General features: G+C 58.8%; 54 protein-coding genes and 2 pseudogenes (2 of these 56 only partly in view). 38 read left to right on the plus strand and 18 right to left on the minus strand.

Annotated features, from left to right (window positions below):
- The 3 genes and pseudogenes from QE432_RS14595 to dnaN all read right to left on the minus strand — a co-directional run.
- A pseudogene (locus QE432_RS14595) lies at positions 1-513 on the minus strand (histidine phosphatase family protein) (it extends 85 nt beyond the left edge of the window).
- A 95-nt stretch (positions 514-608) separates the two neighbouring features.
- On the minus strand, positions 609-1,202 hold the full coding sequence (gene pmtA, locus QE432_RS14600) for a phospholipid N-methyltransferase PmtA (protein ID WP_003514702.1): 594 nt from the start codon (positions 1,200-1,202) through the stop codon (positions 609-611).
- 197 nt (positions 1,203-1,399) lie between these two features.
- Entirely contained in the window at positions 1,400-2,518 is a 1,119-nt protein-coding gene (gene dnaN / locus QE432_RS14605; RefSeq protein WP_003514704.1) for a DNA polymerase III subunit beta, read from the minus strand.
- Between the two features lie 267 nt (positions 2,519-2,785).
- Here dnaN and rsmI point away from each other — a divergent pair, with 267 nt between their 5' ends.
- From rsmI to QE432_RS14655, 10 genes and pseudogenes are all read left to right on the plus strand, one after another.
- Positions 2,786-3,727 carry a 16S rRNA (cytidine(1402)-2'-O)-methyltransferase gene (gene rsmI, locus QE432_RS14610; protein WP_038489605.1) on the plus strand — a complete coding sequence of 314 codons (942 nt, stop codon included), beginning with the start codon at positions 2,786-2,788 and terminating at the stop codon, positions 3,725-3,727.
- Positions 3,717-4,085 (plus strand): YraN family protein, encoded by a 369-nt coding sequence (locus QE432_RS14615; RefSeq protein ID WP_306625946.1) that lies wholly within the window; start codon positions 3,717-3,719, stop codon positions 4,083-4,085. The genes rsmI and QE432_RS14615 overlap by 11 nt, the downstream gene beginning before the upstream one ends.
- A gap of 11 nt (positions 4,086-4,096) precedes the next feature.
- Complete coding sequence (locus tag QE432_RS14620; RefSeq protein ID WP_306624752.1) at positions 4,097-4,657, plus strand: sugar O-acetyltransferase; 561 nt, start codon at positions 4,097-4,099, stop codon at positions 4,655-4,657.
- 133 nt (positions 4,658-4,790) lie between these two features.
- A pseudogene (locus QE432_RS14625) lies at positions 4,791-6,090 on the plus strand (extracellular solute-binding protein).
- Between the two features lie 84 nt (positions 6,091-6,174).
- The gene (locus QE432_RS14630) at positions 6,175-7,149 is read left to right on the plus strand and encodes an ABC transporter permease subunit (RefSeq protein WP_174002575.1); all 975 of its coding nucleotides are present in this window, start codon (positions 6,175-6,177) and stop codon (positions 7,147-7,149) included.
- A gap of 11 nt (positions 7,150-7,160) precedes the next feature.
- A complete protein-coding gene (gene ugpE, locus QE432_RS14635; protein ID WP_003514715.1) occupies positions 7,161-8,003 on the plus strand; it encodes a sn-glycerol-3-phosphate ABC transporter permease UgpE in 843 nt (280 codons plus the stop codon).
- A gap of 11 nt (positions 8,004-8,014) precedes the next feature.
- Complete coding sequence (locus QE432_RS14640) at positions 8,015-9,115, plus strand: sn-glycerol-3-phosphate import ATP-binding protein UgpC (RefSeq protein ID WP_306624755.1); 1,101 nt, start codon at positions 8,015-8,017, stop codon at positions 9,113-9,115.
- Between the two features lie 110 nt (positions 9,116-9,225).
- On the plus strand, positions 9,226-9,738 hold the full coding sequence (locus QE432_RS14645; protein WP_013635353.1) for a cupin domain-containing protein: 513 nt from the start codon (positions 9,226-9,228) through the stop codon (positions 9,736-9,738).
- A 244-nt stretch (positions 9,739-9,982) separates the two neighbouring features.
- A complete protein-coding gene (gene gshB / locus QE432_RS14650) occupies positions 9,983-10,942 on the plus strand; it encodes a glutathione synthase (RefSeq protein ID WP_306624757.1) in 960 nt (319 codons plus the stop codon).
- A gap of 185 nt (positions 10,943-11,127) precedes the next feature.
- Positions 11,128-12,660: a YifB family Mg chelatase-like AAA ATPase gene (locus QE432_RS14655; protein ID WP_306624759.1), complete on the plus strand. Its 1,533-nt coding sequence runs from the start codon at positions 11,128-11,130 to the stop codon at positions 12,658-12,660.
- 116 nt (positions 12,661-12,776) lie between these two features.
- Here the strand turns inward: QE432_RS14655 and cysK are convergent, their stop codons facing one another.
- From cysK to dut, 3 genes are all read right to left on the minus strand, one after another.
- Positions 12,777-13,745, minus strand: a complete 969-nt coding sequence (cysK, locus tag QE432_RS14660) for a cysteine synthase A (RefSeq protein WP_003514725.1) — start codon at positions 13,743-13,745, stop codon at positions 12,777-12,779.
- A 156-nt stretch (positions 13,746-13,901) separates the two neighbouring features.
- Entirely contained in the window at positions 13,902-14,519 is a 618-nt protein-coding gene (locus tag QE432_RS14665; RefSeq protein WP_306624761.1) for a LysE family translocator, read from the minus strand.
- Between the two features lie 76 nt (positions 14,520-14,595).
- Positions 14,596-15,066 carry a dUTP diphosphatase gene (dut, locus tag QE432_RS14670; protein WP_065688385.1) on the minus strand — a complete coding sequence of 157 codons (471 nt, stop codon included), beginning with the start codon at positions 15,064-15,066 and terminating at the stop codon, positions 14,596-14,598.
- A 90-nt stretch (positions 15,067-15,156) separates the two neighbouring features.
- Here dut and QE432_RS14675 point away from each other — a divergent pair, with 90 nt between their 5' ends.
- The 3 genes from QE432_RS14675 to QE432_RS14685 all read left to right on the plus strand — a co-directional run bounded on the left by QE432_RS14675 (position 15,157) and on the right by QE432_RS14685 (position 18,372).
- Entirely contained in the window at positions 15,157-16,740 is a 1,584-nt protein-coding gene (locus QE432_RS14675; RefSeq protein WP_003514729.1) for a peptide chain release factor 3, read from the plus strand.
- Positions 16,741-16,810: 70 nt separating this feature from the next.
- Complete coding sequence (coaBC, locus tag QE432_RS14680) at positions 16,811-18,016, plus strand: bifunctional phosphopantothenoylcysteine decarboxylase/phosphopantothenate--cysteine ligase CoaBC (protein WP_111795046.1); 1,206 nt, start codon at positions 16,811-16,813, stop codon at positions 18,014-18,016.
- Positions 18,013-18,372 carry an MmcQ/YjbR family DNA-binding protein gene (locus QE432_RS14685; protein WP_111804308.1) on the plus strand — a complete coding sequence of 120 codons (360 nt, stop codon included), beginning with the start codon at positions 18,013-18,015 and terminating at the stop codon, positions 18,370-18,372. The genes coaBC and QE432_RS14685 overlap by 4 nt, the downstream gene beginning before the upstream one ends.
- A gap of 23 nt (positions 18,373-18,395) precedes the next feature.
- Here the strand turns inward: QE432_RS14685 and QE432_RS14690 are convergent, their stop codons facing one another.
- The 3 genes from QE432_RS14690 to ubiE all read right to left on the minus strand — a co-directional run bounded on the left by QE432_RS14690 (position 18,396) and on the right by ubiE (position 21,861).
- The gene (locus tag QE432_RS14690; protein ID WP_013635359.1) at positions 18,396-19,310 is read right to left on the minus strand and encodes a sterol desaturase family protein; all 915 of its coding nucleotides are present in this window, start codon (positions 19,308-19,310) and stop codon (positions 18,396-18,398) included.
- A gap of 163 nt (positions 19,311-19,473) precedes the next feature.
- A complete protein-coding gene (ubiB, locus tag QE432_RS14695; protein WP_003514736.1) occupies positions 19,474-21,048 on the minus strand; it encodes a 2-polyprenylphenol 6-hydroxylase in 1,575 nt (524 codons plus the stop codon).
- A 36-nt stretch (positions 21,049-21,084) separates the two neighbouring features.
- The gene (ubiE, locus tag QE432_RS14700) at positions 21,085-21,861 is read right to left on the minus strand and encodes a bifunctional demethylmenaquinone methyltransferase/2-methoxy-6-polyprenyl-1,4-benzoquinol methylase UbiE (protein WP_080799684.1); all 777 of its coding nucleotides are present in this window, start codon (positions 21,859-21,861) and stop codon (positions 21,085-21,087) included.
- Positions 21,862-22,004: 143 nt separating this feature from the next.
- On the opposite strand from ubiE, the gene mutM reads away from it, so the two are divergent.
- The 4 genes from mutM to dnaA all read left to right on the plus strand — a co-directional run bounded on the left by mutM (position 22,005) and on the right by dnaA (position 26,508).
- Positions 22,005-22,907: a bifunctional DNA-formamidopyrimidine glycosylase/DNA-(apurinic or apyrimidinic site) lyase gene (mutM, locus tag QE432_RS14705; protein ID WP_111782858.1), complete on the plus strand. Its 903-nt coding sequence runs from the start codon at positions 22,005-22,007 to the stop codon at positions 22,905-22,907.
- 31 nt (positions 22,908-22,938) lie between these two features.
- Positions 22,939-23,712: an enoyl-CoA hydratase gene (locus QE432_RS14710; RefSeq protein ID WP_003514743.1), complete on the plus strand. Its 774-nt coding sequence runs from the start codon at positions 22,939-22,941 to the stop codon at positions 23,710-23,712.
- Positions 23,713-23,906: 194 nt separating this feature from the next.
- Positions 23,907-24,173 carry a 30S ribosomal protein S20 gene (rpsT, locus tag QE432_RS14715; RefSeq protein ID WP_003493474.1) on the plus strand — a complete coding sequence of 89 codons (267 nt, stop codon included), beginning with the start codon at positions 23,907-23,909 and terminating at the stop codon, positions 24,171-24,173.
- Between the two features lie 871 nt (positions 24,174-25,044).
- On the plus strand, positions 25,045-26,508 hold the full coding sequence (dnaA, locus tag QE432_RS14720; protein WP_003514748.1) for a chromosomal replication initiator protein DnaA: 1,464 nt from the start codon (positions 25,045-25,047) through the stop codon (positions 26,506-26,508).
- Between the two features lie 74 nt (positions 26,509-26,582).
- On the opposite strand, the gene hemW is transcribed toward dnaA, so the two are convergent.
- Genes hemW through rph form a run of 3 tightly spaced genes read right to left on the minus strand, consistent with a single transcriptional unit; the run spans position 26,583 to position 29,166 of the window.
- Positions 26,583-27,782, minus strand: coding sequence for a radical SAM family heme chaperone HemW (gene hemW, locus QE432_RS14725; protein WP_111782946.1), 1,200 nt, complete (start codon positions 27,780-27,782; stop codon positions 26,583-26,585).
- Between the two features lie 5 nt (positions 27,783-27,787).
- Complete coding sequence (gene rdgB / locus QE432_RS14730) at positions 27,788-28,432, minus strand: RdgB/HAM1 family non-canonical purine NTP pyrophosphatase (RefSeq protein WP_003514751.1); 645 nt, start codon at positions 28,430-28,432, stop codon at positions 27,788-27,790.
- A gap of 17 nt (positions 28,433-28,449) precedes the next feature.
- Positions 28,450-29,166: a ribonuclease PH gene (rph, locus tag QE432_RS14735; RefSeq protein ID WP_003514752.1), complete on the minus strand. Its 717-nt coding sequence runs from the start codon at positions 29,164-29,166 to the stop codon at positions 28,450-28,452.
- Between the two features lie 136 nt (positions 29,167-29,302).
- Here rph and hrcA point away from each other — a divergent pair, with 136 nt between their 5' ends.
- Positions 29,303-30,394 carry a heat-inducible transcriptional repressor HrcA gene (gene hrcA / locus QE432_RS14740; RefSeq protein WP_003514754.1) on the plus strand — a complete coding sequence of 364 codons (1,092 nt, stop codon included), beginning with the start codon at positions 29,303-29,305 and terminating at the stop codon, positions 30,392-30,394.
- Positions 30,395-30,507: 113 nt separating this feature from the next.
- The gene (grpE, locus tag QE432_RS14745) at positions 30,508-31,143 is read left to right on the plus strand and encodes a nucleotide exchange factor GrpE (RefSeq protein WP_003514756.1); all 636 of its coding nucleotides are present in this window, start codon (positions 30,508-30,510) and stop codon (positions 31,141-31,143) included.
- A 129-nt stretch (positions 31,144-31,272) separates the two neighbouring features.
- Here grpE and ptsN read toward each other — a convergent pair whose 3' ends face one another.
- From ptsN to lptC, 6 genes are all read right to left on the minus strand, one after another.
- Positions 31,273-31,734, minus strand: a complete 462-nt coding sequence (ptsN, locus tag QE432_RS14750) for a PTS IIA-like nitrogen regulatory protein PtsN (RefSeq protein WP_003493488.1) — start codon at positions 31,732-31,734, stop codon at positions 31,273-31,275.
- Between the two features lie 82 nt (positions 31,735-31,816).
- Entirely contained in the window at positions 31,817-32,398 is a 582-nt protein-coding gene (hpf, locus tag QE432_RS14755) for a ribosome hibernation-promoting factor, HPF/YfiA family (protein WP_003514759.1), read from the minus strand.
- 234 nt (positions 32,399-32,632) lie between these two features.
- Entirely contained in the window at positions 32,633-34,183 is a 1,551-nt protein-coding gene (gene rpoN / locus QE432_RS14760; protein ID WP_306624770.1) for an RNA polymerase factor sigma-54, read from the minus strand.
- A gap of 153 nt (positions 34,184-34,336) precedes the next feature.
- A complete protein-coding gene (gene lptB, locus QE432_RS14765) occupies positions 34,337-35,146 on the minus strand; it encodes an LPS export ABC transporter ATP-binding protein (RefSeq protein ID WP_003514762.1) in 810 nt (269 codons plus the stop codon).
- 9 nt (positions 35,147-35,155) lie between these two features.
- The gene (locus tag QE432_RS14770) at positions 35,156-35,722 is read right to left on the minus strand and encodes an LptA/OstA family protein (protein WP_003514763.1); all 567 of its coding nucleotides are present in this window, start codon (positions 35,720-35,722) and stop codon (positions 35,156-35,158) included.
- A gap of 13 nt (positions 35,723-35,735) precedes the next feature.
- Positions 35,736-36,401: an LPS export ABC transporter periplasmic protein LptC gene (gene lptC, locus QE432_RS14775; protein ID WP_306624772.1), complete on the minus strand. Its 666-nt coding sequence runs from the start codon at positions 36,399-36,401 to the stop codon at positions 35,736-35,738.
- 249 nt (positions 36,402-36,650) lie between these two features.
- Between lptC and sppA the strand changes: the two genes are divergently transcribed.
- The 19 genes from sppA to QE432_RS14870 form a co-directional block, all read left to right on the plus strand.
- Complete coding sequence (sppA, locus tag QE432_RS14780) at positions 36,651-37,604, plus strand: signal peptide peptidase SppA (RefSeq protein WP_013635364.1); 954 nt, start codon at positions 36,651-36,653, stop codon at positions 37,602-37,604.
- A 2-nt stretch (positions 37,605-37,606) separates the two neighbouring features.
- Positions 37,607-37,933 carry an integration host factor subunit beta gene (locus QE432_RS14785; RefSeq protein WP_219256707.1) on the plus strand — a complete coding sequence of 109 codons (327 nt, stop codon included), beginning with the start codon at positions 37,607-37,609 and terminating at the stop codon, positions 37,931-37,933.
- A gap of 65 nt (positions 37,934-37,998) precedes the next feature.
- Positions 37,999-38,340 (plus strand): LapA family protein, encoded by a 342-nt coding sequence (locus QE432_RS14790; RefSeq protein WP_003514766.1) that lies wholly within the window; start codon positions 37,999-38,001, stop codon positions 38,338-38,340.
- 93 nt (positions 38,341-38,433) lie between these two features.
- Entirely contained in the window at positions 38,434-39,567 is a 1,134-nt protein-coding gene (locus QE432_RS14795) for a class I SAM-dependent methyltransferase (RefSeq protein WP_306624775.1), read from the plus strand.
- Positions 39,564-40,424, plus strand: a complete 861-nt coding sequence (locus QE432_RS14800) for a TrmH family RNA methyltransferase (RefSeq protein WP_003514768.1) — start codon at positions 39,564-39,566, stop codon at positions 40,422-40,424. Before QE432_RS14795 ends, QE432_RS14800 begins: the two co-directional genes overlap by 4 nt.
- Positions 40,424-40,912 (plus strand): signal peptidase II, encoded by a 489-nt coding sequence (lspA, locus tag QE432_RS14805; protein ID WP_065659819.1) that lies wholly within the window; start codon positions 40,424-40,426, stop codon positions 40,910-40,912. Before QE432_RS14800 ends, lspA begins: the two co-directional genes overlap by 1 nt.
- A 55-nt stretch (positions 40,913-40,967) precedes the next feature.
- Positions 40,968-43,199, plus strand: coding sequence for a hybrid sensor histidine kinase/response regulator (locus QE432_RS14810; protein WP_306624778.1), 2,232 nt, complete (start codon positions 40,968-40,970; stop codon positions 43,197-43,199).
- 95 nt (positions 43,200-43,294) lie between these two features.
- The gene (locus QE432_RS14815) at positions 43,295-44,176 is read left to right on the plus strand and encodes a GNAT family N-acetyltransferase (RefSeq protein ID WP_306625948.1); all 882 of its coding nucleotides are present in this window, start codon (positions 43,295-43,297) and stop codon (positions 44,174-44,176) included.
- A gap of 190 nt (positions 44,177-44,366) precedes the next feature.
- Complete coding sequence (gene mutS, locus QE432_RS14820) at positions 44,367-47,018, plus strand: DNA mismatch repair protein MutS (protein ID WP_441296760.1); 2,652 nt, start codon at positions 44,367-44,369, stop codon at positions 47,016-47,018.
- 95 nt (positions 47,019-47,113) lie between these two features.
- Positions 47,114-49,942, plus strand: a complete 2,829-nt coding sequence (locus tag QE432_RS14825) for a [protein-PII] uridylyltransferase (protein ID WP_003514778.1) — start codon at positions 47,114-47,116, stop codon at positions 49,940-49,942.
- Positions 49,943-49,949: 7 nt separating this feature from the next.
- On the plus strand, positions 49,950-51,539 hold the full coding sequence (gene murJ / locus QE432_RS14830) for a murein biosynthesis integral membrane protein MurJ (protein WP_306624782.1): 1,590 nt from the start codon (positions 49,950-49,952) through the stop codon (positions 51,537-51,539).
- Positions 51,539-51,943, plus strand: coding sequence for a VOC family protein (locus QE432_RS14835; RefSeq protein ID WP_019564425.1), 405 nt, complete (start codon positions 51,539-51,541; stop codon positions 51,941-51,943). The genes murJ and QE432_RS14835 overlap by 1 nt, the downstream gene beginning before the upstream one ends.
- Before the next feature lie 103 nt (positions 51,944-52,046).
- The gene (trpS, locus tag QE432_RS14840) at positions 52,047-53,111 is read left to right on the plus strand and encodes a tryptophan--tRNA ligase (RefSeq protein WP_003514781.1); all 1,065 of its coding nucleotides are present in this window, start codon (positions 52,047-52,049) and stop codon (positions 53,109-53,111) included.
- Positions 53,112-53,226: 115 nt separating this feature from the next.
- Entirely contained in the window at positions 53,227-53,718 is a 492-nt protein-coding gene (locus QE432_RS14845; protein ID WP_003514782.1) for a universal stress protein, read from the plus strand.
- A gap of 169 nt (positions 53,719-53,887) precedes the next feature.
- Positions 53,888-54,451 carry a NifU family protein gene (locus QE432_RS14850; RefSeq protein ID WP_003514783.1) on the plus strand — a complete coding sequence of 188 codons (564 nt, stop codon included), beginning with the start codon at positions 53,888-53,890 and terminating at the stop codon, positions 54,449-54,451.
- A gap of 22 nt (positions 54,452-54,473) precedes the next feature.
- On the plus strand, positions 54,474-55,142 hold the full coding sequence (gene tsaB, locus QE432_RS14855) for a tRNA (adenosine(37)-N6)-threonylcarbamoyltransferase complex dimerization subunit type 1 TsaB (protein WP_111795037.1): 669 nt from the start codon (positions 54,474-54,476) through the stop codon (positions 55,140-55,142).
- 39 nt (positions 55,143-55,181) lie between these two features.
- Positions 55,182-55,676 (plus strand): GNAT family N-acetyltransferase, encoded by a 495-nt coding sequence (locus QE432_RS14860; RefSeq protein WP_003514785.1) that lies wholly within the window; start codon positions 55,182-55,184, stop codon positions 55,674-55,676.
- A gap of 69 nt (positions 55,677-55,745) precedes the next feature.
- Positions 55,746-56,174, plus strand: a complete 429-nt coding sequence (locus tag QE432_RS14865; protein ID WP_003514787.1) for a Fur family transcriptional regulator — start codon at positions 55,746-55,748, stop codon at positions 56,172-56,174.
- Between the two features lie 30 nt (positions 56,175-56,204).
- Positions 56,205-56,742, plus strand: the 5' portion of a protein-coding gene (locus QE432_RS14870) for a lysophospholipid acyltransferase family protein (protein WP_112752227.1). Its footprint extends 257 nt past the window's final position; only the first 538 of its 795 coding nucleotides appear in the window; its start codon is at positions 56,205-56,207; its stop codon lies beyond the right edge, outside the window.

Here is a 56,742-nt window from a genome sequence, read left to right on the forward strand (position 1 = left end):
AGATTGCCGCCGCCGGGTGGCTGGTCCTTGCTGCGACTGATGCCGACGCCTTCGATATAGCATTTCAAAAGCGTGCCGACGCCGCCATGGCCGACAAAGGCAATCGGCTGTTGCGGGTCGTGCCGGTCTAGAACGGCCCTGACGGCGTTAACAATTCGCGCCTGCGCATCGATTGCCCGTTCCCAGCCGTGAAAGCTTTCTCGCGGATGGGCAAAAAACCAGTCGGCAGCCTTTTCGAATTCCGGCGGCGTCAGGAAGCCTGTTGCCGACCGGTCGTTCTCATGCATCACCTCGATGATCTCAATATCCGCGCCGGATGTTTCAGCAAGGATTCGGGCGGTTTCGATGGCTTTGGTTTCCGCGCTCGACACGATCCGGCGCAATGCGCGTGCCCATGGCAGGCGGCTTGCCTCACACGCCCGCCGTGCACCCAAGTCCGAAAGTCCCCATTCCGGAACCGGAAACCGCCGGATCGATCCGGACCTGGGGATGGGTAATGTAGAGGGCATGCATGGGAACGGTCCTCAATGGCGATGGAAGGGCAAATCAGGACCCTAACCATCTGTCACGACCGGGAAATGACGGCCCTTGCCCACTCTGCCGTGTGATCAGGCCCGGGTATAGGTCCACAATTGCGCCGGAGGAATGTTGCGCACGATGAAATCGAAATGGCGGATGTGGTAGAGATGCGGCTGCGCAACGATCGGGGAAATCGGACCGTAGGATATCTGAATGACGGGGCGACCGTGCGGCACGCGTTTCAGCAATTCGTCGAGAAGCTTGATGCGGGCGGCCATCGGAAAATTCAGCATCGGTACGGCGGAAATGACGCTGTCGAACATCTGGCCCTGGTGCTCGCCAAGTGTCGCATTCAGATCGAAGGCATCGCCATTGATGAAGTTGACGCCTGGATAACTTCTGAGAAGCTGATTGTAGAAATCGGTCGAATATTCGATGGCCGTCAGGCGCTCCGGCTTGATGCCGCGTGCCAGAATGGCCTTGGTGATGACACCGGTACCGGGGCCGAGTTCGAGAACTGGCAAGTCGGAATGCGGGTCGATGACACTCGCCATTTTTCTTGCCGTGATGGAGGATGTCGGGACGATGGCTCCGACCTTTTTCGGCTGGCTGACCATGCCTTTGAAAAAGCGGATTTCTTCCTCAAATTTTCTTTCAAAGCGTTGCTTCAGGTTGAGTGCCATAATTCCCCTCGGATGTATTTTAGTCATTGTCAAAAAAATGTTACGCACTGTTGATCTCATTTGGCGCTAAAACAAGGCAAAATGTCGTAATTGGAAAAATTCGTTTAGCGTTAGAAATCTGTCTGCGCCGAATCAAAAAACGCCGGGGGAGCGATCCACCGGCGTTTTTTGATTGATTTGAAGACAAAAAGTCCACTTTAAACGCGCATCGGCATCAGAACATAAAGCGCATCGTCGCCGGCGGTGTCGCGAACCAGCGTCGGCGAGCCCGCATCCGCCAGAAGGAAAATCGCGTCTTCACCGGAAAGCTGCGAGGTGATGTCGAGGAGATATTTGGCATTGAAGCCGATTTCCATCGAATCATTGTCGTAACCGACAGCCACTTCTTCCGTTGCACTGCCTGAATCCGGATTGTTGACGGTCAGCGTCAGCTGGCCGTTGGTCAACGCCAGCTTCACGGCGCGGCCACGCTCGGAAGAGATGGTCGACACGCGATCGACCGCACGGGCGAAGGTCTGGCAATCGACGCGCATTTCCTTGTCGTTGCCGGTGGGGATGACGCGCTGGTAATCCGGGAAAGTGCCGTCGATCAGCTTCGAGGTCAAAACGACCGAGCCGATGGTCAGGCGGATTTTCGCGTCCGATACCTCGACGGTGACATCAAGTTCGGGATTGTCCATCAGCTTCTGCAATTCGCCGACGGTCTTGCGCGGAATGATGATGCCCGGCATGCCTTCGGAGCCGGAAGGCGCATCCACATCGGCGCGCGCAAGGCGGTGACCGTCCGTCGCAACTGCGCGCAGCTTGAGGTCGCCGTTGCTTTCGATGGTGTGGAAGAAGATGCCGTTCAGATAATAGCGTGTCTCTTCGGTCGAAATCGCAAATTGCGTCCGGTCGATCAGCATCTTCAGGTCGGTCGCCTTCAGTTTGAAGGTGTGGCTGAAGGTACCGGCGGTCAGATCCGGGAAATCGGTTTCTGGAAGGCATTGCAGCGAGAATTTCGAACGGCCGGAAGCAACCGTCATTGTGGAGCCATCCGGATTGGTGGCCAGAAGCACTTCGGAACCATCCGGCAGCTTGCGCACGATTTCATAAAGCAGATGCGCCGGCACGGTGGTCGCGCCCGCCTGCTCCACCATCGCCGGCGTCGCTTCGGTGATTTCGAGGTCGAGGTCGGTCGCCTTCATATCCAGATTGGCGCCGGATGCGCGCAGCAGAACGTTGGACAGGATCGGGATCGTGTTACGACGCTCGACGACCCTGTGGACGTGGTTCAGCGATTTAAGAAGGTTCGACCGCTCAAGAGTAATACGCATGGACGCTACCGCTTTCAACCGTTGCGACCCGGCCACCGCCGGATCGGTAAGAAGAGTCTTGACCGGCCGGAACGCCGGATAATGTGGACGGGCAAAATGGCAGAGTTATTGCAGAAAATGCAAGAGCCGAGTGCATCTGCCGCCGGTCATTTTGCTGCTATACAGCATGATCCACAGCCTGTGACCGCCCGTGGACCTTGTTCGCCGGTTTTCTATTGCCCATAAAGGGGTAAAACTGGAGCGACCGGCCGGGAATGATCGGCCAGAATGATTGGAAGCCGTGTGACGGAAGAAATATCGAACAGCGACGCCGGACAGGCGACCAAGAGCTTCAGGATCGGCACGGCCACTATTCCGGCGCGGCCGTTGGAGCCGGCGCTCTATCTCGTGGCCACTCCCATCGGCAATCTCGGCGACATCACCATCCGGGCGCTGGAAACGCTGGCGTCGGCTGACGTCCTTGCCTGCGAGGATACCCGCGTCACCCGCATTTTGCTCGAGCGTTACGGTATCCGCACACGTCCGCTCTCCTATCACGAGCATAATGCGCAGGAAGCGGGACCAAAACTCATCGCCGCTTTGGAGGCCGGAAAATCCGTGGCGCTGGTGTCGGATGCCGGAACGCCACTCGTCTCCGATCCCGGTTATCGCCTTGGTCAGCTCGCGCTTGAGGCCGGTCATCGCGTCGTGCCGGTGCCGGGAGCATCTGCGCCGCTTGCTGCCCTTGTCGGTTCTGGCATGCCGAGTGACGCCTTTCTGTTCGCGGGCTTTCTGCCGGTAAAGGATCGCGGCAAGCGCGACCGTTTTGCCGAACTTGCAAAAATTCCGGCCACCCTCATGTTTTTTGAATCGCCACGCCGCATTGGCACCTCCGTAAAGGTGGCATCGGAAGTCCTTGGCCGCGATCGCCGCGCTGTTGTGTGCCGCGAGCTGACCAAGACTTTCGAGGAGTTCCGGCGCGGCACGCTGGGCGAGCTTGCGGAATATTACGACGAGGACCGTGTGGTGAAGGGCGAGATCGTGCTCCTGATAGAGCCGCCCTCCTTTGACGAAATTCCCGATATCGAGGATGTCGAGAGACTCCTGAAGGATCTCGTCACAACCATGCCTGCCGCAAGGGCCGCAGCCGAGGCGGCAAAGCTGACGGGCCTGCCGCGCAAGGAGCTTTATCAACGGCTGCTGGATATGAAGGATGCGGATGGCCGCTGACGGGCAAACGAACAAGAGACGAAAGGCCGAGCGACGCGGTCACGCTGCGGAATACTGGGCAGCACTCTATCTGCTGTTTCGGGGATACCGCATCCTCGCCATTCGTTATCGAACCCGGCTGGGGGAAATCGATCTCATTGCCCGCAGGAAGGATGTCGTCGCCATCGTCGAGGTCAAGGCGCGGCCTTCCGGTGCCGGGGCTGTCGATGCGGTCGGCTTCCGTTCGCAACAGCGCATTCGGGCCGCTGCCGATATTTGGCTCTCCCGCCGCAAGGATGCCGCGCGGTTTTCGTTGCGTTTCGATATCGTCGCAGTCCTGCCACGACGCCTGCCGCAGCATTTCATCGACGCTTTTTGAGGGGGAGGGCAATGTCCACTGAGCGGGAAAAAATGGCTGCGGGCGAATGGTACTGTTGCATGGATGCCGAACTGGACGTGCTGCGCGCCCGCGCCCGCCGTGCCGTTCACCAGCACAACACCTCGCCGCCGGATGAGCGTGAGGCCATGTCGCCTTTGCTGCGGGCGCTCTTTGCCTCCGTTGCGGAAGGAGCCTTTATCGAAGCACCGTTTCATTGCGCTTACGGCTTCAACATTACGTTGGGTGCGAACGTCTATCTCAATGCCGGCTGCGTCATTCTTGATTCTGCGCCCGTGCGGATTGGCGATGGCGCGATGTTGGGGCCGGCCGTGCAGATCTATTGCGCCGAACATCATCTGGACCCGGTTGCGCGTTCGCAAGGCATTGAAATCGCAAAGCCGGTCACGATCGGTCGCGATGTCTGGATCGGCGGCGGGGCGATCCTTCTGGCCGGCATCACGATTGGCGATGGCGCGATCGTCGGGGCCGGTTCGGTGGTGACGCGGGATGTCTTGGCCGGGACGAGGGTGGTCGGAAATCCGGCTCGCCCGATAAAGCGCAAGGACGCTTGAGACATCCTTTTCTGGAAGAATGGAGTCCCTATCGCAGGGACTGTAATAAATCTGACATAAAACCGTTAAAGAGGCGTCACGGAACGTCTCTATTCGCATCCTCATCCCAATAAATGGTGGAGAGGATTTAGTAATGTTGAAGAAGATTTCCATGGCCGCAGTGGCGGTCAGCATTTCGGCAACGTCTTCCATGGCTGCGACCAACATCACCTGGTGGCACGGCATGGGCGGCCGTAACGGCGAAGTCATCAACGAAGTTTCGCAGAAGTTCAACGAAGCCCAGAAAGAATGCGCTCTGACGCCGGTTTCCAAGGGCTCATACGAAGAAGCGCTTGCAAGCGGCATCGCTGCTTTCCGTTCGGGCGAACAGCCGAACATTCTCCAGGTTTTCGATGCTGGCGCTGCCACCATCATCAACGCCAAGGGCGCTGTCATTCCTGCAGAAGACCTCATCAACAAGGCCGGTTACAAGTTCGACCGCGAAGCCTTCATCAACGGCGTCCGCTATTTCTACGCTGCCGCTGACGGCAAGTTCGTCGGCATGCCTTTCAACACTTCCGCGCCGATCATGTATGTCAACGACGAAGCCCTCAAGAAGGCCGGCGTCGAAGCTCCGAAGACCTGGGAAGATTTTGAAAAGGTCGCACCGAAGCTGAAGGAAGCCGGTTACATCCCGCTCGTCCAGTCGCAGCTCACCTGGCAGTTCACGGAAAACTTCTTCTCCCGCAACAACATCCAGTTCGCAACCAACAACAATGGTTACGACAGCGTCACCGACACCAAGCTGAAGGTCACCGATCCGAACCTGCGTCATGATGTTCGACAAGCTGAAGGACTGGAAAGACAAGGGTCTGTTCGCCTACTACGGCGCCGGCTGGAACGACAACCAGAAGCCCTTCGAAGAAGGCAAGGTTGCCCTCTGGATCGGTTCCTCGGGTTCGTTCGGTGGACTGCAGAAGACGGCGTCCATGCCGTTCTCGGCAACCTTCCTTCCCTACTGGGGCTCCATCAAGGGCGCTGGCACCAACTCCTTCATCGGCGGCGCTGCCCTCTTTGCAATGTCGGGCAAGTCTGAAGCCGAAAACAAGTGCGTCGCTGACTTCTTCCAGTTCCTGACTTCGCCGGAAATCCAGGTCTTCTACCACAAGGCTACCGGTTACGTCGCTATCACCACGGCTGCTTACGAAAAGGCCAAGGCTGAAGGCTTCTACAAGGAAAAGCCTGCCGCCGAAGTCGGTATCCAGCAGCTGTCGCTGCCTGCAGGCGAATGGTCCAAGGGCTACCGCCTCGGTTTCTACCCGCAGATCCGCTCCATCATGGAACGCGAATACAACCGCATCTTCTCCGGCGAAGTAACGCCGAAGGACGCCTTCGACATCATCGAAAAGGAAGGCAACGATCTTCTCGCCCGTTTCGCTAAAACGGCTGGCTGATCTCCCTTTTTGAAACCAACGATAGTTGTCGAGCCTCCTTTCCGCCGGAAAGGAGGCTCGCTCTTGGATTAAGGAGGCGCAAGCGTGGCCTATACATCGTCTCAACCGCGTCTGGCCCGGTTTCTATCCGGCCGGTCTGCAAAAACCGGAAAAACGGCGAAGGCCGCAGAAGCCAGCATGAAGCGCGTGCAGTTCTCCTCGTCCTACGTGCCCTATCTGTTTCTGGCGCCGCAACTGGCGGTGATTTTCATCTTCTTCTACTGGCCCTCCGTCCAGGCCGTGCAATCGTCGTTCTTTATCGAAGACCCTTTCGGGTTCGGTGCAACGTTCGTGGGCTTCGCCAATTATTCCGATGCCATCTTCAATCCGGAATATCTAAACATCGCCAAATTCACGGTTGTCTTCACCGTGCTCGTTACTTTCTTTTCGCTGGCGCTCGGTCTTTTGCTTGCGGTCAAGGCCGATGCGGTCGTTCGCGGCAGTTCCGCCTACAAGACGTTGCTGATCTCCGTTTACGCCATCGCGCCGCCGGTTGCGGGTCTCATCGGCATGATGTTTTTCGACCAGCATATCGGGCCTTTCGTCAAGATGGCCGCGTTTTTGGGCTGGGATATGAAGGTTGGCCTCAACTACTTCGATACCGCCTTCGCCATGATTGCCGTCGCGGTCTGGAAGCAGATCCCTTATAATTTCATTTTCTTCCTGTCCGGATTGCAGGGCGTATCCGTCGCCGTGCGCGAGGCTGCCGCCATCGATTGCCGATCGGGCGTGCGCCGGTTCTGGACGGTCATCATGCCGCTTCTGGCACCGACTGCCTTCTTCCTGCTGATCATCAACATCACCTATTCGCTGTTCGATACGTTCGGCATTATCGACGTGATGGTGAAGGACAAGGCCGCCAACAATCCGATTACGCTGGTCTACAAGGTCTTTCTCGACGGTTTCCGCGGCAATGACATCGGCGGTTCTTCTGCCCAGTCCGTCATCCTGATGCTGGTCGTCTTCGTTCTGACCATCATCCAGTTCCGCTTCATCGAAAAACGCATCCATTACAATTGAGGGAAAAGACAATGTACAAGACAAAACCCCTCGACCATCTGGTGCTGATCATCGGCGCACTCTTCCTGATATTGCCTGTCGTCGTGGCATTCATGACGTCCACCCATACGGCAGCGGAAATCCACCGCAGCGGCCTGACACTCGTTCCGGGCGACAATTTCGTCGGAACCTATGAAAAGGTCCTGACGCAGAAGGGCGGCTTCACCGGGCAGATCACCGGTCTCAACATGGTGCTCAACTCGCTGATCCTCGGCATCGGTTTTGCCGTCGGCAAGATCGTCCTGTCGATGATGGCAGCCTATGCGATCGTCTATTTCCGGTTCCGGTTTGCAACGCTTGCCTTCTGGATCATCTTCACCACGCTGCTGCTGCCGCTCGAAGTACGCATCATGCCGTCCTATGAGGTGATGAGCAAACTCGGCCTCTTGAACTCCTATACCGGTCTGATCGTGCCGCTTCTGGCGTCTGCGACGGGCACCTTCTATTTCCGGCAGTTCTTCAAATCCATTCCTGAAGAATTGCTGGAAGCTGCTCGCATAGACGGTGCGGGCCCGGTCAAGTTCTTCATTGATGTGATCATCCCGCTTTCCCGTACCATGATGGCGGCGATCTTCATCATCATGTTCGTTTACGGCTGGAACCAGTACCTCTGGCCCATGCTGATGACCACGGACGAGAGTTTCTTCACCCTGATGCGCGGCATCAAGTCGATCCTGCAAGTCTGGGTCGGTTCGCAAATCCCCGATTACAACGAAGCTTTCGCGCTTGCCGTTCTGGCCATGCTGCCGCCTGTGATGATCGTCGTGATCTTCCAGCGCTGGTTCATCAAGGGCCTGACGGAAAGCGACAAATAAGGAAACCGAAAATGGCCGCGATAGAAATCAGTCAGGTCTGCAAGGATTATCACGGCGGCGTGCGTGCCGTGCATCACGTCGATATCGACATCAGGGACGGCGAGTTCATTGTTCTCGTCGGTCCCTCCGGCTGCGGCAAGTCCACGCTCCTGCGTATGGTGGCCGGACTTGAGGATATTTCCGAAGGCACGGTGAAGATCGGTGACCGGGTGGTCAACCAGGTAGATCCGGCTGACCGGGATATCGCCATGGTGTTCCAGAACTATGCGCTCTATCCGCATATGTCGGTGCGCCAGAACCTGGAATACGGGTTGAAGAACCGCAAGACGCCGAAGGCGGAGATCGATGCGCGCGTGGCCGAGGCCGCCCGCATGCTCCAGCTCGAACCCTATCTGGAGCGCAAGCCGCGCGCCCTTTCTGGCGGCCAGCGTCAGCGAGTCGCCATGGGCCGCGCCATCGTGCGCAAACCGGCCGCCTTCCTGTTTGATGAACCCCTGTCCAACCTTGATGCCAAACTGCGCGTTTCCATGCGCGGCGAGATCAAGCGCCTGCAAAAGCGCCTCGGCACCACTTCGATCTACGTCACGCACGATCAGCTGGAAGCCATGACGCTGGCAGATCGTCTGGTGGTGCTGAACGGCGGCCGCATCGAACAGATCGGCGCACCGCTCGAGGTCTATCACACCCCCGCTTCCACCTTTGTCGCAAGCTTCATCGGTTCTCCCGCCATGAACCTGCTGAGCGGCGAGTTGCATGGGGATAGCCTTACGGTCGGGCCGTCGCTGATCGCGCTCAACGGTTTCGCCCCCACCTCCGGCCCGGTTACTGTGGGCATGCGGGCGGAAGATTTCCGCCTGGCGGCGGCAGGTGAGCCCGGTTTTTCGCTACGCGTCGAGTATATCGAGGAACTCGGCTCGCAGCGTCTTATCCACGGCATGATCGGCGACCAGAACCTGACTGTGGCATTTTCGCCGGAGGTCGAGATTCCGGCTACCTTGTCGGTCGCCATATCTCCGGACAAGCTGCACTTCTTCTCCAGCGAGACCGGCAAGCGCATAGCCGGCAAGGCGGAACAGGCTGTGGCGCAGCCCGTGCAGTTGGCAACGGCCTGAGTGGACGATAAGAAATCGGCGCGATGACTAAAATTGCGCCGATTGTCAAAACCGCTTCGTTACGATCCCGATGATAGAAGATCTCCAATATTTCACGGGGGTTTTCTAATATGCCTTTAAAGATGATGTTCGCGGCGGCTGCGACCATGGCCATCCGCACGGTGCCGATATTGCCCGCCTCTTTGCGCCGGGCAAAAGACGAGAGCGTGGTTAGCGCGTCCTGCACCGATTTGCGGCTGCAGCCGGCCCCCATCAACCCCGACTGGATAATTTCCGGCGATCCTCAGGCGCGTGCGGCGGATCATTCCAGAAGCGGAGACCGCGCCTCCAGCACAGCCATGTGGGATTGTACGGCGGGCGAGTTCCGCTGGTTCTTCGGTTGGGACGAGACGGTCTATATCCTTGAGGGTGAGGTGCATGTGACGGCGGAAGACGGCACAGTCAGTATCCTGCGGGTGGGTGACGTCGCTTATTTCCGCGCGGGAACATGGGCCACCTGGCGGGTGGATGAGTATGTCCGCAAGGTTGCCTTCATGCGCCGCCCTTTCCCCACGGCGCTGGCTCTGGCCTACCGGGTCAAGAACAAGCTGTTTGCCGGTCGTTCCTACAAGCTGGCGGCCTGAACTGGTAAAACACTCCGGCAGGTGGTGCTCTGCGCAGCGCCACCTGCGGAATTGTGAAGGTTCAATAAAACTCACAAAAAGCACCCCTCGCAGCAGTTGCGTTTGAATGGTCGCTGCCCTACATCTTCAGGGTTTTCTGAAGCATTTCCGGGTCTCTTCCGGTCCTGCGGGGAATCGCGAACAGACGAGGCAATGGGCACGGCGGAACCGCGAAGCGTCCGCATGCTGCAAGAGGAAGATGCGCATGGCGAAGATCAAGAACGTCGCGATCCAGATGGATCATGTCTCCGGCATAAATATCGCCGGCGACTCCACCTTCGCCATGAGCCTTGAGGCGCAGGCACGTGGATACCGGCTGTTTCACTATACGCCCGAACGCCTCTCCATGCGCGATGGCAAGATCTACGCGACCGTCGAACAGATGGAACTGCGCGATATCAAGGGCGACCATTTTTCGCTCTCGGAGCCGGAGCGGGTCGATCTCTCGACCATGGATGTCATTCATCTGCGACAGGATCCGCCATTCGACATGGCCTACATCACATCGACCCATTTGCTCGAGCGCATTCATCCCAAAACGCTTGTTGTCAACGATCCCGTCTGGGTCCGCAACTCGCCGGAAAAGATTTTCGTCACCGAATTCGCCGATCTGATGCCGAAGACGCTGATCACCAAGGATGTCTCTGAAATCGCCCGCTTCCGCAATGAAATGGGCGATATCATCCTCAAGCCGCTTTATGGCAATGGTGGTGCAGGCGTCTTCCATTCCGCGCGGGACGACCGCAATTTCTCATCGCTGCTGGAAATGTTCGGCCAGATGTTCCGCGAACCCTATATCGCCCAGGAATACTTGCCGGATGTTCGCAAGGGCGACAAGCGTATCCTTCTGGTGGATGGCGAGCCCGTGGGCGCGATCAATCGCGTGCCGGCGGAAAATGATGCCCGCTCCAACATGCATGCCGGCGGCCGCCCGGAGCCAACGGAACTCACCGCGCGTGAGAAGGAAATCTGCCGCCGCATCGGCCCCGCCCTGCGCGAGCGCGGTTTCCTGTTCGTTGGCATCGATGTGATCGGCGATTACCTCACGGAAATCAACGTCACCTCACCGACAGGCATTCGTGAAGTGCAGAAATTCGGCGGTGCCGATGTGGCGAGCCTGTTGTGGGATGCAATCGAGAAAAAGCGCGAAGCACAGGAGTTCTGAGGCAATTTCCTCGCCACCTGCGTTTGTTCCGAGTGCACAACTCTATACAACTGGAATACACTGTTCGCGCGAAATTGTTCGCTTAATGTTCTTGTTTTATTCTTTGCTCTGTGGCAGGTTACTTGAGAGTGGCCGCCATCGGGGCATAATGCTTTGATGTTGTGGCCGGTTTGCGGGGGCAGGCCATGGTGGCACGGGTCAATACGGTTGCATTTCAGGGAATAGAGGGTGTGCCGGTCGAGGTGCAGGTGATGGTCGCACCCGGAAAGGTCGGCATCCAGATCGTCGGCCTGCCGGACAAGGCGGTGGCGGAAAGCCGGGAGCGGGTGCAGGCCGCGCTCCATGCCTCCGGTCTGGCGCTGCCGGCAAAAAAAGTCACGGTCAATCTTGCGCCTGCGGATTTGCCCAAGGAAGGATCGCATTTCGATCTTCCGATCGCTTTGGGTCTCATGGCCGCGTTGGGAGCGATCCCGGCGGAAGCGCTCGGGCAATATGTGGTTCTCGGCGAACTCAATCTCGATGGCACCATCGGCACGGTTTCGGGCGCTCTGCCCGCGGCCATCGGTGCCAATGCGCTCGGGAAGGGTTTGATTTGCCCGGCTGATAGCGGGCCGGAAGCAGCCTGGGCCGGGGCTGGCATCGATATTCTCGCCCCACGCAGCCTTATTGCGCTTGCCAACCATTTTCGCGGCACCCAGCTTCTCGCCCGCCCGATGCCCGCGATCCGCGCCAATCCGGTCAATTTGCCGGATCTGGCCGATATCAAGGGGCAGGAGACGGCCCGGCGCGCGTTGGAGGTGGCAGCTGCCGGTGGCCATAATCTGCTGATGGTTGGCCCGCCCGGCTCCGGCAAATCCATGCTCGCCGCGCGCTTGCCCTCAATTCTGCCACCGCTCGAGGCTGCGGAATTGCTGGAAGTGTCCATGGTCCATTCCATCGCCGGCCAATTGTCCGGCGGCAAGCTGTCGGACCGCAGACCGTTTCGCACGCCACACCATTCCGCCACCATGGCCGCGCTGATCGGCGGAGGGCTGCGTGCCAAGCCGGGTGAGGCTTCACTTGCCCACCACGGCGTTCTTTTCCTCGATGAGTTCCCGGAATTTGCGCCACAGGTGTTGGATGCGCTGCGCCAGCCGCTGGAAACGGGCGAATGCATCGTTGCCCGTGCCAATCACCGCGTCACTTATCCGGCGGAAATCCAGCTTGTCGCTGCGATGAACCCCTGCAGGTGCGGCAGAGCGGGGGAGCCGGGTTTCACCTGCGCCAGAGGGCCACGTTGCATGACCGATTATCAGGCCCGCATTTCCGGCCCGCTGATGGATCGCATCGATATCCGCATCGACGTTCCCGCCGTCTCCGCCACTGACCTCATCCGTCCCATGACTGCCGAACCGAGTTCGGTGGTGGCCGCCCGGGTCGCTCGCGCCCGCCTTGCGCAGCAGGAGCGTTATGCGGCGGCGGGCTTTTCAGGCATTCGCACCAACGCTCGCTGCACGACAACGCTGATCGAAAAATATGCGGAGCCCGATGTGTCCGGGCTGCAATTGCTGCGCGATGCTGCCGAACGGTTGAAGTTCTCCGCACGCGGTTATCATCGCATTCTCAAGGTAGCCCGCACATTGGCTGATTTGGACGGCAAACAAACTGTCGGACGTATACATGTGGCGGAAGCCATTTCATACCGCATTGCCGGTGAAAGACTGACGGCGGCGGCATAAGAGGCGTTCCTTCGCCCTTTACCGGCTAGAACAATAGTGCCGCTGGCGGATGGCCGGCGGCACAATCGGTCATTGCGGTCAGGCGCGCGTTTGCGGCCTGACCGAAGCGGAATGGCTTAAAGCCCAAGCCCTTCGAAAAGGGCGGTCGAAAGGTAACGTTCCGCGAAGGAGGGAATGATGACGACGATATTCTTGCCGGCATTTTCCTCACGTGCGCCGACCTTGATTGCCGCTGCGAGTGCCGCGCCTGAGGAGATGCCGACGGGTACGCCTTCCAGCTTCGCCACCAGACGGGCGATTTCAAAAGCGTCGTCATTAGTCACGGTGACGATTTCGTCATAGATTCCAGTGTCGAGGATCGCGGGTGCAAAACCGGCGCCGATGCCCTGGATCTTGTGCGGACCGGGGTTTCCACCGGAAAGAACTGGGCTGTCGGCTGGCTCGACGGCAATGACCTTCACCTCCGGCTTGCGGGATTTCAGCACCTGGCCCGTACCGGTGATAGTGCCACCCGTGCCGATGCCCGAAACAAAAATATCGACAGCACCCTCGGTATCGTTCCAGATTTCTTCCGCTGTCGTCTTGCGATGAATATCCGGGTTTGCGGGGTTTTCGAACTGCTGGGGAATAATCGCGTCTGGCAGGGTTTCGGCCAGTTCCTGTGCCTTGGCGATGGCGCCCTTCATGCCCTTCGGGCCTTCGGTCAACACCAGTTCCGCGCCCAGCAAGGCGAGCATTTTCCGGCGTTCGACCGACATCGTTTCCGGCATGGTCAAGATCAGCTTGTAACCCTTGGCGGCGGCGGCAAAGGCTAGCGCAATGCCCGTGTTGCCGGAGGTCGGCTCAACCAGCGTCGTTTTGCCGGGGGTGATCTTGCCCTGGGCTTCCAGCGCTTCGATCATGGCAACGCCAATGCGGTCTTTCACGGAGGCGATGGGGTTGAAGAACTCCAGCTTGGCGAGAAGATTGGCCTTCACGCCCTTTTCCCTCGCCAGCTTGTCCAGCCGCACGATCGGCGTATCGCCGATTGTTTCGGTGATGGAGGAATAGACGCGTCCGCGTCCGGGCTTTCTGGCTTCGGGCATGATGCTCTCCTGTATGAAGGCCACACGATGTGTGGCCGCAAGATTTCAGCGGCAGAATAGGAGCAATAGTCTTGTCAGGCCAGCGAACGTTCGTCCTAATATCATCTGATTACCGGAAAAAATTCACGATAAATCAGGCAAATGCACGAAATCGTTTCAGGTGCTGCGGATCGCGATCATGGTCGCCGTTCCCGCCAGAATTCCCGCCGCAGTGCAGTTGAGGATCGTCAACGCACTTGGCCGTTTCAGGAGGTTGCGCGCCTTGGCAGCAAGCAGGATGTAAGGCAGGAGAACGGCCATCAACACGACGAAGGTCAGCGCCAGAAGTGTCGCATATTCCGATGGGCCGATCATGCGGATGTCGATCAGCGTCGGCACCAGCGCCACATAAAACAGCATGGTTTTTGGATTACCCAGCGTGATCAGCAGGCCGGACAGAAACGACATGGGAATGCTGGTGCTTTTTTTCGCCTTCAGGTCCTGCGGCAAGAGGCCGGCGGTCCAGAGCTTCCATGCGATATAGAGAAGATAGGCTGCGCCGGCAAACTTCAGGACCATGAAGGCCTCCTGAAAAGTCTGCGCCACGAAGGCGAGGCCGAGGATCACGCCGGTCAGGTAGATCATGTCGCCCAGCACCAGCCCGAGGCCCATGAAGAAGGTTTCCCGAAACCCCGATCCAAGCGCCCGCGCCACGATCGCCGTCATGCCGGGGCCAGGGATGGCAGCGGCGATGAAGAGTGCGGTGGCATAGGCAATAAGGGTCGTCAGCGTCATGGTCATTTTCCCCGAAAATCCGCCAGATCAATAGCGAAAATCAGGGGTGAAAACAATCGCCCATAAAGGGGGCTGGTCAAAGCCCCGTGGAGCCGAAACCACCGGCACCGCGTGCCGTCTCGGATGTTTCGGTCACTTCGCTGACTGCCACCTGCGTAACTGGTGCAATCACCATCTGTGCGATGCGCATGCCGCGCTCGATGACAAAATCGGCCTGCCCCAGATTGGCGAGAATGACCTTCACTTCGCCGCGATAGTCGCTGTCCACCGTGCCGGGGGAATTGAGGCAGGTGATGCCGTTCTTGATGGCGAGGCCGGAGCGCGGACGGATTTGCGCCTCATAGCCTTGCGGAACCTCGAAGACGAAACCGGTCGGCACCAGCGCCCGTTCGCCCGGCTGCAAAGTCAGCGGTTCATCGGCCGGCACTGCGGCGCGCAGGTCCATTCCGGCGGCGCCACGGGTTTCATAGGAAGGCAATTCGAGGTCTGCGCCATTGGCGAGACGCACAAGCCGGAGGAGGGGTCGATTATCATTTTGAACGGTCATGCGGCATTAGTTTGCCGAGATCGCGGCAAGGTCAATTGCAAATGCGGGCCTGAAACGCTAGATACCCCGCAATTCCACAGGATTTGTCAGATGGCCGAAACACTTGCCGAGGCGGTCTCCCGCCGCCGCACCTTTGCTATTATTGCGCACCCGGACGCGGGTAAGACCACGCTTACGGAAAAACTGCTGCTGTTCGGCGGAGCGATCCAGCTTGCCGGTGAGGTGAAGGCGAAGAAGGATCGCATCCAGACCCGTTCGGACTGGATGAAGATCGAGCGCGAGCGCGGCATTTCGGTCGTCACTTCGGTCATGACCTTCGAATATAACGACCGCGTCTTCAACATCCTCGATACGCCCGGCCACGAAGACTTTGCCGATGACACCTACCGCACGCTGACGGCGGTGGATGCGGCGATCATGGTCATCGATGCCGCCAAGGGTATCGAGCCGCGCACGCTGAAGCTTTTCGAAGTTTGCCGCATGCGCGATATTCCGATCATCACCTTCATCAACAAGATGGACCGCGAAAGCCGCGATCCCTTCGAGATTCTGGATGAGGTCGAGGAAAAGCTGGCGCTCGATACCGCGCCGATCACCTGGCCGGTCGGCCGGGCGAAGAGCTTCTGTGGCGCTTACAATCTTGCTGAAAACACTTTTCGTGGCAACGACACGCAGGTGGATGGCCTTTCGGTCAACGGCCCTCAGGCTGTCGCCGATCGTCTGCCGGAAAATGAGCGCAAGGTCTTTATCGAGGAAACGGAACTGGCTCTGGAAGCCTGCCGCCCCTTTGACCGTCAGGCGTTCCTGGAAGGTCACATGACGCCGGTATTCTTCGGTTCGGCGCTGCGCAATTTCGGTGTGCGCGACCTCATCAATGCGCTGGGTGATTTCGCCCCGCCGCCGCGCGATCAGGTGGCGGATACCCGCACCGTGCATGCGGCGGAAGACAAGATGACGGCCTTCGTGTTCAAGATTCAGGCCAATATGGATCCCAACCATCGCGACCGCATCGCGTTTGCCCGCATCTGCTCCGGCAAGCTGGAGCGCGGCATGAAGGCGCGGCTGTCGCGCACCGGCAAGCTCATGGGGCTGACCGCACCGCAATTCTTCTTCGCGTCACAGCGCCAGCTGGCCGATACGGCCTTTGCGGGCGATGTGGTCGGCATTCCCAACCACGGCACGCTGCGCATCGGTGATACGCTGACCGAAGGTGAAAATCTCGTATTCCAGGGCGTGCCGAACTTCTCGCCGGAAATCCTGCGCCGCGTGCGCTTGGAAGACGCGATGAAGGCGAAGAAGCTGAAGGAAGCTTTGCAGCAGATGGCGGAAGAAGGCGTCGTGCAGCTCTTTTCGCCAGAAGATGGCTCGCCCGCCATCGTCGGCGTTGTCGGCGCGCTGCAGCTCGATGTGTTGAAGGAACGGCTGATGGGCGAATATGGCCTGCCGGTCTCGTTTGAAATGTCTCGCTTTTCCGTCTGCCGCTGGATCTCGTCCGATCAGCCGGCGGAAATGGACAAGTTCCTCAACGTCAAACGCGGCGATATCGCTCGCGATCTGGATGGCGATCCGGTGTTTCTGGCGCAGGATGCCTTCTCGCTGCGGTATGAATCCGAGCGGTTTCCGGCGATCAAGATGGTCGCGATCAAGGAATATCACGTTGCCAAGGCGGCGTGATATCAGCCGGATTGCACTTTGAATGCCAAGGGCTTAGTTTCCCGGTTAAACAGGAAACTGGTCCGGCATCATGACGCTTTCAGGCAAACATATTCTCCTCATCATCTCCGGCGGCATCGCGGCCTATAAGAGCCTCGACCTCATCCGCCGTCTGAAAGAGCGCGGCGCCAAGGTGGCGCCAGTCATGACGAAGGGCGCACAGGAATTCGTCACTCCGCTTGCTGTTGGCGCACTGTCCGCCACCCACGTCTTCACCGAGCTTTTTTCGAGGCAGGACGAGCAGGATGTCGGGCATATCCGGCTCGCACGCGAATGCGACCTCGTGCTGGTCGCGCCCGCCACCGCTGATCTGATGGCGAAGATGGCGAATGGTCTGGCTGATGATCTTGCGTCCACGATCCTTCTGGCGACCGATCGGAAGGTGCTGATCGCACCTGCCATGAACCCGAAAATGTGGTCGGCAAAGCCAACGGCGCGCAATGTCGAAACCCTGAAAAAAGACGGCGTGTTTTTCATCGGCCCTATGGCAGGCGAAATGGCGGAAAAGGGCGAGGCCGGTCTTGGTCGTATGGCGGAGCCTTTGCAGATCGTCCAAGGCGTCGAGGCTTTGCTGGATGGCGGTCCGAAGCCTTTAAAAGGCAGAACGGCGATCGTTACCTCCGGCCCCACCCATGAGCCGATCGATCCGGTGCGTTACATCGCCAACCGCTCCTCCGGCAAGCAGGGCCATGCCATCGCAGCTGCGCTTGCGGAATTGGGTGCGGAGGTAACGCTGGTCTCGGGTCCCGTCACGATTGCCGATCCGGCGGGCGTTGCAACGGTCCATGTCGAGCGTGCCGAGGAGATGCGCGATGCGGTGATTTCAAGACTGCCGGTGGATATCGCCGTCATGGTCGCCGCTGTCGCCGACTGGCGGGTGGCGGGTTCTTCGGAGCAGAAGATCAAAAAGCAGCCGGGCGATGCCCCACCTGCGCTGCAACTTATAGAAAACCCCGATATTCTCAAAACCGTCGGCCACCACGAAAAGCGCCCGAAGCTGGTGGTGGGTTTCGCCGCCGAGACGCAGGATGTCGAGAAAAACGGCCGAGCCAAACTGGAGCGCAAGGGCGCCGATTATATCGTTGCCAATGATGTGTCGGCGGAAACCGGCATCATGGGCGGAGACCGCAACAGCGTGAAGATCATTTCGAATGAGGGTATTGAGGCCTGGCCTGATATGGACAAGGCCGAAGTCGCCAAACGTCTGGCGGCCCTTATCGCGGAGAAACTCGCATGAGCCTTTTCGATCGCAAGACATTCGACAGGTTGCTCGGAGAATGGCCGGGCGTCCGTTTCGTCGATCAGTGGGATTCCCACGTTGCCAAGGTCGGAGACAAGGTCTTTTCCGTTTTGGGTGAGCGTGACGACTGGCGGCTTGTGGTGAAATGTTCGGAGGAAAGCTACGAAATCCTCACCTCGCTGGAAGGTATCCATCAGGCACCTTATTTCGCCAAGCGCAAATGGATATCGATCTCCGATCATTCACCGCTGGAGCAAGAGGAGCTGGAACACTATGTCCGCCGCTCCTATGAACTCGTTGCTGCAGGGCTGACGAAGAAGCTGCGGGTCGAACTGGGAATTCTCCCGGCCTGACGGCGGCATTGTCGCCAATCCCTTCAATTTTCTTTCGTGTTTCGCCCGATGATCTGGCGAACCCCTTCTTTAGTGAAAGGCTGAAAAAGCTGTGGCAGAAAGCCCTTTGCGATTTCTCCCTTGATGCCGATGTTGGTCGAGGAAGGGCGATCGGGATTGAAATAGCTGCCGAACAACTGGTCGAAAATGACAAGGTTCTCGCCATAATTGGTATTTCCCTCAGGCAGCTCTTTGGAGTGGTGCCAACGGTGCAGCCGGGGCGTGCTGAACACGTAGTCCAGCGGCCCGGTTTTCATATCCACATTGCAATGGGTCAGAATGCCGATGAAGGCGGTCACAGCCGCGAGCCACCAAAACACCTGCAACGGCGCGCCCATGAGATAAAGCGGAATCTGGCTGAGCGCGATCTTGAACAGCGAGTCGGCCACATGAAAACGGCCCGTATTGACGACCCAAAGGCGGACAACGCTGTGATGAAGCGCGTGAAAACGCCAGAAGAACACCGTTTCATGGGCGATACGGTGCGCCCAGTAGAGACCGAATTCAGCGATCATCAGGGCGAGCGTGACCTGAACAACCATCGGCAACTGAGAAGGCCACAGGTCGAATTTCATGGCCGCCAAAGGTTGCAGAAAAATTGCGGTCAGCATTGGAAAGAGCACCGCTGCCGTGGCAGCAAGCTGAACAAGCCCCTTGGTCAAGAGCGTGTGGGCGATATTGTTGACGGTTTCACCATCAGACTGAAGCCATTCCGTCTCATAGGGAATGTAACGCTCAAGAAGAAACAGGCTGGCCACCGCGCCCGCGTAGACGGCGAGGAATGTGGTGATCGGATGCTCACTCGAAAAAGCGAAATAAGCCCCGGTAAGACCGAGAAAAAACACCATGGGCCACGAGCAATAGGTAAGGACCCGTTTTACGGCTTCATTTTTTGCCATCAATCTCAATTCCCGTCCGGCAATCATTTAACTTTCAACCAAGATCAGGTCATTATCCTCGATATGTTGCAGCAGCATGGTACGCATCTATCGAACTGGAAGACCGGCGATTTTCGGTTCGAAAGTGTGCCGCACCGGCGTGAGCGCCGAGTTTGAATATCGTTTAGCTGATCCTGATCGCGATATAGAGAAGCGTGAGCGCAATCACCCAGAGCGCCGCCCGGCCCCATCTGGTGTGGCGCGCTTCCGCCTTGCCGATCGCTTCCGCGGTCTGGGCGTCGAAACGCAGGCCGTTCTCGCTCATATACACCAGGTCGGAATGCAGCTTCTCCGTCTTGGCAGCGATCTCGGGGGCCGCTTCCGCAAGCTTGAGAGCCGCCTTCACGCCGTCCTTCAGATCGGTGACAATGCGTTTCGGGCCAAGATTGTCCCTTATCCAGCCGCTGACGACCGGATCGGCCGCTTTCCACATGTTGAAACGCGGATTGAGCATGCGGGATACGCCTTCCACCACCACCATGGTCTTTTGCAGCATCACCAGTTCCGGGCGCGTTTCCATGTCGAAGAGCTCGGTAACTTCGAACAGCAGCGTCAGCAACTTGCCCATGGAGATCGTCTCGGCCGGCTGGCCGTGGATCGGTTCGCCGATGGCGCGGATCGCCTGCGCAAAGCTGGCTTTATCGTGATGGCCCGGCACATAACCGGCTTCGAAATGCACCTCCGCGACGCGCATGTAATCGCGGGTGATGAAGCCGTAGAGGATTTCGGCAAGGAACCTGCGTTCTTTTTTGCCCAGCCGCCCGGCAATGCCCATATCCACGGCTACGATCATGCCCTGCGGATCGACAAAGAGATTGCCGGGGTGCATGTCGGCATGGAAAAAGCCGTCGCGCAACGTGTGCCGCAGGAAGGACTGGATGAGGGTATCAGCCAGCTTGTTCAGATCGTGACCGGCAGCCTTCAGCCCCTCAATATCCGACATCTTGACGCCGTCGATCCATTCCATGGTGACGACATCGCGGCCGGTGCGTTCCCAATCTACCTCCGGAACGCGGAATCCGGGGTCTTCTTTGGTATTTTCGGCAAGTTCGGAAAGGGCGGCGGCCTCAAGCCGCAGATCCATCTCGATCTTGGTTGTCTGTTCCAGCGTGCGAGTGACTTCCACCGGCCGCAGGCGGCGGGCAGAGCGGACGAAACGCTGTTGCAGGTCGGCGATCAGATACATCGCCTCCAGATCGTTCTGGAAGCGCTGGCGAACGCCGGGGCGAATGACCTTGACGGCGACCTTGCGCGGCCCTTTCGGCGTATCCACTATCGCCGGGTGAACCTGGGCGATGGAAGCGGCGGCGATCGGATCGCCAAATTCCCTGTAGAGTTCCGAAACAGACCGCCCGAGCGAACCTTCAATATTGGCCTTGGCCGCGGCTGCGGGGAAAAATGCCATGCGGTCCTGCAGGCTCGCAAGATCGTCGGCGAAGTCGGCGCCGACCACATCCGGCCTTGTGGCCAGAAACTGTCCCATCTTCACATAGGACGGGCCAAGCCGCTCGACAGCTACCGCCAGCCGGTCGCTACGCTGCGCCCGCTTGGCCTTGCTGCGGGCGAATGGCTTCAGCAATGCCTTCATCACTTGCGCGGAGGCAGGAAGGTCATCGGATGGCAAGGCCAGCACGACGCCTTCGCGCACGAGAACCCAGCCAACCCTTGCGAGGCGGAAATATGCGCCCAAAGTGCTCATGCTTATGCTTGTCTCCTGCTTTTGCCGGGCATGGTCTTAAAGCTTCCAGCCGGAATGCAGGGCGGCGATACCGCCGGTGTAATTGGTATAGGTCACGCGCGAAAAGCCGGCGGTACGGATCATCGTTGCGAAATCCTCCTGATTGGGGAATTTGCGGATAGACTCGACCAGATATTGATAGGGCTCGGCATCCCCGGTGATCATCTTGCCGAATTGCGGAATGGCGTTGAACGACCATGCATCATAGACGCGGTCGAGTAGCGGCATTTCCACCTCGGAAAATTCCAGCACCAGCAGTCGCCCGCCACGTTTCAGCACGCGGTAGGCTTCTTTCAGCGCAACGTCGATGCGCGGTACGTTGCGAATGCCGAAGGCGACCGTATAGGCGTCGAAGGTATTCGCCTCGAAGGGCAGCTCCTCGGCATTGGCTTCAACGAAGGTCAGATTGTCGGAGAGCTTTCGTTTTGCCGCGCGCTCCTCGCCAACGGCAAGCATCGAGCCGTTGATATCGAGAACGGTGGCATGCGCCAGACGGTTGGAGGCTTCCACGATGCGGAAGGCGATATCGCCGGTGCCACCAGCTACGTCAAGCACCTTATAAGAGGCATCCTTGCGCGGTGAAAGCGAGGACACCATGGCGTCCTTCCACAGCCGGTGCAGGCCGGCCGACATCACGTCGTTCATAATGTCGTAGCGCTTGGCCACCTTGTGGAAGACATCGTTGACCAGCCCCTGCTTTTTGCCTTCGTCCACTTTGTGAAAGCCATAGGACGTTTCCATGCCGCCTTGGGCAGTGGTACGGGCGTCGGTCATCGTCTGTCTCCATATTAATTGCGTGGCGGACCATAGCGGAAACGCCATGGCGACGCTATCTGTTGCCGCATCGCCTGGGCGCGACATTTCGCGTGCATTGTATAGACCACATGGTCCTAACGATAAACTGCCGGATAAGCCAGATGCCAGAATTGCCAGAAGTCGAAACCGTTAGACGCGGCCTCGCGCCCACCATGGAAGGGGCAAGAATCCGCAAGCTCCATCTTGGCCGTCCCGATCTGCGCTTTCCGTTCCCGGAGGACTTCGCGGGCCTGATCGAGGGCAGGACGATCATATCGCTCGGGCGCAGGGCGAAGTATCTCTTGATAGAGCTGGAAGACGGGCTGACGATCGTTGCCCATCTTGGAATGTCCGGCTCGTTCCGTATCGAGGCGGCGGCGGATGAGGCGGGAAATAGGAACGCGCCCGGCGCGTTTCATTATGCCCGCTCGAAGGACGGCAAGCACGATCATGTCGTCTTTCATCTGGATAAGGGCGAAGAGCGCATCTGCGTCATCTATAATGACCCGCGCCGCTTCGGCTTCATGCATCTGGTGGAGCGCAACAAGCTCGACCTCTACCCCGCTTTTGCGGAGTTGGGACCGGAACCGACCGGCAACGCGCTGAGCGCGGATTATCTCGCGAGCCGGTTCCAGGGTAAAAGCCAGCCGTTAAAAAGCACGCTGCTGGACCAGAAGGTCATTGCGGGCCTTGGCAATATCTATGTCTGTGAGGCGCTGTGGCGTGCCCATCTCTCGCCTTTGCGGGCGGCGGGAACGCTGGTGACCAAAACCGGAGAGCCGAAGCCGCAGCTCATCAATCTCACGGAGAAGATCCGGGACGTGATCGCGGACGCAATCGCCGCCGGCGGCTCTTCCCTGCGCGACCATATACAGACGGACGGAACGCTCGGCTATTTCCAGCATTCCTTTTCAGTCTACGATCAGGAAGGCCAGCCTTGCCGTACACCCGGCTGCGGGGGTACGGTTGAAAGGATAGTGCAGGCCGGTCGTTCGACCTTTTATTGCGCGGCCTGCCAGAAGTAGCTGAGGCGGAATAATGGCGAGGGAGACTGCCGTGGATTATGAAACGATACTGGTCGAGAAGCGCGACGAGGTGGGCGTGATCACGCTAAACCGGCCCAAGGCGCTCAACGCCCTCAATTCGGTGCTTCTGAAGGAACTTCGGCACATTCTCTCCTCGTTCTCTGCTGACGATTCCATCGGCGCGATCATTATAACGGGGTCGGAAAAGGCATTTGCCGCCGGCGCGGACATCAAAGAAATGCAGGGGCTGGATTTTGTCGATGCCTATGTCGGCGACTTTCTCGGCGGCTGGGACGAGGTCGCATCGACCCGCAAGCCGGTCATTGCCGCAGTCTCCGGCTTTGCGCTGGGCGGCGGGTGTGAGCTGGCAATGATGTGCGATTTCATCATCGCTTCGGACACCGCGAAATTCGGCCAGCCGGAAATCACGCTTGGCGTCATTCCCGGCATGGGCGGCTCGCAGCGGCTGACGCGGGCGGTGGGCAAGGCGAAGGCGATGGATCTGGTTCTGACCGGCCGCATGATGGATGCGGCCGAGGCAGAGCGCGCCGGCCTCGTTTCGCGGATCGTCCCCGCGGCAAATCTCATGGATGAGGCGGTGGATGCCGCCACGCGCATCGCCTCGCTGTCTCGCGCTTCCGTTCTCATGGCCAAGGAAAGCGTCAATCGCTCCTTCGAGGTTCCTCTTTCGGAAGGGCTGAGATATGAAAGGCGATCCTTTCAGTCGCTCTTTGCAACAGCGGATCAGAAGGAGGGCATGGCGGCCTTCGTTGAAAAGCGCAAACCCGCTTTCCGGAATCGCTAAGGATTCGGAATATCGGCGTTTTCCGCCATTTGCGCGTTGACGGGCGTACGCTTTAGCGGTATATGCCCGCCCACGGTTAAGGAAAGCCATCCGGCTTGTCCGAAATTACTCCCGCATTCTTGGGTTAAGTGAGGTCTTCGAACGACCCGATCCTCTGGTTGCGGAATTTGGTTTGAATTCGAAGAGAGGCATACATGGCCAATACAACTTCGGCGAAAAAGGCGACCCGCAAGATCGCTCGCCGTACCGCAGTCAACAAGGCTCGCCGTTCGCGCGTTCGCGGCTTCATCCGCAAGGTCGAGGAAGCTATCGCTTCGGGCGATCTGGCAGTAGCCACCGAAGCTCTGAAGGCAGCTCAGCCTGAGATCCAGCGCGCAGCGACGCGTGGCGTTCTGCATGGCAACACGGCATCCCGTAAGGTGTCGCGTCTTGCCCAGCGCGTTAAGGCTCTTTCCGCCTAATCCGGCTAATCACAATTAACTATTCAAAAAGCCTGGTCTTTTGACCGGGCTTTTTGTGATTCTAACCCTACGTTAATCATTCCTGCCGTAACGTGACAAACGCGTGTCAGATGAGCGACAAGAAAAACTGAATAAAAACAATGGATTGCCGGAGGTCTCCCGAAAAATGGGAAGCTTTCTCTACGGAAGTCGCAGCCAGTTTTGAGTCAAGAAGATTTTTATTTTTTTGCCAAAACGGGCTATCGAAAAATGCCAAAATTGAATCTCATTGATTCATAAGCGATTCTGCTTCGGACCTTGCCGGTGATGCAAAACGACCATTGCGAGTCAATGGTCGATCTGAGTTTTTGCAGAAAAAACGCCATTGATCTCTCCCCACGATCCTGCCTAAATGCATTTCAACAAGGGGTGCGGATCTCAGTCCACAGATTATCTCGATGATCGTATCGACGATATTCACCTTCTTGCTGGCGGGCCTTTCGAGGTCCGTTTTCTCAGGTCATTGAGCTTTTTGTGCCGTTTCGGTCTCGGAACGGGCTGGAGCTTTTTGTCCTTAAGAATGCGCCTTACAGTTGTAGCGAAAGGAGCGTTTTTAGCGTGTCGCAGGCCTCTCCATGAAGGGGAGGGAAATGGGATAACCGGCTCGCAAACAAGTAGTAGTCTTTGACGCTCTTTCGAGGGGAGTGCTGGAGGCGGGAAATAATACGAGGGGGATCTCTGGCGATCGTTTTTTGATCGTCAGGCTATGATTGGCAATTTGAAAGGCGGCAATATGCAATTGAATTTGGCGATGGGTGCGGTGGCCGATGGGGACCGCGCACCACAGGCTCGTGATGCAGCTTGCTCAGAAGCGGCAGGGGATAAATCGGCAATGAAGCACGATGCGCTGTTTGAACGTTTTAGCGCGCGGCTGAAGGCACAGGTTGGTCCCGAGGTCTATGCAAGCTGGTTTGCACGGCTCAAACTCCACACCGTTTCGAAAAGCGTCGTCCGCTTTACCGTTCCGACGACCTTTCTGAAGTCCTGGATCAACAACCGTTATATGGATCTGATCACCAGTCTCGTCCAAAGCGAGGATCCGGACGTGCTGAAGGTGGAAATTCTTGTCCGCTCCGCCAGCCGCCCGGCCCGCCCCGCGCAGGTCGAGGAACGGGTGCAGCCCGTTCAGGACATGGGCGCTGTTGCGCGCAACAAGTCCTTCATTCCGTCGCAGCCCGCGACAGCACCCTCTGCACAGCCTGCGGCGGCGCAGGCGACGCTGCGGCAGGGTAGCTCCGGGCCGCTGTTCGGTTCGCCGCTCGATACACGTTTCACCTTTGACACTTTTGTCGAGGGCTCGTCCAACCGCGTCGCGCTTGCGGCGGCAAAGACGATCGCTGAAGCGGGTGCCGGTGCTGTGCGCTTCAATCCGCTGTTCATTCATGCTGGTGTCGGGCTTGGCAAGACACACCTTCTGCAGGCGATTGCCAATGCCGCCATCGACAGCCCGCGCAACCCGCGTGTGGTCTATCTGACGGCCGAATATTTCATGTGGCGTTTTGCGACCGCGATCCGCGACAATGATGCGCTGACGCTGAAGGACACCCTGCGCAATATCGACCTTCTCGTCATCGACGACATGCAGTTCCTGCAGGGCAAGATGATCCAGCACGAATTCTGCCACCTGTTGAACATGCTGCTCGACAGCGCCAAGCAGGTTGTCGTGGCCGCTGACCGCGCGCCGTGGGAGCTGGAATCGCTTGATCCGCGTGTCCGTTCGCGCCTTCAGGGTGGCATGGCCATCGAGATCGAAGGCCCCGATTACGACATGCGCTACGAAATGCTCAACCGTCGCATGGGTTCTGCGCGTCAGGACGATCCGTCTTTCGAGATTTCGGACGAAATACTGACCCATGTGGCCAAAAGCGTGACAGCGAGCGGACGCGAGCTTGAAGGCGCCTTCAACCAGCTGATGTTCCGACGCTCTTTCGAGCCGAACCTCTCGGTTGACCGTGTCGATGAGCTGCTGTCGCACCTCGTCGGCAGTGGGGAGGCCAAGCGCGTCCGTATCGAGGATATTCAGCGCATCGTCGCCAGGCATTATAATGTGTCGCGGCAGGAGCTGGTTTCCAACCGTCGCACCCGCGTCATCGTCAAGCCGCGCCAGATCGCAATGTATCTGGCCAAGATGCTGACACCGCGCTCATTTCCCGAGATCGGTCGCCGTTTCGGCGGTCGCGACCACACCACGGTTCTTCACGCGGTGCGCAAGATCGAGGATCTGATTTCCGGTGACACCAAGCTCGGCCACGAGGTTGAGCTGCTGAAGCGCCTGATTAACGAAAACAACGCATGAAAAAAGCGGCCTTCGGGCCGCTTTTTTATTGGTTTCTCGGTTGTTGATTGGCTCAGGACCAGGCAGGCTGCCGGTCAGCAGGCGAGATCGGCGACCACGGCATCCAGAATAAGCATTCCGGAAGGGGTGCAGCGCAGGCGGGAATTGCCGATCCGTTCCACGAAGCCGTGTTGCAGGAGGAATTCCTCTTTCTCCGGGTCGAGTTCGCGGCCGGAGAGATCGCTCCAGCGAGCAAGATCAATGCCTTCGCGCAGGCGAAGACCCATCAGCAGCAATTCGTCTGCCTGTTCGTCGACGCCGAGAAGCTCCTGATCGACCATGCCGTGGCCTTCACGCTCGACGGTATCGAGCCAGGTTTCGGGATGGCGCTCGGTGACGGTGGCGAGCTTGGAGGCGCCATTGGTCAGGCGTCCATGCGCACCGGGTCCAATACCGGCATAATCGCCATAACGCCAATAGGTCAGGTTATGGCGGCTTTCCGCACCGGGGCGGGCGTGATTGGAAACCTCGTACGCCGGCATGCCGTAACGCTCGGTGATTTCCTGCGTCGCTTCATAAAGCACCGCCGAATGCTCGCCATCCGGTACGATCAGCTTGCCAGCCTTGTGCAGCCCGTAGAACGGCGTGCCTTCCTCGATAGTGAGCTGATAGAGCGACAGATGGTCGACGGCGTAGGAGACGGCTTCCTTCAGCTCAGCGTCCCATTCGGCCACCGTCTGGTTCGGGCGGGCGTAAATCAGATCGAAGGACATGCGCGGAAAAATCTCCCGCGCCAGACGGATGGCTTTAAGCGCATCGGCAACATCATGCAGACGGCCAAGGAACTTCAGGTCCCGGTCGTTCAGCGCCTGGACGCCGAGCGAGACGCGATTGACGCCGGCTGCCCGGTAACCGCGAAACCGCTCCGCCTCGACGCTTGAAGGATTGGCCTCCATGGTGATCTCGATACCATCAGGCACATGCCAGAAGCGCGAAACGCCATCAAGAAGCGCGCCTACGGTCTGCGGGTCCATCAGCGAAGGTGTGCCGCCGCCCATGAAAATGCTGGTAACGACACGCGGACCGCTGAGCGCCCGCATCTTTGCCATTTCGCTGAGGAACGCCGCAGTGAACCGTTCCTGATCCACCGGGCGGTGGCGGACATGGCTGTTGAAATCGCAATAGGGGCATTTGGCCGCACAGAAGGGCCAGTGCAGATAGATCCCGAAACCGGGATCGCCCGTATCCGGCAGAAGCGACGCGCCGGGGGCAGAAAGTTGGTGCTCCCCGGTCATCGGGTTCATGCCTCCAGACAGGTTTCGACGAATTTTTTGAACGCGCGGGCACGGTGGGAGAGCGCAAACGCATCGCCGTGCTTCCAGCCGTGTTTTTCGTCTGCGGTCATTTCACCGAATGTGGTGTCGTAACCTTCCGGTTTGAAGATGGGGTCATAGCCGAAACCGCTCGTTCCACGCGGTGGCCACGCCACCGTGCCTTCCACCTCGCCGCGAAAATATTCGACATGCCCGTCCGGCCAGGCAAGGCACAGCACGCTGACGAAGCGGCCCGTGCGGTCTTCCGGCTTCGTTGCACCGCGTTCGGCAAGCGCATCCTCGACCTTCTGCATGGCCATGGCGAAGTCGCGCGTACCGTCAGCCGTTTCCGCCCAATTGGCGGTGTAAACGCCCGGCGCGCCATCCAGCGCATCGATGACCAGACCGGAATCGTCAGACAGAGCCGGCAGGCCGGATGCCTTCGCAGACGCAAGCGCCTTGATGGCAGCATTTTCCTCAAAGGTGGTGCCTGTCTCGTCCGGCTCCACGAAGTTTAGCTCCGCAGCCGATTTGGCTGAAAAGCCGAAAGGCCCGATCAGGTCGGCGATTTCGGCGATCTTGCCCTTGTTGTGGCTGGCGACAACGATCGTTCTGGTATCGAGCTTGCGCATGACGTTTTCCTGTCGGCTCAGGCGATTGCCTGCTTCTGAAGGGCCACCAGTTCGCTGCATCCGGCCTTTGCAAGACCGAGCAGCGTCAGGAATTCCTCTTCGGAGAAGGGGGCACCTTCCGCGGTTCCCTGCACTTCGACGATGCCGCCGGAGCCGGTGATGACGAAATTCGCATCGGTCTCGGCGGAGGAATCCTCGAGATAATCGAGATCGATGACCGGCTGTTTTGCAAAGATGCCGCAGGAGATCGCGGCGATATGGTCTTTCAGGACCTTCTCGACCTTGATCATGTTGCGAGTTTCCATCCACTTCAGGCAATCATGCAGGGCGATCCATGCGCCGGTGATGGAAGCCGTGCGCGTGCCGCCATCGGCCTGAATGACGTCGCAGTCGATGCTGATCTGGCGCTCGCCAAGCGCCTGCAGGTCGACCACTGCACGCAGCGAGCGGCCGATGAGGCGCTGGATTTCCTGCGTGCGTCCGCCCTGCTTGCCGGCCGAGGCCTCGCGTTTCATCCGCTCATGAGTGGAACGCGGCAGCATGCCGTATTCAGCGGTGACCCAGCCCTTGCCGCTGTTGCGCAGCCACGGCGGCGTCTTTTCCTCAAGGCTTGCGGTGACGAGCACATGCGTATCACCAAATTTGACCAGACAGGAACCTTCGGCATGTTTCGAGAAATTGCGCTCGAAGGAAACCTTGCGCATCTGATCGGTTTTTCTGCCTGAAGGCCGCATATGATCCACTCTCCATGTTGGTTCCTGCCTTCTAAGGCGCGCCCCGGGGTTTTGCAAAGCCAATTTCCATTTTGCCGCAGCGGTGCAACGCATTATATTGGTACGGACAGAGTTTTGACGATAAAGAACGGATGATATGGGCTTTTCCGCACCGCTTTCAAAAGATCAGGCATCGTTGCTGGATGAACGGTCGCGGGAGATTTTCCGGCGCATCGTCGAAGGCTATCTCGACACCGGCGAACCCTTGGGGTCGCGCAGCCTGTCGCGGCTGTTGCCGATGTCGCTTTCACCGGCCTCCGTTCGCAACGTCATGAGTGATCTCGAGGAACTGGGTCTCATCTATTCGCCGCATATCAGCGCCGGTCGCCTGCCCACCCAGACGGGGCTGCGCTTCTTCGTGGACGCATTCATGCAGGTGGGCGATCTGCCCGCCGATGAGAGAGCCAGTATCGACCGCCAGATCGGTCCAGTCGCCGGCCACGAGCAATCGCTGGAAGGGTTGCTGACGGAGGCAAGCCGCATGCTTTCAGGCATGTCGCGCGGTGCGGGCCTGGTGCTGACGGCCAAGAGCGACGTCATTCTCAAGCACGTTGAATTCATCCGGCTGGAGCCCACCAAGGCGCTTGCCGTGCTGGTAGGGGACCACAATCAGGTCGAAAACCGTATCATCGAATTGCCGGTCGGCATTTCGTCATCGCAATTGACAGAGGCGGCGAATTTCATCAATGCCCATCTTTCCGGGCAGACGCTGCAGGAACTGCGGGGCCAGTTTCAGACGCAGCGTGCCGAATTGCAGTCGGAACTCGGCACGCTCGCGCAGGACCTCATTGAACGTGGTCTCGCCATATGGGCGGGCGACAATGAAGAGGGCAAGCTCGGCCGCCTCATCGTCCGCGGACGCTCCAACCTGCTGGAAGGTCTGGCCGGTGAGGAAGATATCGATCGTGTGCGCCTGCTGTTCGACGATCTGGAGCGCAAGGAAAACCTCATCGAGATCCTCAACCTTGCAGAAAGTGGCTCAGGCGTCAGGATTTTCATCGGCTCGGAAAACAAGCTCTTCTCGCTGTCAGGCTCGTCACTGATCGTGGCACCTTATCGGGATGAGGAAAATCGCGTTGTGGGTGCCGTCGGCGTCATCGGTCCCACGAGGCTAAATTACGCCCGTATCGTGCCTATGGTGGACTACACCGCACAAATTATGGCCCGCCTTTCCCGAAAGCAGAGATAGGACAAGCCCGCAAGGTTAGAGAATGCGGCAAGCTTTTCGCCGCAAGCCTTGATTTTTGCCGTTCAAACCTCGATATCGGGCGCAACCAACAATATTCAAATCTGGAGAACGTCATGACCGACGATACGAAAAAGCCCGGACCTGACGCGGACGTCGCCGAAGAGTTTGTCGAACCCGCATTTACAGGGGAAGAGACGGCGGAAGCTGCCGAGCCCGATCCGATCGAACTGCTCAGGGCCGAAAATGCCGATCTGCGCGACAAGTTCCTGCGTCTTGCAGCAGAAATGGACAATCTTCGTCGCCGCACCGAACGCGAAGTCAAGGATGCGAAGGCCTATTCTCTCGCCGCTTTCGCGCGCGACATGCTTGCCGTTTCCGACAATCTTCGCCGCGCTCTTGAAGCCATTCCGGACGAACTCAAGACCAATGGCGAAGCCGGTCTCAACGGCCTGATCGAAGGTGTCGAGATGACGGAGCGCTCGATGCTCTCGACGCTGGAGCGCCACGGCGTCAAAAAGATCGATGCGGAAGGCCAGAAATTCGATCCGAATTTCCACCAGGCGATGTTCGAAATTCCAAACACGGCAGTTCCGAACAACACGGTGCTGCAGGTGGTTCAGGCCGGTTTCACCATCGGTGACCGGGTGCTGCGCCCCGCCATGGTTGGCGTCTCAAAGGGTGGCCCGAAGGTGGAGACCGCCGCAGCGCCCGAGCCGGGCACCGCCTCCGTCAACGAGAAGGATGCGTGAGGCATTCCCTCATCTAAAGCGCGTCCGGATGTAAAAGCGGGGCGCGCTTTTGTTTGAAATGCTCCAATAAAAAACGCGCCTCAAGGGCGCGTTTTTTTGTCCATGGAAAGGACCGTCGGCAGCCTTTGATCAGGCAGCGGTCGCCTGCTCCTGATTGAGGAAGGCGTAGATTGCCGTGTCGGAATCGGTGGCACGCAGCTTGGCCACCAGCTCGGGGTCGCGCAAAGCTCGGGCAATTCTCGACAGCGCCTTCAGATGATCCGCGCCGGCGCCTTCGGGTGCGAGCAGCAGGAAAACCAGATCGACCGGCTGGTCATCCAGCGCCTCGAAATCAACAGGTGTTTCAAGACGTGCGAAGACGCCGGTGATCTGATGGATGCTGCTCAGCTTGCCATGCGGAATGGCAATGCCGTGCCCCACACCGGTGGAGCCGAGTTTCTCACGCTGGAGGATGACGTCGAAAACTTCCCGTTCCGATACTCCGGTAATTCTGGCTGCCTTTGCGGCCAGCTCCTGAAGCAATTGCTTTTTGGAATTCACCTTGAGGGCGGGAATAATCGCATCTTGTTGCAGCAAATCTGCCAACGCCATTCTCTTTTTCCTTCATGCCATCGAGACGATGCAGGAGGCAGATACGCTTTCGCGCTCTGCCTCCCATGTCTTGTCAGACTGTTCAGCTCTTGATCGTTTCCGCGTCGATCCAGCCAATATTGCCGTCATGTCGTCGGTAGACGATGTTGAGATATTCCTTGCCGGGGCTGCGGAACAGCAGAACCGGTTCGTCCGTCATGTCGAGCGCCATCACGGCGCTGGCGACGGACATCGTCTTTATCTGTTTCGAACTTTCCGCAACGATCGTGGGTGCGTAGTCTTCCGGAACCTCGTGGTCCTCATCGGGGACAGCATCCATTACCGTATAGGCGATTTCCGACATCGCGCCGTTCGCCGCGGAACCATTGTGGTGATGGTCCTTCAGCTTCCGTTTGTAGCGACGCAGGCGCTTCTCGATACGCTCGGCGGCGGCATCGAAACTCGCTTGCGGATCATTTGCCTGACCCGCCGCATGCAATACAACACCCGTATCGAGATGCAGTTTGCAATCGGCTGCAAAACGCGATCCGGACTTCTCTACGGTCACTTGGCCTGAATACCCCCCATCGAAGTATTTGGTAACTGCCAGACCTATATTGTCCTCAATCCGCTGCCGGAAAGATTCGCCGATCTCCATATGTTTACCAGATACACGCACACTCATGGAAAATTTCCTTTTTGTAGTGATTTGCGAGTACCAGCTTACGTCAAGCCGCGCGCGCATCCAAGCGTTTCGAAGGCCTTTAAAAGCCCCCATTCGAATTTTACGCCCATGGACGGTGGAGATGAATCCGTTACAAATGACCTTGCTTACGTGTGCGGCGGGCTTCTAGCCCTTGCCGTAGCAAGAGTCAATGGTGCGGCTGGAAAGCCCTGAAAACGTGACCAGCGCCACCGCTCAGAACGCCGACAGTCTGGCCAGGGCCTTCTTCTCGCGCCGTCTCTGAACGGAGGATGGGATGTTCATCGCCTCGCGATATTTGGCCACGGTCCGGCGGGCAAGATCGATACCACTCTTTTTCAGATTATCGACGATATCGTCGTCGGAAAGCACTGCGTCGGCGGCCTCCTGCGTGATCATCGCCTTGATGCGATGACGCACGGCTTCTGCCGAATGGCTGTCACCGCCTTCCACCGAGCTGATGGAAACACTGAAGAAATACTTCAGCTCAAACAGGCCGCGCGGCGTCAGCATGTATTTTTTCGACGTCACCCGGCTGACGGTGGATTCGTGCATCTTGATGGCGTCGGCCACCGTCTTGAGGTTCAGCGGGCGCAGGTGGTCCACGCCATTGACGAGAAAGGCGTCCTGCTGGCGCACGATTTCGGTCGCCACCTTCATGATCGTTCTAGCGCGCTGGTCGAGGCTGCGGGTCAGCCAATGGGCCGTCTGCATGCATTCGGAAAGGAAATCCTGATCCTCTCCCTCGCGCGACTTGTGCCTTGAAACCTCTGCGAAATAGGTCTGGTTGATGAGCACGCGCGGCAGGGTCTCGGGGTTGATTTCCACAAGCCAGCCGCCGGCAGAGGAGGGGCGAATGATGATATCAGGAACGATTGTCTCGGAAACGGTCGAATCGTAACCAGCGCCCGGACGCGGATTGAGCGTGCGGATTTCCGCCAGCATGTCGAGAAGGTCTTCCTCATCCACGCCGCAGAGTTTTTTTAGAGAAGCGAAATCCCGTTTCGCCAGAAGCTCCAGATTGTCGATAAAAGCCCGCATTGCCGGATCAAGCCTGTCCTTCTGGGCAAGCTGGATCGCCAGACATTCGCTCAGCGAGCGGGAAAACACGCCGGGAGGATCAAAGCCCTGAAGCGTCTCCAGAATTCGCTCCACTGCCGAAGGCGCCGTCCCCAGCCGTTCAGCGACGTCTTCGACGGCATCTACGGCGATATATCCGGTCTCGTCGAGCTGGCCGATCAGCGCATCGGCGATCATCCTGTCTTCCACAGAGGATATGGCGAGAGGCAATTGCTGATTGAGATGGTCGCTGAGGGTCTGTTTCGCGGCAACGAAGTCGTCGAGATCGTAACTCTCGCCTGACTCCTGCCCGGGCATGGATTTCCACTGCCCCGCCAGTTCGGGTGCGTCGGGCTTTCTGGGTTCGGTATCGTCAGGAAAGACATTTTCGAAGCTGGTGTCGAGCTGTTCGCCGAGATTTGCCGCGCGATCGCCGTACCAGTCGTCGCTGTCGGCCGTTACCGGCGCGGACTTGTCGGACCCTTCGCTGTCGGCATCGCCGAAATTCTCCGCATCAGCAGGGGTATCGTTGCTCAAATCGCCGTCGTTTGCCGCAATTTCAAGCAAAGGATTGCGCTCCACCTCCTGCGCGATGAACTGCGTCAGTTCGAAATGCGTCATCTGAAGCAGCTGGATGGACTGCATCAGTTGCGGTGTCATCACGAGAGACTGGTTTTGACGCAGCAAAAGGCTGGCAGATAATGCCATGGCGGACGCGAAACTCCCCTTACAGCTTCTTCGTCGCCACAAATTTCATAAATTTTGCGCAGGCAACGAAACTTGGCCCAAAAATTGCTTTTTTATTATGTTTGGTCAAGCGTCACTGCGGGGCGCGATGAAGAATCTTTCGCGCCCGGGGGCTTAAAGGCTAAAATTATTGCCGAGATAGAGCCGGCGCACATCCGGATTGTTGACGATATCGTCCGCACGGCCATGGGTCAGAACCTCACCGGCATGGATGATATAGGCGCGGTCGATGAGGCCGAGCGTTTCGCGAACATTGTGGTCGGTGATGAGAACGCCGATCCCGCGCGCGGTCAAATGTCTGACAAGGTTCTGAATGTCGCTGACGGAGATCGGATCGACGCCGGCAAAAGGTTCGTCCAGAAGCATGAAGGTCGGATCGGTCGCCAGAGCACGGGCGATTTCCAGACGGCGACGTTCGCCGCCCGACAGCGCGACAGCGGGCGATTTGCGCAGCTGCGCAATGTGGAACTCTTCCAGCAACTCATCGAGCTTGCGGCTGCGCTTGGCGCTGTCAGGTTCGTGCACTTCCAGCACGGCGCGGATGTTTTCCTCGACTGTCAGTCCACGGAAAATGGAGGCTTCCTGTGGCAGGTAGCCGACACCGAGGCGGGCACGCCTGTACATCGGCATGGTAGTGACGTCGTTGCCGTTGATGGCGATCTTGCCGCTATCGACGGGTACGAGGCCCGTAATCATGTAGAAACAGGTGGTTTTGCCCGCGCCGTTCGGGCCAAGCAGCCCCACGGCTTCACCACGGCGCACGACCAGCGAGACGCCGTTGACGACGCGCCGTGTATTATAGGTCTTCGTCAGACCATGCGCGATCAGGGTGCCGTCATAGCGAGCCTTGTCGGCCTGCGACGCAGCGTCCACAGGTCGGTCGCGCCCACCGCCAAATATTTTTGAGATCGAGGCTATCTTCACGAGGTGAGACTACTGTTTCTTCTGCTGCGATTTCGGATCGAGCATGATCCGGACAGGGCCGCCGCAGCTTTCAAGCTTTGCCTGCCCCGAATTCATCAGAACAGTGAGCTTGCAGCCGGTGAAAACATTCGCGCCCTCGGACAGCACAACCTGCTTGCCGGTCAGAATGAAGGTCTGCGCCGCCATGTCGAATTCGCCGTGATCGGCCGTGGCCTTCTGCGTCTCGGACGTCAGGTAGACGTTATTGTCGACGAAGATTTTCTCGATGTTGGCGTCACCGCTGGTGAGCGAGGAACCTTCACCCTTGTAATTGACCGTCATCTTGCCGGCCTGAAGGGTGGTGGTGCCCTGCACAACTTTCACGTTACCGGTGAAATAGGCCTTGCGCTCCTGGTCCCGAATCTCGAGCTGATCGCTTTCGATAGCGATCGGCTGGTCGCCGGAGAGCTTGACGCCTGTCATGTTGCTGGTGGTGTTCTGAGCGAAAGCCACGGTTGCAAGACAGGAAAAAGCAAAAGCTGCGGCTGTAACGCCTGCGGATTTGCCAAGGGAAACGGGACGGGAAATTTGCATCATCTGGACCGGGCTCTCACTTGCCTTCATTCTTGATATTGGATGCAGCGATACGTGCGCGTACCTGCCCCGAAAATGTAATAGTCTTGCCATTATCCGCGATATCAATCGATTGCGCAACAATGGCGCCGTCGTTTGTTTTGATCGAAACCGGCTCTTTGCTGCTCATTTTTCCAGCCTTCAGATCGACATCCGCAGATTGGAACTTCGCTTGTATGCCATTGCTGAGATTGATGTCAAAAGGGGCAGTCATCTTCAGCGTGTTGGTGGCCCGGTCGAAAATGCCTTCCTTGGCGATCACCTGGGCCACGCTGTCGTTCACAGGCACCGCGGCCAGAACCCTTTCGAGCGTCATGAGGTTGGGGTTGGCGATATCCTGCAACGCACGGTCTGCGTTCATGGAGTAGTCGATCCCCTTCTCGTTGCGGCCCGCAACGGCCGGCTTTTCCATCACGATCTTGCCGTCTTCGATCTTTGCGCTTTCAAGCGAAACCTCTTCGGGCGCCCAGGTGCGAATGAGCGAAACGGCGACGAAGGCAAACGAGATGATCGCCGCACCGAGCGGCAGAATGATTTTCAGCCGCTTCACGCGCGCGGAATGCCTCAGCGCGCGCTCGTAAGCGCCGTTCTGGTCATTGGGCAGCGGAAACGCTGGCGCGGGTTGGCGGAGTCTTTCGAGCATAAGAGTGGGTCCGGAAAACTTCCTGGGCGCCACTTTGGCGCGCAACTGAAGCTTATATGTTTATCTTGATGTCTTTGGCATGAGTGCTGTGTCCTGCCAATATGGTTTTTGTCTGGAAAGGTGCAAGGGAAATGCGAATTTAATCGTAATTCTGGTTTCCTTATTGTTTCCTTGCGGCTTCGCGCTAGAAGAACCATATGGCCATGACGCTTACATTACGCTTCAAATGCCGGAAGGCAGGGGTTTTCGATGGATAATATGGCGATAGCGGATCGCAGACGATTGCGCCGCAAGCTGACTTTCTGGCGGATTGCCGCTGTTTTTCTGTTTGTCGCCGGCATTTTCGGCCTCTACCGGTTTTTATGGGCCACCCCGCAGCAAAGCGAGAGACCCCATATTGCCCGTGTCCAGATCTCCGGGCTGATCCAGGACAATACCGAACTTCTGGAGCGGCTGGACAAGATTGCCAAGAGCGACAATGTCAAAGGGCTGATCGTTTCGATTTCATCGCCCGGTGGCACCACCTATGGCGGCGAGCGCATCTTCAAGGCCATTCGCGGCGTTGCGGAAAAGAAGCCGGTGGTGTCCGATGTCCGCACGCTTGCCGCCTCCGCTGGATATATGATCGCATCTGCAGGTGACGTCATCGTCGCTGGCGAAACCTCGATCACCGGCTCGATCGGCGTGATCTTTCAATATCCCCAGATCGGCCAGCTGATGGATAAGCTCGGCGTCTCGCTGCAGGAAATAAAGTCCTCTCCGATGAAGGCGGAGCCTTCGCCGTTCCATGAGGCGCCCGAAGAGGCGAAGACGATGATCCGTTCCATGGTGATGGACAGCTACGGCTGGTTCGTCGATCTTGTGGCCGATCGCCGCAAATTGCCGCGCGAGGATGTGTTGAAACTGGCGGACGGATCGATTTTCACGGGCAGACAGGCGCTCGCCAACAAGCTAGTCGACACGCTTGGCGGCGAAAAGGAAATTCGCGGCTATTTCGAAACGCGCGGTGTTGCCAAGGATCTGCCGATCGTGGAATGGCGCGCACCGTCTTCCAGTTCGCCTTTTTCGCTTTTCAGTGTTGCTCAAATAGCGAAGCTTCTGGGATATGACGATTTAATCCCGTTTGCGGGCTCCGGTCAGCTCGGTGCGGACAAGTTGTTTCTTGACGGTCTTGTTTCCGTTTGGCAGGTTGAGCCGCATTAAAAATCCAATTCTTTCAGGGGGCAACCGTGATCAAGTCTGAACTGGTGCAGATCGTTGCTGCGCGTAACCCGCACCTTTATCACCGTGACGTGGAAAATATCGTCAATGCGGTGCTGGATGAAATCACCGATGCCTTGGCAGCGGGAAATCGTGTCGAGCTTCGTGGTTTCGGCGCATTTTCGGTGAAGAACCGTCCTTCGCGTTCCGGTCGGAACCCGCGCACGGGTGAATCGGTTTTCGTCGAGGAAAAATGGGTGCCTTTCTTCAAGACGGGCAAGGAACTGCGTGAGCGCCTGAACCCCGGTATGGGTGACGAAGAGGACGATTGATCGTTCTCACCCGCCGCGCCGGAAACGGAGCCGACGGAATGCATGCCGCGATGGAGTAATGTCGGATGTCGAAAAAAATCATCAACCTCATCATCCTGCTTCCGCTGGCGATTATCCTCGTCATCCTGTGCGTGGCCAATCGTCAGTCCGTGACGCTCGCGCTCAATCCGTTCCGGCCGGAGGATGGTGTACTTTCCTTCACCGCGCCGTTTTTCGTGTTCCTGTTTCTGGCCGTCATTTTCGGTGTGCTTCTGGGATCTTCCGCCACATGGTTTGCGCAGGGCAAGCATCGCAAGCGCGCCCGGATCGAGGCGAAGGAAGCCGTTCGTTGGCATGACGAGGCGAACCGGCACAAAGCGGCAACAGCCGCGCAGCTTCCGAATGCGGGCCAACTCCCGGCAAAGTGATGGTGCCGACATTCGTTGCGGCTCTAGTCGAGCGACGCTTGGAATGCTATTTGCTGGCGCGATAAGACGCGGGCAGAAGCGGAAAGATTTCCATTGAAGAAAAAAGACAGCCGGCCGGGCAATCGCGTGCGTGCCGGGAGCGAGAAAAAACAGGTTCATGCCGCAAAGCCGGCACGGCGGACGGACGCGGCACCTAAAAAGCGCGAGCCGGACGCGGTGCGCAGCGCGACCAAATCTGCGCCGAGGGAAAAGATAGCCCCAGTACCGGCCGTTGAGCAGGTGCCTGCGCGGCCCCTCAAGCATCGCACCGGCGAACGTCCCGCAGAACAGGTTCCGGTAATTCTGGAATCGAGTGGCGCGGGTGATTTTCATCTCATCGACAGCGGCAATGGCCTGAAGCTTGAACAATACGGCGAATATCGCGTCGTCCGTCCCGAGGCACAGGCTCTCTGGCAGCCGTCGGTTCCCGACCGCGTATGGCAGAATGCCGACGCCATTTTTACCGGCGACACTGATGAAGACGGCATGGGCCGCTGGCGTTTTCCAAAGGCAGCACTTGGCGAAACCTGGCCATTGTCGCTGCTCGGCGTCGAATTTCTCGGCCGTTTCACGGCCTTCCGGCATGTCGGCGTCTTCCCGGAGCAGATTGTCCACTGGGAATGGCTGAAAAATGCCGTCGAAACGGCTGACCGGCCGCTGAAAGTCCTGAACCTGTTTGGTTACACCGGCGTCGCTTCTTTGGTCGCCGCTGCTGCAGGCGCTGAAGTGACCCATGTCGACGCCTCCAAGAAAGCGATCGGCTGGGCAAAGGAGAACCAGGCGCTTGCCGGGCTCGAACAGGCGCCGATCCGCTGGATTTGCGAAGACGCGATGAAGTTCATTCAGCGCGAGGAGCGTCGCGGCAGCACCTACGACATCATTCTCACCGACCCGCCGAAATTCGGCCGCGGCACCCATGGTGAAATCTGGCAATTGTTCGACCATCTTCCGTTGATGCTCGATATCTGCCGGGAAATCCTGTCGCCCAAAGCGCTCGGTCTGGTGCTGACGGCCTATTCTATCAGGGCCAGCTTCTATTCGATGCATGAATTGATGCGCGAAATCATGCGCGGCGCCGGTGGCGTCGTTGCGTCCGGCGAGCTCGTCATTCGCGAGGCCGGGCTTGATGGGAAGACGCCGGGCCGGGTGCTTTCCACATCGCTGTTCAGCCGCTGGGAGCCGAAATGACGAACGACATGCGCGAAAACACGACGCGCCGGGTTGGCCAGGTCAAGGAAGTCACCAGCCTTGCCAATCCCATCATCAAGGATATCAAGGCGCTTACCCAGAAAAAGGGCAGGGAAGAGACCGGCACCTTCATGGCGGAAGGCTTGAAGCTGGTTATCGACGCGCTCGAACTGGGCTGGACAATCCGCACTCTGGTTTACGCCAAGGCGGCCAAGGGCAAGCCGCTGGTGGAGCAGGCGGCCGTAAAGACGGTCGCTTCGGGCGGGCTGGTGCTCGAAGTCAGCGAAAAAGTCATCGCCTCGATCACCCGACGCGACAATCCGCAAATGGTCGTTGGCATCTTTGACCAGAGATGGAAGCCATTGAAGGATATCCGTCCGGAAAAAGGCGAGACCTATATCGCGCTCGATAGGGTGCGTGATCCCGGCAATCTCGGCACCATCATCCGCACGGCGGATGCGGCGGGTGCCTCAGGCGTCATTCTGGTCGGCGATTGCACCGATCCGTTTTCGCTGGAAACGGTGCGTGCGACCATGGGTTCGGTCTTCGCTACGCCGGTTGCCCGCGCCTCGGTTGAGGAATTCCTCTCATGGAAAAAATCAGCCAATGTCAGTGTCGTTGCCACCCATCTTGCCGGGTCGGTGGATTATCGAAAAATCGATTACGCCGGAAAGCCCGTCGTGCTTTTGATGGGTAACGAACAATCCGGCCTGCCGCCTGAACTGGCCGGCAAGGCAGACCAACTGGCGCGCATTCCCCAACAGGGCCGTGCCGATAGTCTCAATCTCGCCATCGCAACCGCTGTCATGCTTTTCGAGGCGCGGCGACATCTCCTCGAACTGGCACCGGTGAAGTAATGGCCAAAGCGGCGTTGTTTTCGAAATTCGGCCCGGCTTTCGCGCTTATCGTTGCCGCCCTTGTGCTGGACCAGGTCGTCAAGCAACTGGTCGAGACCTATCTGCCGTTGCAGGAGATGGTGCCGGTCATTCCGTTCCTGGCGCTTTACCGCACCTATAATCTCGGTGTGGCGTTTTCGATGCTGGCGGACATGCACGGCTGGTTCATCGTCAGCATGCGGCTCGTCATCGTGGTCTTCGTTCTGTGGCTCTGGCGCAAGACGGCGGCGGATCGGACTTTTGCCCATCTTGGCTTCGCCTTCATCATCGCTGGAGCGGCTGGCAATCTTCTCGACCGCTTTTTCTACGGTCACGTCATCGACTACATCCTGTTTCACACCGATACATGGTCGTTCGCGGTCTTCAATCTGGCCGACGCTTTCATAACAATCGGTGCCGGTTGCGTCATTCTCGATGAGTTTCTGCACGCCCGGGCGGCTAAAAAGTAAAATTTTAGCGTTTGAGCCAAACATATCAAAACCGCTGCCGTGGTAGCGGTTGTGCATGAGCGAACTGGCACGACTGCGGGAAAAAGTTTCAGATGGCCTCGCCGCCACCCCGGCGCAGCCGGCGGATCGCGTCGACACGACATCTCACCATGGCGGTGCGGGGCGCGGGATAGATGCCAGATCGATCACGCTATACGTTGCCGCGTCATTGTCGGTGGGTGCCTTCTCCGCGGCCTTGATCGCGCTTGCGGTGCCTTATTCGGTCACCGTCGCCTTGGCATCCTTCTTCGGTGCGGTGCTGGTCGGTCTCCTGTCCTACGCCATGTTCGGCAAATCCTTCCAGTATACCGGCAAACTATATGCAGATGATTTGGATGTACGGCTACGCCAAACTCAAAACCGATCGCTGATTGCCGAGATCCAGGAGGCCATGGGCGATATCATCGTCATCCGCAATATGGATCGGCGCATCGTCGAGGCGAATGCGGTTTTTCGTGAAGTGACGGGCTGCTCGGCACCCGAAGGGCTGAGCTGTGAGGAAATCGGCATCGCTTTCCGGCCAGGCGACAAGGCCCACACTTATGATGTGGAAATCGCGACCCCGTTCGGTCAGCGCATTTTCTCCTGGCACGATGTCGTCACCCGCGATCTGGCAAGCAGTCGTCTTCTCATCAGCAGCATCGCGAGAGATGTCACCGAGGAGCGGCTGGCACTCGGCGAGCGGGAAAACGCCCGTTTACGCGCGGAAAAGGCCGATGCCGAAAAGGCAAGGCTGCTGGCAACTGTTAGCCACGAGATCCGCCTGCCGCTTTCCGGCATGCTCGGCATGAACCATCTTCTGTCGCAGACGAAGCTCAATGAAGAGCAACGTAATTATCTCGACGGCATGAAGCAGTCCGGTCAGTCGCTGGTACAGTTGGTCGAGGACCTGCTGGATTATTCGACCATGGAGGCGGGCCGTTTCAAACTCAATCCGCGTGCGGAAAACCTGCGCCGGCTGATCGAGAGCATTGTCGAGATGCTGGCGCATCGCGCCCACGAAAAGGGCATCGAAATCACCTCCTTCGTCACGCCGGATGTGCCTGATTATCTGGATTTCGATCCGGCAAGGCTGCGTCAGGTTCTGTTCAACCTCCTCGGCAATGCCGTCAAATTCACGCAGGTGGGCGGGGTCGTCATCCGGGCGCGCATGGTTGAAGGCGAATTGCATATCACCGTCGAGGACACCGGCCCCGGCATGAGCCAAGCGGAACAAGCCCGTATCTTTGGCGAATTCGAACAGGCAGGCCCGATGTCGCAGCAAAGTGGGGGAACAGGGCTTGGGCTCGCTATTTCCGCCCGCATCGTCCGGGAATTCGGCGGCAGCCTGACGGTCTTCAGCCGCAAGGGTGAGGGCAGCACCTTCAAGCTGGCATTCCGTCCGGGCAGTTCGTCCACCGGCACGCCGGACCCGGACCGGCACCATTGCCTGCAGCATACCAATGTCCTGCTGGTCGCGCCGAGGGGCGTGGCAGCGACGGTGACGATGGAGGCGATCGAAGCTTTCGGCGGTAAATGCGCTCTTATCCACGAACCGGAGGATTTTGAAAGGCTGCACGGTACAGTTGCCGATCTCACCGATATCATTGTCGACAGGCGTATTTCGCCTCTGTTCAGAGACGCGCTAAGGGATTGGCCGCAACAGAATGTCCGCCGCACGTTGCTGGTCAGTCCCGAAGAGCGGGCGTCGACCATGCATGTGTCCTTCGACGCCTGGTTGATCCGGCCGCTGCGCGAAAAGTCCCTGATTGACGTCCTCTGCGGCCGTCTGCGCGGCATAGAACGGCGCGACGCCATCAACGACAACCACCCGGATGTGGGGTTTTCGTCACGGGTGACGGAGGGGGTAAGCGGCATCGACATCCTCGTGGCCGAGGACGACGCCGTCAATGCGCGCGTCATCCGGGCCGTTCTGGAAAAAAGCGGTTACATCGTGCGCGGTGTCGACGATTTTCAGGCCCTGCAGCAAGCCGTGGCGCCGGGCACAACCCGCCTGCCGCACCTCATCATATCCGATCTCAATATGCCGGGCGGCGAGGGGCTTGAGGTGCTGCCGGAGCTTCTCGGCACGCTGAAGGGTGGAAGAAATATTCCGCTCATCGTGCTCAGCGGCGATGCGAGCGTTGAAACCGCCGAAATCCTGCTGAATGCCGGTGCGGCCAAGGTTTTGACCAAGCCTGCCGACCCGAGACAACTGGTCGAGGAAATCCGCCGCTTGCTGGAGGCGAAACGCCTGCTGCCATCATGACTTGAGAGACTCGCAATGGCTGCATTTTGTCACTATTCTGTCGTCAATTAGTGATTTATGACAGGAAAAATCTTTTGGTGGCGGAGCGATTCCCCATGGTTGCCGAAATCTACAGTCACGACATTTGTGAAAACAAAGTTGTTATTCATCCTCGTCCAGACACCGCTCAGGACAATGAGGGGCTTTTCGGCCGTATCGGCTCGCTGGAAACACGGCTCGCAAGAAACGAGCGGGAGATCGACGCGGCGCAGTCCGTGCGTTACCGGGTTTTCGTTGATGAAATGAAGGCGCGCCTTCCCGCAGACGCGATGCGCCGCAAGCGCGACATCGACGCCTGGGACGGTGTCTGCGACCATCTGCTCGTGCTCGACAAGGCGATTGAAGGCGACAGCGAGGACCAGATCGTCGGTACCTACCGTCTGTTACGTCAGGAAACTGCACTCGCCAATAACGGTTTTTATTCCGCAAGCGAATTCGACATCGCCGGGCTGGTAGCGCGCCATCCGGGCAAGCGCTTCATGGAGCTTGGCCGCTCCTGCGTGCTGCCGGAATATCGCACCAAGCGCACGGTTGAGCTTTTGTGGCAGGGCAACTGGGCCTATGCCGTGAAACACCGCATGGATGCCATGATCGGTTGCGCTTCGTTCCCCGGCGTGCAGCCGGAAGCCCACGCGCTTGCTCTGTCCTTCCTGCATCACAATTGCGTTGCAAAGGGCGAGTGGGCGGCTTCCGCTCTTCCCGAGCTTTATCACGAGATGGACCTGGTACCGGCTGAGGCGCTGAACGCCCGCAAGGCGCTGAACGCCATGCCGCCGCTGATCAAGGGCTATATGCGTCTCGGCGCCATGTTCGGCTCCGGCGCCGTGGTGGACCACGCCTTCAACACGACAGATGTTCTCGTGGTCCTGCCGGTTTCCTATATCGCCGGCCGCTACATCAGCTATTACGGCGGCGAGACCGAGCGCATCAACGGCTGACCGGTTTTAACTCGGATCAAGCGGGATGTTCCTGTGGGCAGCGGTGCCGTGTGTGTTGTCTTGGTGCGGCCATTGCCGCTAGTGTCGGCGCTCCCTTTCCGCAACACGATATGACATCGGCAAGCCATTGACGGACGTTTTGACCACCGCTTCCCTGATCTCGGAAGAGAGCCGCGCTACGGCCACTCCGATGATGGAGCAATATATCGAGATCAAGGCGAACAACCCCGGTTCGCTGCTGTTTTACCGCATGGGCGATTTTTACGAATTGTTCTTTGACGATGCGGTGGAAGCCTCGCGGTCGCTCGGCATCACGCTGACAAAACGCGGCCAGCATATGGGGCAGGATATTCCCATGTGCGGCGTTCCCGTTCACGCCGCCGATGATTATCTCCAGAAGCTCATCCTGCGCGGTTATCGCGTCGCCGTCTGCGAGCAGGTGGAGGACCCGGCCGAGGCGAAGAAGCGCGGATCGAAATCCGTGGTGAAGCGTGATGTGGTGCGGCTTGTCACGCCTGGCACGCTCACCGAAGAAAAGCTCCTGTCGCCGACGGAATCCAACTATCTTATGGCGCTCGCTCGTATTCGCGGCAGTGCGGAGGCACAGTTTGCGCTTGCCTGGATTGATATTTCCACCGGCGTCTTCCGCTTGGCGGAAACCACGCTGACGCGGCTCCTCGCTGATATCTGGCGCATCGATCCGCGTGAGCTGATCGTTGCCGACAGTCTGTTCCATGACGAAGAGCTGCGACCGGTTTTCGATATGCTTGGCCGTGTCGCCGTGCCGCAGCCGGCCATTCTGTTCGACAGCGCTACGGCGGAAGGGCGGATCGCGCGTTACTTAAACGTCTCGACCCTCGATGGTTTCGGCACATTTTCGCGCGTTGAAATGGCCGCTGCCGCTGCCGCGGTTGCCTATGTTGAAAAGACCCAGATTGCCGAGCGCCCGCCGCTTGGTGCGCCGGAACGCGAAAGCGCTGCCTCCACACTGTTCATCGATCCCGCGACCCGCGCCAATCTGGAGTTGGTGAAGACGCTATCGGGCGAAAGGGACGGATCGCTCCTGCATGCCCTCAACCGCACGGTCACGGGCGGCGGTGCGCGGCTTCTAGCCGAGCGGCTGATGTCTCCCCTGACCGATCCGGAAAGGGTTAATGCCCGTCTCGATGCGGTCGCCTATCTCATTGATGACGTCTCCCTTTGCGATGGCCTGCGCGATGCCTTGAAACAGGTTGCCGATATGCCGCGCGCGCTCTCCCGTCTTGCGCTGGAGCGCGGTGGCCCGCGCGATCTCGGGGCCATCAGGCAGGGCCTGGCGTCGGCCGAGAGAATTGCCGCCATTCTCGATCAGGGACTATTGCCGGAGGAGCTTGCTGCTGCACTTGCGGATCTGAAGGCTTTGCCGGGCGGGCTGGAAGCCATGCTTGGCTCGATGCTCGCCGACGATCTGCCGCTTTTGAAGCGTGATGGCGGTTTTCTGCGTGAGGGCGCCAATCCAGAACTCGACGACGTGCGCGCATTGCGTGACCAGTCGCGCCGGGTGATCGCCGGGCTGCAGCTGCAATATGCCGAGGAAACCGGCATCAAGTCGCTCAAGATCAAGCATAACAACGTGCTTGGTTATTTCATCGAGGTAACAGCGGGCAACGCCGATGTCATGATGGCGACGGATGAGGCGAAGGCGCGCTTCATTCACCGCCAGACCATGGCCGGCGCCATGCGCTTCACCACCACCGAGCTTGCCGATCTCGAAAGCCGCATCGCCAATGCCGCGGCTGAGGCTCTGACCATGGAGCTGGAAGCCTTCGAGCGCATGGTCGAGGCCGTGGTGCAGCAGGCGGAGGCGATCAAGGCCGGTGCGCTGGCGCTTGCGGTGATCGATGTCGCCTCAAGCCTTGCTTATCTCGCTACCGAACAGGCCTATTGCCGCCCGATCGTCGATGCCTCCATGACCTTCGCGATCAAAGGCGGGCGCCATCCGGTGGTTGAACAGGCCCTGCGGCGCCAGTCGGCTGGGCCATTCATCGCCAATAATTGCGATCTGTCGGCTGCGGAGGGCGGCAAAAATGGTGCGATCTGGCTGCTCACCGGCCCGAACATGGGCGGTAAGTCGACTTTCCTGCGTCAGAATGCGCTCATCGCCATCCTCGCGCAGATCGGCTCCTTCGTTCCGGCAGAAGCCGCCCACATCGGCATCGTAGACCGGCTGTTTTCCCGCGTCGGCGCGTCCGACGATCTGGCGCGTGGCCGCTCGACCTTCATGGTGGAAATGGTGGAAACGGCCGCCATCCTCAATCAGGCGACGGATCGCTCGCTGGTCATTCTGGATGAGATCGGACGTGGCACGGCAACCTTCGACGGCCTTTCGATCGCCTGGGCGGCGGTTGAGCATCTGCACGAGGTCAATCGTTGCCGTGGCCTCTTCGCCACGCATTTCCACGAACTGACGGTGCTGTCGGAAAAACTTGGTCGCCTTTCCAATGCCACGATGCGGGTGAAGGAATGGGAGGGTGATGTCATCTTCCTGCACGAGGTCGGACCGGGTGCTGCGGATCGTTCCTACGGTATTCAGGTGGCAAGGCTCGCCGGACTTCCGGCATCGGTGGTGGAGCGCGCCCGTGAGGTGCTGACGAAGCTCGAAGATGCCGATCGAAAGAACCCGGCCAGTCAGCTGATCGACGATCTTCCGCTGTTCCAGATCGCGGTTCGCCGTGAGGAAACCCGCAAGGCTGGACCATCGAAGGTGGAAGAAGCTTTGAAGGGGTTCAACCCGGACGAAATGACGCCGCGTGAGGCATTGGACGCGCTCTATGCGTTAAAGAAAGAACTTGGCAAGGCTTAAGAGGATAGACTGCCTGTCCATCGCCTTTGAAACTCGCTATAGGACAATCCCATCGCAAGCGGTGGCTTTCCCACAGGACATGGATAACGGCATAAATGGCCATCAAGGACCTGGATTTTTCCGAAATTCTCGATGTTTCGGCGCTGAAGCGCGAATGCGACATCATCTTCAAGAACGACGGCAAGCGCATCGCCGATGTCAGGTCAGACCTGCTGCCGATCTTTCGCAAGGCCAGCACGGAAGGCCGGGAAAAGGCTCGCGAACTGCTGAAATCCGACGGCAGCGGCATCGATTGCGCCCGACGTATCTCCTGGCTCCAGGACCGGCTGATCGAAATCCTCTATGATCTCGCCTGCCAATATGTCTATCCGAAAGACGCGCCGCAGATCGCCGTTGCAGCGGTGGGGGGTTACGGTCGCGGCACGCTGGCGCCGGGATCGGATATCGACCTTCTGTTCCTGCTGCCGGCCAAGAACACGCCGGATATGCACAAGGCCGTGGAGTTCGTGCTTTATCTGCTCTGGGATCTCGGCTTCAAGGTCGGCCACGCCACGCGCACGGTGGATGAGTGCGTCCGCCTGTCGAAATCCGATATGACTATCCGCACCGCCATTCTGGAAGTGCGGGCAATCTGCGGTAAAAAATCCCTGACCGATGATCTCGAAAAACGTTTCGAGTCGGAAGTTGTCACCGGCACCGGGCCGGAATTCATCGCCGCCAAGCTGGCCGAGCGTGACCAGCGTCACCGCAAGGCGGGCGATACGCGCTATCTGGTGGAGCCGAACGTCAAGGAAGGCAAGGGCGGCCTGCGCGACCTGCACACGCTGTTCTGGATCGCCAAATATTATTACCATGTCCGCGATACAGCCGATCTCGTCAAGCTTGGCGTCCTGTCTAAGCGCGAACTCAGGCTGTTCGAAAAGGCCGATGATTTTCTCTGGGCCGTCCGTTGCCAGATGCATTTCATCACCAACAAGGCGGAAGAGCGCCTTTCCTTCGACATTCAGCGCGAGATCGCCGATGCGCTGGGCTACCAGCCACGCCCCGGGCTTTCCGCCGTCGAACGTTTCATGAAGCATTATTTCCTGGTGGCGAAGGATGTGGGTGACCTGACCCGCATCGTCTGCGCCGCACTGGAGGACAGGCAGGCAAAGGACGTGCCGGGCCTGTCGGGTGTTCTCAGCCGCTTTGCCCACCGCGTCCGCAAAATTCCCGGTTCTGTTGAATTCGTTGAGGATCGCGGACGCATCGCGCTGGCCAAGCCGGACGTGTTCAAAAACGATCCGGTCAATCTGATCCGGCTCTTTCATATCGCCGATATCAACAATCTCGAACTTCACCCGGATGCGCTGCGTGTCGTTACCCGGTCGCTGTCGCTGATCAATGACGGGCTTCGCGAGAACGAGGAGGCGAACCGGCTGTTTCTGGCGATCCTTACCTCGAGGCGTGATCCGGCGCTCACCTTGCGGCGCATGAACGAGGCTGGCGTCCTCGGCAAGTTCATTCCCGAATTCGGCAAGATCGTCGCGATGATGCAGTTCAACATGTATCATCACTATACGGTGGACGAGCATCTGATCCGCTCGGTCGGCGTACTGTCGGAGGTGGACAAGGGGACGGCTGTGGATGCCCATCCGCTTGCCAACCAGCTGATGCCGGGTGTCGAGGAGCGTGAGGCACTTTATGTGGCCGTTCTGCTGCACGATGTGGCCAAGGGCCGGCAGGAGGATCACTCGATTGCCGGCGCGCGCGTGGCCCGCAAGCTTTGCCAGCGTTTCCGGCTGACCGGCAAGCAGACCGAAATGGTGGTCTGGCTGATCGAGCAGCATCTTCTGATGTCCATGGTCGCCCAGACGCGCGACCTGCACGACCGCAAGACCATCACCGATTTCGCCGACAAGGTGCAATCCATGGAGCGGCTGAAGATGCTGCTTATCCTGACGGTCTGCGATATCCGCGCGGTCGGTCCGGGTGTCTGGAACGGCTGGAAGGGTCAGTTGCTCCGCTCGCTTTATTACGAGACCGAGCTGCTTCTCTCAGGTGGCTTTTCGGAAGTCTCACGCAAGGAAAGGGCGCATATTGCCCGTCAGGCGCTTTACGACGCGCTGGAAGACTGGGGCCAGAAGGCACGGCGCAAATACACCAAGCTGCACTATGAGCCCTATCTGCTGACGGTGGCGCTGGAAGATCAGGTGCGTCACACCCGCTTCATCCGCGAGGCCGACAAGCAGGAAAAGGCGCTGTCGACCATGGTGCGCACACATTCCTTCCACGCCATCACCGAAATCACCGTGCTGGCGCCCGACCATCCGCGCCTGCTGTCGATCATTACCGGCGCCTGCGCTGCGGCCGGCGCCAACATTGCCGACGCGCAAATCTTCACCACATCCGATGGGCGGGCGCTCGATACGATCCTGATCAACCGCGAATTTCCGATCGACGAAGACGAGACGCGGCGCGGCAACAATGTCGGCAAGCTGATCGAAGAGGTTCTGTCCGGTCGTCAGCGCCTGCCGGAAATGATTGCCACCCGCACCAAGAGCCGGAGGAAGAAAAGCGCCTTCACCATTCCGCCCTCCGTCATCATTTCCAACGGGCTTTCGAACAAGTTCACCGTTATCGAGGTCGAGTGCCTCGACCGGCCGGGGCTTCTGGCGGATATGACGGCTGTCATTGCCGATCTGTCGCTGGATATTCATTCCGCACGCATCACCACCTTCGGCGAGAAGGTCATCGACACATTCTACGTGACGGATCTCTTCGGCCAGAAGGTCACCAATGACAACCGGCAGGCCAGCATTGCCACGCGCCTGAAGGCCGTGATGAGCGAGCAGGAAGACGAATTGCGCGATCGCATGCCAAACGGCATCATCGCCCATCCCGATGTGGCGGCGTTGCCGGCCACGCGCACGGCAAAGGCTTGAAATTCCCATGAGCTTGATCGGAAAGTTCGCCACGGTCGGCACGGCCACGCTCGGAAGCCGTATCTTCGGTTTCCTCCGCGAAACGCTGATGGCCGCAGCCGTCGGTACCGGCCCGGTCGCCGATGCCTTCAATGCTGCCTTCCGGTTCCCGAACACCTTCCGGCGCCTTTTTGCCGAAGGCGCGTTCAACTCGGCCTTCGTGCCGCTTTTCGCCAAGGAGATCGAGGCGAACGGCATGGAGGGCGCAAGGCGCTTTTCCGAAGAAGTTTTCGGCGTTCTGTTCACCGTGCTTCTGGCTTTGACGATCCTGATGGAACTGTCGATGCCGTTCATCGTGCGCACCGTTATTGCGCCGGGCTTTCTGGAAGACCCGGTGAAATTCGACAACACCGTCCGTCTCGCAACCATCATGTTTCCCTATCTCGCCTGCATGTCGCTGGCGGCGATGATGGGCGGCATGCTGAATTCGCTGCACCGTTATTTCGCTGCCGCGATTGCACCGGTCTTCCTGAACATCATTCTGATTGGTGTTCTGATGCTGGCCTGGTGGAAGCATTACGACCCGCTTCAGGTGGGTTATGCCCTGTCCTGGGGTGTCATGGCTGCGGGTGTGGTGCAGCTTGGCATCGTCTGGATCGCCGTGCGCAATGCCGGCATGCGGATCGGTTTCCGCAGACCCCGGCTGACGAAGAATGTCCAGCGCCTGCTGGTCCTCGCTTTGCCGGCCGCGATCACCGGCGGCATCACCCAGATCAATCTCCTGATCAACACCAATATCGCGTCTGCCGGTGAGGGTGTGATCTCCTCGCTCGCCTATGCCGACCGGATTTACCAGCTGCCGCTCGGTGTCGTCGGCATCGCCGTTGCCACCGTGCTTTTGCCGGAGCTGGCGCGGGCTTTGCGTGGCGGACATATGGTCGAGGCGGGAAGCCTGCAAAACCGCTCGGTCGAATTCGTGCTGTTTTTGACATTGCCCGCCGCCGCTGCCCTTCTCGTCATGGCGGAGCCCATCGTGCGCTTTCTGTACGAGCGCGGCAATTTCGCGCCTTCGGCCACCGTCACCGTCGCGCAGATCCTCGGTATTTATGGCCTCGGCCTGCCGGCTTTCGTGCTGATAAAGGCGTTCATTCCCGGCTTCTTTGCCCGCGAGGACACCCGCACCCCGATGATCTTCGCGGCGATTTCCGTGGTTGTGAACGTTTCTCTGGCGCTGACGTTGTTTCCGCGTCTCGGAGGTCCGGGCATCGCCATTGCCGAGATCACCGCCGGCTGGGTCAATGCCGCCCTGCTGTTCGGCATGCTGTTGTGGCGGGGTCACTGGCATGTGGACATTCCGCTCCTCACCCGCATTCCGCGCTTGCTGCTGGCCGCCGCCCTTATGGCGGGCTTCGTTCACTATGCGCTGACCTATCTCAGCTCCGAGCTGTCGTCGGCCTCCTCCATTTTCGTCCGGGCCGGAACCATCATGGGCCTCGTGCTCTCCGCCATGCTCGTTTATTTCGTGCTGGCTTTCGTTTCGGGTGGTGCCGATCTCGGCATGGTCAAGAGAGCCATCAAAAAGCGCCGCAACAAGAATGCCCAGACGGAGACAAGCTGATGTCCTTCGCAGAAAACCGTCGCATCGCCCTCATCACACTCGTGGTGGACGATTATGACCGGGCAAAGACGTTTTATTGCGAGGTTCTGGGGTTTGACTGCCTTTCCGACCAACCTCTTGATGACGGCAAACGCTGGCTGGTGGTGAAGCCTCAAGGGACCGATGGCTGTGCCCTCTTGCTTGCCGAGGCGGATGGCGAAGCGCAGCGTCTTGCCATCGGCAACCAGACCGGCGGCCGTGTCGGGTTTTTCCTGCATACCGACGATTTCGGTCGTGACTACGAGACGATGCTTGCGCGCGGCGTGCGCTTTCTGGAAGAACCGCGCCATGAGGTTTATGGCTCCGTCGCGGTCTTTGCGGACCCTTATGGAAATCACTGGGATCTTCTTCAGCCACGCGGCTGACGCGCCCTGAAACCGCTTGATTGCGAGGGGCTGTAGGTGCATAAGCGCGCGTGCAATTCCAACCACGGGGCGGGGCCCTCCACAAGCCTTTTCGAGGACGACAATGAACGCATTCAAGCCGCTGGTTTTCTCGGGCGTCCAGCCGACCGGCAATCTGCATCTCGGCAATTATCTCGGGGCCATCCGCAAATTCGTGGCGTTGCAGGAAGATAACGACTGCATCTATTGCGTCGTCGACATGCACGCCATCACCGCCCAGCTCGTTCATTCGGACCTGAAGGCGCAGACCCGCTCGATCGCTGCCGCCTTCATTGCCGCAGGCATTGATCCGGTGAAGCATATCGTCTTCAACCAGTCGGCTGTGCCGCAGCACGCCGAACTCGCCTGGATCTTCAATTGCGTGGCGCGCATCGGCTGGATGGAGCGCATGACGCAGTTCAAGGACAAGTCCGGCAAGAATGCCGAGCAAGTGTCGCTTGGGCTGCTTGCCTATCCGAGCCTGATGGCTGCGGACATTCTCGTCTACCGCGCGACCCACGTTCCTGTCGGCGACGACCAGAAGCAGCATCTGGAACTGGCCCGCGACATCGCCCAGAAATTCAACATCGATTTCGGTGACCATATCCGCAACGCCGGTCTCGGGCTCGACATCACCGTGGGCAATGAGCCGGTGCATGCCTATTTCCCGATGGTGGAGCCGCTGATCGGCGGTCCGGCACCGCGGGTGATGTCGTTGAAGGACGGCACCAAGAAGATGTCGAAGTCCGATCCGTCGGATCTGTCGCGCATCAACCTCATGGACGATGTCGACGCCATTTCGAGAAAGATCAAGAAGGCGAAGACGGACCCGGATGCACTGCCGAGCGAAGTGGAAGGCCTGAAGGGCCGCCCGGAGGCCGAAAACCTCGTTGGTATCTATGCGGCACTGTCTGACAAGACGAAAGCCGAGGTTCTTTTAGAGTTCGGCGGACAGCAGTTCTCGGCCTTCAAGCCGGCTCTCGTCGAGCTTGCCGTCAATGTGCTGGCTCCGGTCAACAACGAGATGCGCCGCCTTCTCGACGATCCCACCCACATCGATGCCATCCTCAAACAGGGTGGTGAGCGCGCGCGCGCGATCGCCGAAAACACGATGAACGAGGTGCGCGACATCATCGGGTTCCTGCGCTGACCACGTATCGCCTTGCGGATCACGGCGGGCGGTTTGCGCCTGCCGTGATTTGATATAATCTCCGCCCGAACCGTCGGGCGGTTTTTCGGATCGCGGCGGACACAGGGAGTGCGGAATGGTTTCAAAACGGCTGTCGCGTCTGGAAGGGCATCGTCGCAAATTTCTCGCTGTTATCGATGACACACCGGAATGCGAAAGGGCCGTGCATTATGCCGGTCGTCGCGCCAAGAACTCCAATGGCGGACTGGTTCTGCTTTACATGATACCGGAAGGCGATTTCCAGCAGTGGCTGGGCGTCGAGCAGATCATGCGGGCCGAGGCGCGCGAGGAGGCGGAAGCAACGCTTGCCAAGATCGCCCAGAAGGTCCGTGAGACCATCGGCATCGAGCCGGAAGCGGTGATCCGTGAAGGCGGCGCAACCGAACAGATCCACGGCCTCATCGAGGAAGATCGCGATATTGCCATTCTGGTTTTGGCGGCAGGATCGACGAAGGAAGGGCCGGGACCGCTCGTCTCCTCCATCTCAGGACGCGGTGCGGCCTTCCCCATCCCCGTCACCGTGCTGCCGGATACGCTGACGGATGAGGAAATCGACGCCCTCTGCTGACCCTCGTCCGACCCTGAAAGGCAGGAACGGATTCGGGCAAGAATTTGGGGCTGACGATTTCTTGAATGTAATTATCATGTCAGGGCTTGAAGTAAGGCTTCGCCAGGCGTATTTTTTGGAAGAATTCTAAATTGCGGGGCGTGAACGGCGACCTCGAAGGAGACAGATAATGTTCATTCAGACCGAAGCCACGCCGAACCCCGCGACCCTCAAGTTCCTGCCGGGCAAGGTGGTGCTGGAAAGCGGCACGGCTGAGTTTCTCAACCCTGCGCAGGCGCAGGCCTCGCCGCTGGCAGAGCGCCTCTTCACCATTCCGGGTGTCACCGGTGTTTATTTCGGCTTCGATTTCATCACCGTCACCAAGGATGACGCCGAATGGCAGCATCTGAAGCCCGCCATTCTCGGTTCGATCATGGAGCATTTCATGTCTGGCCGCCCCATCATGGGAACCGCCATTGCGGCTGAAGTGTCGGATGAGGAAGGCGAGTTCTTTGAAGCGGGTGACGAAACCATCGTCGCCACCATCAAGGAACTGCTGGATACCCGCGTCCGCCCCGCCGTGGCGCAGGATGGTGGCGATATCACTTTCCGTGGTTTCCGCGACGGCACCGTGTTCCTGAACATGAAGGGCGCCTGCTCTGGTTGCCCGTCCTCCACCGCCACGCTGAAGCACGGCGTCCAGAACCTGCTTCGTCATTTCGTGCCGGAAGTGCGCGAAGTCGAAGCTGTATGACGTTATAAGCCAGGCCCGCGCCATGATTGTTCTCGCACTCGATACCTCAGGTGTGGATTGTTCCGCCTGCGTCTATGACAGCGCCTCCGACACGGTGCTTGGCGAGGTGTGCGAAACCATCGGAAAAGGTCATGCCGAGCGGCTGATGGCTGTGATTGATGGTGCCCTGCAGCAGGCGCAGCTACCGCTTCAGAAAGTCGGGCGCATCGCGGTAACGATCGGACCGGGTTCCTTTACCGGCATTCGCGTCGGCGTTGCCGCCGCGCGTGGTTTTGCCCTGTCGCTCGGCATAGAGGCAGTCGGCGTAACCACGCTTGAGACGATCGCCTTGCATCATCTGCTGGAAAATCCCGGCCGGCCAGTGGCTGTCGGGCTCGACGCCAAACGGGGCGAAGCCTACCTCCAGACATTTGCAGAGGATGGATTGCCGCTCCTCGAGGCCGCGCTTTTGTCTCTGGAGGATGCCAAAACGGCTCTCTCCGGTTTCGATGGCGCCATTATCGGTTCCGCCGCACCCCTTTTTCAGGGTTTCGACGCGGGGTCAGGTCCCGATCATTTTCCGATTTCCACTGTCGCGCGGGCGGGTGGACGCAAGCCGAAAGGCATGCCGAAACCCGCACCGCTTTACCTTCGCGGCCCGGATGCCCGGCCGCAGACGGGTTTTGCGCTGGCACGCCAGAGCGTTGCCTGATAGGTGGCACCCGTAAATGCGTGCGGATGATTCCTTGTTATGTTTGACGAATATCTAAGCTGGAAGCCCTATTTCGAGATCGTGCCGATGCAGCATGAGGATTGCGCCGGAGTGGCGGAATTGCATGCGCTGCGCTTTCCGCGCCCCTGGAATGACGGGGAGTTTTCCGGGCTGTTGACGCAAGGCTCGGTTTTCGGTGCCGTCGCGCGGCAGACGAACGCATTTTTCAGTAAACCGCTCGGTGGTTTCGTGCTTGCGCGCGAAGTGGCCGGCGAGGCGGAAATCCTGACCGTTGCGGTAGCCGACAAGTTCGCGCGCACCGGCCTCGGCTGGCGCCTGATGCAATCGGCCGTCCGTGAGGCGATGATGCGCGGTGCTGAAACGATGTTCCTGGAAGTGGACAGCAACAATGCCTCCGCCCTGGGACTTTATAAAAAGCTCGGCTTCAAAACGGTCGCTGAGCGCAAGGCCTATTACACAGCCAAGGATGGCGCGAAGTCGACGGCGCTTGTCATGCGCCGCGATCTTCGCTAGTTCCCTGCGACAGGCATTTTTCGGCGACAGCCCCGAAATTCAACCGGAATACTCAAAAGGCCAGAAGACGTGATAGACCTTTCGAAAACGCTGGAGGAACTTTGTGCCGAACGCGGCATGCGGATGACGGACCAGCGCCGTGTCATCGCCCGCGTGCTGCAGGAATCGGCAGACCATCCGGATGTTGAGGAGCTTTACCGCCGTTCCTCCGCCGTGGATCCGCGCATCTCGATTTCCACCGTTTACAGAACGGTGAAGCTGTTCGAGGACGCCGGCATCATCGAGCGTCATGATTTTCGCGATGGCCGCTCGCGTTACGAGACCGTGCCTGAGGAACATCACGATCATCTGATCGATCTGAAGAACAGTGTGGTCATCGAGTTTCATTCACCCGAGATCGAGGCGCTTCAGGAAAAGATCGCCAGGGAACACGGCTTCAAGCTCGTTGATCACCGGCTCGAACTCTACGGTGTACCGTTGAAGCCCGGCGAACATTGAGACGCTGGTGAGCAAGCGCACGGTTCAATCATGATGTGGCTTCGGACAGCCTATATTGCGGTCGTTCTCCTGATCGTCACGCTTATATTGCTGCCGCTGCAACTGTTGGGCCTTGCCTTCGACTGGCAGCTTCGCCGTCGCATTCCCCGCATCTGGCACTGCATCGCCTGCCATGTCCTCGGCATCCGCGTGCATGTCCATGGGGATGTGGAGCGGGCAAAACCGCTGATGCTGGCGGTCAACCACGCCTCGTGGAAGGACATTCTCGTTCTCGGCAGTATTGCCGACGTGGTGTTCATCGCCAAGACGGAAGTGCGTGACTGGCCCGTCTTCGGCTGGCTCGCCCGTCTGCAGAAAAGCATCTTCGTCCAGCGCGAGCAGAAGCGCAGCACCGGTGCGCAGGTCGGCGAGATCGCCGCCCGCATGGCCGATGGCGAGATCGTCGTGTTGTTCCCGGAAGGCACTACCTCTGACGGCAACCGCATGCTTGCCGTCAAATCCTCGCTGTTTGGCGCAGCCTCCACGGCTGCCGAGCAGGTTCCGGGCAAGCTCGTCTATGTGCAGCCGG

It is taken from the genome of Agrobacterium sp. SORGH_AS_0745, assembly GCF_030818995.1.
In the GTDB taxonomy this organism is placed as follows: domain Bacteria; phylum Pseudomonadota; class Alphaproteobacteria; order Rhizobiales; family Rhizobiaceae; genus Agrobacterium; species Agrobacterium tumefaciens.

What these genes read in the sequence shown, in the direction of transcription:
- QE432_RS14860 (WP_003514785.1), top strand. Translation starts at nt 55,182, where the DNA reads ATGTTTGACGAATATCTAAGCTGGAAGCCCTATTTCGAGATCGTGCCG.
- mutM (WP_111782858.1), top strand. Translation starts at nt 22,005, where the DNA reads ATGCCAGAATTGCCAGAAGTCGAAACCGTTAGACGCGGCCTCGCGCCC.
- rsmI (WP_038489605.1), top strand. Translation starts at nt 2,786, where the DNA reads ATGATTGGAAGCCGTGTGACGGAAGAAATATCGAACAGCGACGCCGGA.
- QE432_RS14645 (WP_013635353.1), top strand. Translation starts at nt 9,226, where the DNA reads ATGCCTTTAAAGATGATGTTCGCGGCGGCTGCGACCATGGCCATCCGC.
- QE432_RS14810 (WP_306624778.1), top strand. Translation starts at nt 40,968, where the DNA reads ATGAGCGAACTGGCACGACTGCGGGAAAAAGTTTCAGATGGCCTCGCC.
- ubiE (WP_080799684.1), bottom strand. Translation starts at nt 21,861, where the DNA reads ATGACCGACGCCCGTACCACTGCCCAAGGCGGCATGGAAACGTCCTAT.
- QE432_RS14665 (WP_306624761.1), bottom strand. Translation starts at nt 14,519, where the DNA reads ATGACGCTGACGACCCTTATTGCCTATGCCACCGCACTCTTCATCGCC.
- QE432_RS14640 (WP_306624755.1), top strand. Translation starts at nt 8,015, where the DNA reads ATGGCCGCGATAGAAATCAGTCAGGTCTGCAAGGATTATCACGGCGGC.
- hrcA (WP_003514754.1), top strand. Translation starts at nt 29,303, where the DNA reads ATGGGCTTTTCCGCACCGCTTTCAAAAGATCAGGCATCGTTGCTGGAT.
- QE432_RS14850 (WP_003514783.1), top strand. Translation starts at nt 53,888, where the DNA reads ATGTTCATTCAGACCGAAGCCACGCCGAACCCCGCGACCCTCAAGTTC.
- sppA (WP_013635364.1), top strand. Translation starts at nt 36,651, where the DNA reads ATGGATAATATGGCGATAGCGGATCGCAGACGATTGCGCCGCAAGCTG.
- cysK (WP_003514725.1), bottom strand. Translation starts at nt 13,745, where the DNA reads ATGCCCGAAGCCAGAAAGCCCGGACGCGGACGCGTCTATTCCTCCATC.
- dnaA (WP_003514748.1), top strand. Translation starts at nt 25,045, where the DNA reads ATGAAGCACGATGCGCTGTTTGAACGTTTTAGCGCGCGGCTGAAGGCA.
- hpf (WP_003514759.1), bottom strand. Translation starts at nt 32,398, where the DNA reads ATGAGTGTGCGTGTATCTGGTAAACATATGGAGATCGGCGAATCTTTC.
- rdgB (WP_003514751.1), bottom strand. Translation starts at nt 28,432, where the DNA reads ATGCGCAAGCTCGATACCAGAACGATCGTTGTCGCCAGCCACAACAAG.
- pmtA (WP_003514702.1), bottom strand. Translation starts at nt 1,202, where the DNA reads ATGGCACTCAACCTGAAGCAACGCTTTGAAAGAAAATTTGAGGAAGAA.
- ubiB (WP_003514736.1), bottom strand. Translation starts at nt 21,048, where the DNA reads ATGAGCACTTTGGGCGCATATTTCCGCCTCGCAAGGGTTGGCTGGGTT.
- QE432_RS14690 (WP_013635359.1), bottom strand. Translation starts at nt 19,310, where the DNA reads ATGGCAAAAAATGAAGCCGTAAAACGGGTCCTTACCTATTGCTCGTGG.
- QE432_RS14835 (WP_019564425.1), top strand. Translation starts at nt 51,539, where the DNA reads ATGTCCTTCGCAGAAAACCGTCGCATCGCCCTCATCACACTCGTGGTG.
- QE432_RS14675 (WP_003514729.1), top strand. Translation starts at nt 15,157, where the DNA reads ATGGCCGAAACACTTGCCGAGGCGGTCTCCCGCCGCCGCACCTTTGCT.
- QE432_RS14845 (WP_003514782.1), top strand. Translation starts at nt 53,227, where the DNA reads ATGGTTTCAAAACGGCTGTCGCGTCTGGAAGGGCATCGTCGCAAATTT.
- dnaN (WP_003514704.1), bottom strand. Translation starts at nt 2,518, where the DNA reads ATGCGTATTACTCTTGAGCGGTCGAACCTTCTTAAATCGCTGAACCAC.
- lspA (WP_065659819.1), top strand. Translation starts at nt 40,424, where the DNA reads ATGGCCAAAGCGGCGTTGTTTTCGAAATTCGGCCCGGCTTTCGCGCTT.
- QE432_RS14825 (WP_003514778.1), top strand. Translation starts at nt 47,114, where the DNA reads ATGGCCATCAAGGACCTGGATTTTTCCGAAATTCTCGATGTTTCGGCG.
- lptC (WP_306624772.1), bottom strand. Translation starts at nt 36,401, where the DNA reads ATGCTCGAAAGACTCCGCCAACCCGCGCCAGCGTTTCCGCTGCCCAAT.
- QE432_RS14655 (WP_306624759.1), top strand. Translation starts at nt 11,128, where the DNA reads ATGGTGGCACGGGTCAATACGGTTGCATTTCAGGGAATAGAGGGTGTG.
- coaBC (WP_111795046.1), top strand. Translation starts at nt 16,811, where the DNA reads ATGACGCTTTCAGGCAAACATATTCTCCTCATCATCTCCGGCGGCATC.
- QE432_RS14615 (WP_306625946.1), top strand. Translation starts at nt 3,717, where the DNA reads ATGGCCGCTGACGGGCAAACGAACAAGAGACGAAAGGCCGAGCGACGC.
- gshB (WP_306624757.1), top strand. Translation starts at nt 9,983, where the DNA reads ATGGCGAAGATCAAGAACGTCGCGATCCAGATGGATCATGTCTCCGGC.
- QE432_RS14685 (WP_111804308.1), top strand. Translation starts at nt 18,013, where the DNA reads ATGAGCCTTTTCGATCGCAAGACATTCGACAGGTTGCTCGGAGAATGG.
- grpE (WP_003514756.1), top strand. Translation starts at nt 30,508, where the DNA reads ATGACCGACGATACGAAAAAGCCCGGACCTGACGCGGACGTCGCCGAA.
- QE432_RS14800 (WP_003514768.1), top strand. Translation starts at nt 39,564, where the DNA reads ATGACGAACGACATGCGCGAAAACACGACGCGCCGGGTTGGCCAGGTC.
- QE432_RS14770 (WP_003514763.1), bottom strand. Translation starts at nt 35,722, where the DNA reads ATGATGCAAATTTCCCGTCCCGTTTCCCTTGGCAAATCCGCAGGCGTT.
- QE432_RS14815 (WP_306625948.1), top strand. Translation starts at nt 43,295, where the DNA reads ATGGTTGCCGAAATCTACAGTCACGACATTTGTGAAAACAAAGTTGTT.
- rpoN (WP_306624770.1), bottom strand. Translation starts at nt 34,183, where the DNA reads ATGGCATTATCTGCCAGCCTTTTGCTGCGTCAAAACCAGTCTCTCGTG.
- ugpE (WP_003514715.1), top strand. Translation starts at nt 7,161, where the DNA reads ATGTACAAGACAAAACCCCTCGACCATCTGGTGCTGATCATCGGCGCA.
- trpS (WP_003514781.1), top strand. Translation starts at nt 52,047, where the DNA reads ATGAACGCATTCAAGCCGCTGGTTTTCTCGGGCGTCCAGCCGACCGGC.
- QE432_RS14620 (WP_306624752.1), top strand. Translation starts at nt 4,097, where the DNA reads ATGTCCACTGAGCGGGAAAAAATGGCTGCGGGCGAATGGTACTGTTGC.
- rph (WP_003514752.1), bottom strand. Translation starts at nt 29,166, where the DNA reads ATGCGGCCTTCAGGCAGAAAAACCGATCAGATGCGCAAGGTTTCCTTC.
- rpsT (WP_003493474.1), top strand. Translation starts at nt 23,907, where the DNA reads ATGGCCAATACAACTTCGGCGAAAAAGGCGACCCGCAAGATCGCTCGC.
- hemW (WP_111782946.1), bottom strand. Translation starts at nt 27,782, where the DNA reads ATGACCGGGGAGCACCAACTTTCTGCCCCCGGCGCGTCGCTTCTGCCG.
- murJ (WP_306624782.1), top strand. Translation starts at nt 49,950, where the DNA reads ATGAGCTTGATCGGAAAGTTCGCCACGGTCGGCACGGCCACGCTCGGA.
- QE432_RS14790 (WP_003514766.1), top strand. Translation starts at nt 37,999, where the DNA reads ATGTCGAAAAAAATCATCAACCTCATCATCCTGCTTCCGCTGGCGATT.
- ptsN (WP_003493488.1), bottom strand. Translation starts at nt 31,734, where the DNA reads ATGGCGTTGGCAGATTTGCTGCAACAAGATGCGATTATTCCCGCCCTC.
- dut (WP_065688385.1), bottom strand. Translation starts at nt 15,066, where the DNA reads ATGACCGTTCAAAATGATAATCGACCCCTCCTCCGGCTTGTGCGTCTC.
- tsaB (WP_111795037.1), top strand. Translation starts at nt 54,474, where the DNA reads ATGATTGTTCTCGCACTCGATACCTCAGGTGTGGATTGTTCCGCCTGC.
- mutS (WP_441296760.1), top strand. Translation starts at nt 44,367, where the DNA reads ATGATGGAGCAATATATCGAGATCAAGGCGAACAACCCCGGTTCGCTG.